Annotated in this window: 67 protein-coding genes and 1 pseudogene (1 of these 68 cut by a window edge); 46 read left to right on the top strand and 22 right to left on the bottom strand. The window is 68.9% G+C overall.

Annotation, left to right across the window (positions count from 1 at the left end; all coding sequences use genetic code 11):
* Nucleotides 1–813: the 3' portion of a LysR family transcriptional regulator gene (locus ACGFJ2_RS49655; protein WP_357952839.1), read on the top strand. The gene continues 57 nt to the left of window position 1, outside the view; only the last 813 of its 870 coding nucleotides appear in the window; its start codon lies beyond the left edge, outside the window; it ends in the stop codon at nt 811–813.
* Between the two features lie 126 nt (nt 814–939).
* Here ACGFJ2_RS49655 and ACGFJ2_RS49650 read toward each other — a convergent pair whose 3' ends face one another.
* On the bottom strand, nt 940–2286 hold the full coding sequence (locus tag ACGFJ2_RS49650; protein WP_357952841.1) for an ATP-binding protein: 1347 nt from the start codon (nt 2284–2286) through the stop codon (nt 940–942).
* Nucleotides 2279–2953: a response regulator transcription factor gene (locus tag ACGFJ2_RS49645; protein WP_357952842.1), complete on the bottom strand. Its 675-nt coding sequence runs from the start codon at nt 2951–2953 to the stop codon at nt 2279–2281. The genes ACGFJ2_RS49650 and ACGFJ2_RS49645 overlap by 8 nt, the downstream gene beginning before the upstream one ends.
* Before the next feature lie 145 nt (nt 2954–3098).
* On the opposite strand from ACGFJ2_RS49645, the gene ACGFJ2_RS49640 reads away from it, so the two are divergent.
* From ACGFJ2_RS49640 to ACGFJ2_RS49630, 3 genes are read left to right on the top strand one after another with little or no spacing between them, the layout of a single operon-like run.
* Nucleotides 3099–4256, top strand: coding sequence for a sigma-E factor regulatory protein RseB domain-containing protein (locus ACGFJ2_RS49640; RefSeq protein WP_357952843.1), 1158 nt, complete (start codon nt 3099–3101; stop codon nt 4254–4256).
* Nucleotides 4253–5236 carry an ATP-binding cassette domain-containing protein gene (locus tag ACGFJ2_RS49635; RefSeq protein WP_393480628.1) on the top strand — a complete coding sequence of 328 codons (984 nt, stop codon included), beginning with the start codon at nt 4253–4255 and terminating at the stop codon, nt 5234–5236. Before ACGFJ2_RS49640 ends, ACGFJ2_RS49635 begins: the two co-directional genes overlap by 4 nt.
* The gene (locus ACGFJ2_RS49630; protein WP_393480625.1) at nt 5223–6176 is read left to right on the top strand and encodes an ABC transporter permease; all 954 of its coding nucleotides are present in this window, start codon (nt 5223–5225) and stop codon (nt 6174–6176) included. Before ACGFJ2_RS49635 ends, ACGFJ2_RS49630 begins: the two co-directional genes overlap by 14 nt.
* Before the next feature lie 81 nt (nt 6177–6257).
* On the opposite strand, the gene ACGFJ2_RS49625 is transcribed toward ACGFJ2_RS49630, so the two are convergent.
* Together ACGFJ2_RS49625 and ACGFJ2_RS49620 are read right to left on the bottom strand one after the other, a co-directional pair.
* Nucleotides 6258–7007, bottom strand: coding sequence for a YcnI family protein (locus ACGFJ2_RS49625; protein ID WP_393480622.1), 750 nt, complete (start codon nt 7005–7007; stop codon nt 6258–6260).
* A gap of 47 nt (nt 7008–7054) precedes the next feature.
* Complete coding sequence (locus ACGFJ2_RS49620) at nt 7055–7588, bottom strand: MFS transporter (protein WP_357952847.1); 534 nt, start codon at nt 7586–7588, stop codon at nt 7055–7057.
* Between the two features lie 129 nt (nt 7589–7717).
* Here ACGFJ2_RS49620 and ACGFJ2_RS49615 point away from each other — a divergent pair, with 129 nt between their 5' ends.
* Nucleotides 7718–8191 (top strand): hypothetical protein, encoded by a 474-nt coding sequence (locus tag ACGFJ2_RS49615; RefSeq protein ID WP_358202653.1) that lies wholly within the window; start codon nt 7718–7720, stop codon nt 8189–8191.
* 84 nt (nt 8192–8275) lie between these two features.
* On the opposite strand, the gene ACGFJ2_RS49610 is transcribed toward ACGFJ2_RS49615, so the two are convergent.
* The 3 genes from ACGFJ2_RS49610 to ACGFJ2_RS49600 are packed head-to-tail and all read right to left on the bottom strand — an operon-like array spanning nt 8276 to nt 10717.
* On the bottom strand, nt 8276–9037 hold the full coding sequence (locus ACGFJ2_RS49610) for an ATP-binding cassette domain-containing protein (protein WP_393480618.1): 762 nt from the start codon (nt 9035–9037) through the stop codon (nt 8276–8278).
* A gap of 2 nt (nt 9038–9039) precedes the next feature.
* Complete coding sequence (locus tag ACGFJ2_RS49605; RefSeq protein ID WP_357952850.1) at nt 9040–9828, bottom strand: ABC-2 family transporter protein; 789 nt, start codon at nt 9826–9828, stop codon at nt 9040–9042.
* Nucleotides 9821–10717, bottom strand: a complete 897-nt coding sequence (locus tag ACGFJ2_RS49600) for an ABC transporter permease (RefSeq protein ID WP_393480616.1) — start codon at nt 10715–10717, stop codon at nt 9821–9823. The genes ACGFJ2_RS49605 and ACGFJ2_RS49600 overlap by 8 nt, the downstream gene beginning before the upstream one ends.
* Nucleotides 10718–10847: 130 nt before the next feature.
* On the opposite strand from ACGFJ2_RS49600, the gene ACGFJ2_RS49595 reads away from it, so the two are divergent.
* From ACGFJ2_RS49595 to ACGFJ2_RS49575, 5 genes are all read left to right on the top strand, one after another.
* Entirely contained in the window at nt 10848–11822 is a 975-nt protein-coding gene (locus ACGFJ2_RS49595) for an alpha/beta hydrolase (protein WP_358202633.1), read from the top strand.
* A 165-nt stretch (nt 11823–11987) separates the two neighbouring features.
* Nucleotides 11988–12821, top strand: coding sequence for a siderophore-interacting protein (locus ACGFJ2_RS49590; RefSeq protein WP_358202628.1), 834 nt, complete (start codon nt 11988–11990; stop codon nt 12819–12821).
* A gap of 194 nt (nt 12822–13015) precedes the next feature.
* On the top strand, nt 13016–14554 hold the full coding sequence (locus tag ACGFJ2_RS49585) for a serine/threonine-protein kinase (protein ID WP_393480612.1): 1539 nt from the start codon (nt 13016–13018) through the stop codon (nt 14552–14554).
* A gap of 92 nt (nt 14555–14646) precedes the next feature.
* Nucleotides 14647–15288, top strand: coding sequence for a hypothetical protein (locus ACGFJ2_RS49580; RefSeq protein WP_393480609.1), 642 nt, complete (start codon nt 14647–14649; stop codon nt 15286–15288).
* Between the two features lie 15 nt (nt 15289–15303).
* Nucleotides 15304–15426 carry a hypothetical protein gene (locus tag ACGFJ2_RS49575; protein WP_358202606.1) on the top strand — a complete coding sequence of 41 codons (123 nt, stop codon included), beginning with the start codon at nt 15304–15306 and terminating at the stop codon, nt 15424–15426.
* Between the two features lie 616 nt (nt 15427–16042).
* On the opposite strand, the gene aceA is transcribed toward ACGFJ2_RS49575, so the two are convergent.
* A complete protein-coding gene (gene aceA, locus ACGFJ2_RS49570; protein ID WP_357957379.1) occupies nt 16043–17329 on the bottom strand; it encodes an isocitrate lyase in 1287 nt (428 codons plus the stop codon).
* Between the two features lie 258 nt (nt 17330–17587).
* On the opposite strand from aceA, the gene ACGFJ2_RS49565 reads away from it, so the two are divergent.
* Nucleotides 17588–19060 carry a helix-turn-helix domain-containing protein gene (locus tag ACGFJ2_RS49565; RefSeq protein WP_393480607.1) on the top strand — a complete coding sequence of 491 codons (1473 nt, stop codon included), beginning with the start codon at nt 17588–17590 and terminating at the stop codon, nt 19058–19060.
* On the opposite strand, the gene ACGFJ2_RS49560 is transcribed toward ACGFJ2_RS49565, so the two are convergent.
* A complete protein-coding gene (locus tag ACGFJ2_RS49560; protein ID WP_357957377.1) occupies nt 19057–19713 on the bottom strand; it encodes a response regulator transcription factor in 657 nt (218 codons plus the stop codon). The genes ACGFJ2_RS49565 and ACGFJ2_RS49560 overlap by 4 nt on opposite strands.
* On the bottom strand, nt 19710–20849 hold the full coding sequence (locus ACGFJ2_RS49555) for a sensor histidine kinase (RefSeq protein ID WP_393480604.1): 1140 nt from the start codon (nt 20847–20849) through the stop codon (nt 19710–19712). The genes ACGFJ2_RS49560 and ACGFJ2_RS49555 overlap by 4 nt, the downstream gene beginning before the upstream one ends.
* Nucleotides 20850–20934: 85 nt before the next feature.
* Between ACGFJ2_RS49555 and ACGFJ2_RS49550 the strand changes: the two genes are divergently transcribed.
* The 4 genes from ACGFJ2_RS49550 to ACGFJ2_RS49535 all read left to right on the top strand — a co-directional run bounded on the left by ACGFJ2_RS49550 (nt 20935) and on the right by ACGFJ2_RS49535 (nt 24841).
* Nucleotides 20935–22464: a hypothetical protein gene (locus ACGFJ2_RS49550; RefSeq protein WP_393480602.1), complete on the top strand. Its 1530-nt coding sequence runs from the start codon at nt 20935–20937 to the stop codon at nt 22462–22464.
* A 67-nt stretch (nt 22465–22531) separates the two neighbouring features.
* Complete coding sequence (locus ACGFJ2_RS49545; RefSeq protein WP_357957372.1) at nt 22532–22813, top strand: metal-sensitive transcriptional regulator; 282 nt, start codon at nt 22532–22534, stop codon at nt 22811–22813.
* Nucleotides 22814–22831: 18 nt separating this feature from the next.
* Nucleotides 22832–23041 (top strand): heavy-metal-associated domain-containing protein, encoded by a 210-nt coding sequence (locus ACGFJ2_RS49540; RefSeq protein ID WP_225297698.1) that lies wholly within the window; start codon nt 22832–22834, stop codon nt 23039–23041.
* A gap of 45 nt (nt 23042–23086) precedes the next feature.
* Nucleotides 23087–24841, top strand: coding sequence for a copper-translocating P-type ATPase (locus ACGFJ2_RS49535; RefSeq protein WP_393480598.1), 1755 nt, complete (start codon nt 23087–23089; stop codon nt 24839–24841).
* 175 nt (nt 24842–25016) lie between these two features.
* Here the strand turns inward: ACGFJ2_RS49535 and ACGFJ2_RS49530 are convergent, their stop codons facing one another.
* A complete protein-coding gene (locus ACGFJ2_RS49530; protein WP_358202580.1) occupies nt 25017–25592 on the bottom strand; it encodes a TetR family transcriptional regulator in 576 nt (191 codons plus the stop codon).
* 237 nt (nt 25593–25829) lie between these two features.
* Here ACGFJ2_RS49530 and ACGFJ2_RS49525 point away from each other — a divergent pair, with 237 nt between their 5' ends.
* Entirely contained in the window at nt 25830–26996 is a 1167-nt protein-coding gene (locus ACGFJ2_RS49525; RefSeq protein WP_358202574.1) for an MFS transporter, read from the top strand.
* Nucleotides 26997–27121: 125 nt separating this feature from the next.
* Nucleotides 27122–28330: an acyl-CoA dehydrogenase family protein gene (locus ACGFJ2_RS49520; protein ID WP_357957366.1), complete on the top strand. Its 1209-nt coding sequence runs from the start codon at nt 27122–27124 to the stop codon at nt 28328–28330.
* Between the two features lie 90 nt (nt 28331–28420).
* Here ACGFJ2_RS49520 and ACGFJ2_RS49515 read toward each other — a convergent pair whose 3' ends face one another.
* Together ACGFJ2_RS49515 and ACGFJ2_RS49510 are read right to left on the bottom strand one after the other, a co-directional pair.
* A complete protein-coding gene (locus tag ACGFJ2_RS49515; RefSeq protein WP_393480594.1) occupies nt 28421–29002 on the bottom strand; it encodes a tyrosine-type recombinase/integrase in 582 nt (193 codons plus the stop codon).
* A 25-nt stretch (nt 29003–29027) separates the two neighbouring features.
* Nucleotides 29028–29702, bottom strand: a complete 675-nt coding sequence (locus ACGFJ2_RS49510; RefSeq protein ID WP_393480591.1) for a hypothetical protein — start codon at nt 29700–29702, stop codon at nt 29028–29030.
* A 546-nt stretch (nt 29703–30248) separates the two neighbouring features.
* Here ACGFJ2_RS49510 and ACGFJ2_RS49505 point away from each other — a divergent pair.
* From ACGFJ2_RS49505 to ACGFJ2_RS49475, 7 genes and pseudogenes are all read left to right on the top strand, one after another.
* Nucleotides 30249–31313 (top strand): hypothetical protein, encoded by a 1065-nt coding sequence (locus tag ACGFJ2_RS49505; protein WP_393480589.1) that lies wholly within the window; start codon nt 30249–30251, stop codon nt 31311–31313.
* A gap of 565 nt (nt 31314–31878) precedes the next feature.
* Nucleotides 31879–32145, top strand: coding sequence for a hypothetical protein (locus ACGFJ2_RS49500; protein ID WP_393480586.1), 267 nt, complete (start codon nt 31879–31881; stop codon nt 32143–32145).
* Nucleotides 32146–32527: 382 nt separating this feature from the next.
* Nucleotides 32528–33586 (top strand): hypothetical protein, encoded by a 1059-nt coding sequence (locus ACGFJ2_RS49495; RefSeq protein ID WP_393480584.1) that lies wholly within the window; start codon nt 32528–32530, stop codon nt 33584–33586.
* A 24-nt stretch (nt 33587–33610) separates the two neighbouring features.
* Nucleotides 33611–33757, top strand: coding sequence for a hypothetical protein (locus tag ACGFJ2_RS49490; protein ID WP_393480581.1), 147 nt, complete (start codon nt 33611–33613; stop codon nt 33755–33757).
* 26 nt (nt 33758–33783) lie between these two features.
* Entirely contained in the window at nt 33784–34350 is a 567-nt protein-coding gene (locus ACGFJ2_RS49485) for a hypothetical protein (RefSeq protein ID WP_393480579.1), read from the top strand.
* Nucleotides 34351–34504: 154 nt separating this feature from the next.
* Nucleotides 34505–34672 (top strand): hypothetical protein, encoded by a 168-nt coding sequence (locus tag ACGFJ2_RS49480; protein ID WP_393480576.1) that lies wholly within the window; start codon nt 34505–34507, stop codon nt 34670–34672.
* 376 nt (nt 34673–35048) lie between these two features.
* Nucleotides 35049–36110: pseudogene (locus tag ACGFJ2_RS49475) on the top strand (protein phosphatase 2C domain-containing protein); the annotation flags it as partial.
* Nucleotides 36111–36183: 73 nt separating this feature from the next.
* Here the strand turns inward: ACGFJ2_RS49475 and ACGFJ2_RS49470 are convergent.
* Both ACGFJ2_RS49470 and ACGFJ2_RS49465 read right to left on the bottom strand, forming a co-directional pair.
* On the bottom strand, nt 36184–36549 hold the full coding sequence (locus ACGFJ2_RS49470) for a GntR family transcriptional regulator (protein WP_393480574.1): 366 nt from the start codon (nt 36547–36549) through the stop codon (nt 36184–36186).
* Nucleotides 36543–37592 (bottom strand): hypothetical protein, encoded by a 1050-nt coding sequence (locus tag ACGFJ2_RS49465; RefSeq protein WP_393480572.1) that lies wholly within the window; start codon nt 37590–37592, stop codon nt 36543–36545. The genes ACGFJ2_RS49470 and ACGFJ2_RS49465 overlap by 7 nt, the downstream gene beginning before the upstream one ends.
* Nucleotides 37593–37839: 247 nt before the next feature.
* On the opposite strand from ACGFJ2_RS49465, the gene ACGFJ2_RS49460 reads away from it, so the two are divergent.
* From ACGFJ2_RS49460 to ACGFJ2_RS49445, 4 genes are all read left to right on the top strand, one after another.
* Nucleotides 37840–38211, top strand: coding sequence for a hypothetical protein (locus ACGFJ2_RS49460; RefSeq protein WP_393480570.1), 372 nt, complete (start codon nt 37840–37842; stop codon nt 38209–38211).
* A gap of 47 nt (nt 38212–38258) precedes the next feature.
* Nucleotides 38259–38897, top strand: coding sequence for a hypothetical protein (locus ACGFJ2_RS49455; RefSeq protein WP_393480567.1), 639 nt, complete (start codon nt 38259–38261; stop codon nt 38895–38897).
* Nucleotides 38894–39127: a hypothetical protein gene (locus ACGFJ2_RS49450; protein WP_393480565.1), complete on the top strand. Its 234-nt coding sequence runs from the start codon at nt 38894–38896 to the stop codon at nt 39125–39127. Before ACGFJ2_RS49455 ends, ACGFJ2_RS49450 begins: the two co-directional genes overlap by 4 nt.
* Before the next feature lie 101 nt (nt 39128–39228).
* Nucleotides 39229–39879, top strand: coding sequence for a DUF3560 domain-containing protein (locus ACGFJ2_RS49445; RefSeq protein WP_393480562.1), 651 nt, complete (start codon nt 39229–39231; stop codon nt 39877–39879).
* On the opposite strand, the gene ACGFJ2_RS49440 is transcribed toward ACGFJ2_RS49445, so the two are convergent.
* On the bottom strand, nt 39866–40333 hold the full coding sequence (locus ACGFJ2_RS49440; protein ID WP_393480560.1) for a hypothetical protein: 468 nt from the start codon (nt 40331–40333) through the stop codon (nt 39866–39868). The two genes, ACGFJ2_RS49445 and ACGFJ2_RS49440, sit on opposite strands and share 14 nt — an antisense overlap.
* Nucleotides 40334–40517: 184 nt before the next feature.
* On the opposite strand from ACGFJ2_RS49440, the gene ACGFJ2_RS49435 reads away from it, so the two are divergent.
* Together ACGFJ2_RS49435 and ACGFJ2_RS49430 are read left to right on the top strand one after the other, a co-directional pair.
* A complete protein-coding gene (locus ACGFJ2_RS49435) occupies nt 40518–40739 on the top strand; it encodes a hypothetical protein (protein WP_393480557.1) in 222 nt (73 codons plus the stop codon).
* Between the two features lie 10 nt (nt 40740–40749).
* Nucleotides 40750–41274 (top strand): SAM-dependent methyltransferase, encoded by a 525-nt coding sequence (locus ACGFJ2_RS49430; protein WP_393481046.1) that lies wholly within the window; start codon nt 40750–40752, stop codon nt 41272–41274.
* Nucleotides 41275–41387: 113 nt separating this feature from the next.
* Here ACGFJ2_RS49430 and ACGFJ2_RS49425 read toward each other — a convergent pair whose 3' ends face one another.
* Both ACGFJ2_RS49425 and ACGFJ2_RS49420 read right to left on the bottom strand, forming a co-directional pair.
* Nucleotides 41388–41648: a hypothetical protein gene (locus tag ACGFJ2_RS49425; RefSeq protein WP_393480554.1), complete on the bottom strand. Its 261-nt coding sequence runs from the start codon at nt 41646–41648 to the stop codon at nt 41388–41390.
* Nucleotides 41649–41772: 124 nt separating this feature from the next.
* Nucleotides 41773–42051, bottom strand: coding sequence for a DUF1501 domain-containing protein (locus ACGFJ2_RS49420; protein WP_393480551.1), 279 nt, complete (start codon nt 42049–42051; stop codon nt 41773–41775).
* A gap of 47 nt (nt 42052–42098) precedes the next feature.
* Between ACGFJ2_RS49420 and ACGFJ2_RS49415 the strand changes: the two genes are divergently transcribed.
* From ACGFJ2_RS49415 to ACGFJ2_RS49375, 9 genes are all read left to right on the top strand, one after another.
* Nucleotides 42099–42323, top strand: coding sequence for a hypothetical protein (locus ACGFJ2_RS49415; protein ID WP_393480548.1), 225 nt, complete (start codon nt 42099–42101; stop codon nt 42321–42323).
* 119 nt (nt 42324–42442) lie between these two features.
* Nucleotides 42443–42631 (top strand): hypothetical protein, encoded by a 189-nt coding sequence (locus ACGFJ2_RS49410; RefSeq protein WP_393480546.1) that lies wholly within the window; start codon nt 42443–42445, stop codon nt 42629–42631.
* A complete protein-coding gene (locus ACGFJ2_RS49405) occupies nt 42625–44898 on the top strand; it encodes a Hint domain-containing protein (protein WP_393480543.1) in 2274 nt (757 codons plus the stop codon). Before ACGFJ2_RS49410 ends, ACGFJ2_RS49405 begins: the two co-directional genes overlap by 7 nt.
* Nucleotides 44847–45758 (top strand): DNA cytosine methyltransferase, encoded by a 912-nt coding sequence (locus ACGFJ2_RS49400; protein ID WP_393480541.1) that lies wholly within the window; start codon nt 44847–44849, stop codon nt 45756–45758. Before ACGFJ2_RS49405 ends, ACGFJ2_RS49400 begins: the two co-directional genes overlap by 52 nt.
* Nucleotides 45759–45833: 75 nt before the next feature.
* On the top strand, nt 45834–46622 hold the full coding sequence (locus ACGFJ2_RS49395; protein ID WP_393480538.1) for a hypothetical protein: 789 nt from the start codon (nt 45834–45836) through the stop codon (nt 46620–46622).
* Nucleotides 46613–46807, top strand: a complete 195-nt coding sequence (locus ACGFJ2_RS49390; protein WP_393480536.1) for a hypothetical protein — start codon at nt 46613–46615, stop codon at nt 46805–46807. Before ACGFJ2_RS49395 ends, ACGFJ2_RS49390 begins: the two co-directional genes overlap by 10 nt.
* A 237-nt stretch (nt 46808–47044) precedes the next feature.
* Nucleotides 47045–47374 carry a hypothetical protein gene (locus ACGFJ2_RS49385; RefSeq protein WP_393480533.1) on the top strand — a complete coding sequence of 110 codons (330 nt, stop codon included), beginning with the start codon at nt 47045–47047 and terminating at the stop codon, nt 47372–47374.
* 12 nt (nt 47375–47386) lie between these two features.
* The gene (locus ACGFJ2_RS49380; RefSeq protein WP_393480532.1) at nt 47387–47662 is read left to right on the top strand and encodes a hypothetical protein; all 276 of its coding nucleotides are present in this window, start codon (nt 47387–47389) and stop codon (nt 47660–47662) included.
* Nucleotides 47655–48266: a hypothetical protein gene (locus ACGFJ2_RS49375; RefSeq protein WP_393480529.1), complete on the top strand. Its 612-nt coding sequence runs from the start codon at nt 47655–47657 to the stop codon at nt 48264–48266. The genes ACGFJ2_RS49380 and ACGFJ2_RS49375 overlap by 8 nt, the downstream gene beginning before the upstream one ends.
* Here the strand turns inward: ACGFJ2_RS49375 and ACGFJ2_RS49370 are convergent.
* A complete protein-coding gene (locus tag ACGFJ2_RS49370; RefSeq protein WP_393480527.1) occupies nt 48235–48402 on the bottom strand; it encodes a hypothetical protein in 168 nt (55 codons plus the stop codon). The two genes, ACGFJ2_RS49375 and ACGFJ2_RS49370, sit on opposite strands and share 32 nt — an antisense overlap.
* 500 nt (nt 48403–48902) lie before the next feature.
* A complete protein-coding gene (locus ACGFJ2_RS49365) occupies nt 48903–49091 on the bottom strand; it encodes a hypothetical protein (protein WP_393480524.1) in 189 nt (62 codons plus the stop codon).
* Nucleotides 49092–49682: 591 nt separating this feature from the next.
* On the opposite strand from ACGFJ2_RS49365, the gene ACGFJ2_RS49360 reads away from it, so the two are divergent.
* Nucleotides 49683–49961 (top strand): HU family DNA-binding protein, encoded by a 279-nt coding sequence (locus ACGFJ2_RS49360; RefSeq protein ID WP_393480522.1) that lies wholly within the window; start codon nt 49683–49685, stop codon nt 49959–49961.
* A 114-nt stretch (nt 49962–50075) separates the two neighbouring features.
* Here ACGFJ2_RS49360 and ACGFJ2_RS49355 read toward each other — a convergent pair whose 3' ends face one another.
* Nucleotides 50076–50609: a hypothetical protein gene (locus ACGFJ2_RS49355; RefSeq protein ID WP_393480519.1), complete on the bottom strand. Its 534-nt coding sequence runs from the start codon at nt 50607–50609 to the stop codon at nt 50076–50078.
* A 241-nt stretch (nt 50610–50850) separates the two neighbouring features.
* Here ACGFJ2_RS49355 and ACGFJ2_RS49350 point away from each other — a divergent pair, with 241 nt between their 5' ends.
* The 6 genes from ACGFJ2_RS49350 to ACGFJ2_RS49325 all read left to right on the top strand — a co-directional run bounded on the left by ACGFJ2_RS49350 (nt 50851) and on the right by ACGFJ2_RS49325 (nt 52872).
* On the top strand, nt 50851–51174 hold the full coding sequence (locus ACGFJ2_RS49350; RefSeq protein WP_393480517.1) for a hypothetical protein: 324 nt from the start codon (nt 50851–50853) through the stop codon (nt 51172–51174).
* A gap of 18 nt (nt 51175–51192) precedes the next feature.
* Nucleotides 51193–51336 (top strand): hypothetical protein, encoded by a 144-nt coding sequence (locus tag ACGFJ2_RS49345; protein ID WP_393480514.1) that lies wholly within the window; start codon nt 51193–51195, stop codon nt 51334–51336.
* Nucleotides 51333–51707: a hypothetical protein gene (locus tag ACGFJ2_RS49340; RefSeq protein ID WP_393480512.1), complete on the top strand. Its 375-nt coding sequence runs from the start codon at nt 51333–51335 to the stop codon at nt 51705–51707. The genes ACGFJ2_RS49345 and ACGFJ2_RS49340 overlap by 4 nt, the downstream gene beginning before the upstream one ends.
* Before the next feature lie 50 nt (nt 51708–51757).
* On the top strand, nt 51758–51973 hold the full coding sequence (locus tag ACGFJ2_RS49335; RefSeq protein ID WP_393480509.1) for a hypothetical protein: 216 nt from the start codon (nt 51758–51760) through the stop codon (nt 51971–51973).
* Complete coding sequence (locus ACGFJ2_RS49330; RefSeq protein ID WP_393480506.1) at nt 51973–52176, top strand: hypothetical protein; 204 nt, start codon at nt 51973–51975, stop codon at nt 52174–52176. The genes ACGFJ2_RS49335 and ACGFJ2_RS49330 overlap by 1 nt, the downstream gene beginning before the upstream one ends.
* A 237-nt stretch (nt 52177–52413) precedes the next feature.
* Nucleotides 52414–52872, top strand: a complete 459-nt coding sequence (locus tag ACGFJ2_RS49325; protein ID WP_393480503.1) for a GntR family transcriptional regulator — start codon at nt 52414–52416, stop codon at nt 52870–52872.
* 80 nt (nt 52873–52952) lie between these two features.
* Here the strand turns inward: ACGFJ2_RS49325 and ACGFJ2_RS49320 are convergent.
* A partial coding sequence (locus ACGFJ2_RS49320) for a hypothetical protein (protein ID WP_393480500.1) occupies nt 52953–53296 on the bottom strand: 344 nt, incomplete at its 5' end.

The raw sequence follows: 53296 nt of genomic DNA, 5'->3' as shown, positions 1-53296 counted from the left end.
GACGCGGCCAGATCGCTCTATATCGCGCAACCTGCGCTTTCGCGCGCGATCCGCGATCTGGAACGGGAACTCGGCATGACGCTCTTCGCCAGGTCCGGACGCGGTGTCGTCGTCACCGCACAAGGCCGGCGGGTGGTCAAACTGGCAAGGGAGGCCCTCGACGCCGTACACGAGATCGAGAGCCTGTCCAATCACGGCAGCACAGGGGAGGCGGAGCTCCGCATCGCCGCCACGCCCAGCCTCGAACCCGGCCTGGCCGGACGGCTGCTGCCCGCCTACACCGCCGAGCACCCAGGTGTCCGCGTGCACATCGTCCGTTGTGACGGCCGTGACGCCGTCGTCAACGCCATCAGGGATCAGCGGGCCGACCTCGGCCTGACCGATCTGCCCGTACCCACCGATCTGATCACCCATCCGCTCGAACGCCAGGAGATCGTGCTGATCTCCCCGCCCGGCCTCGAACTGCCCAATCCCGTGCCCATGGGCAAGCTCGACGGGATGCGCCTGGCCCTGCCCGCACGGGGCAGCGTCCGGCGCAGGGAACTCGACGCGATGTTCGGCAAGTACGCCGTCAGCCCGGTCGTCGTGCTCGAAACCGACGAGCGCAACGGCTGGCTCAACGCCGTACGCACCGGCCAGGCGTCACTGCTGTGGTACCGCGGCATGGCCGAACAGGCCGGTCGGGCGGGCCTCGTGGTGCGCTCGCTGGAACCCGCGGTCCGCCGCGTCATCGCCGTCGTGCACGCCCGTCGCCGCCTGCCGCTGATCGCCCAGGACTTCCTGGCCGCCGCCGAAAAGGGCAGCGCCGCCTGACCCGTCCTGAGCACATCGCCTTCGGCCGCCGCCGCGCCCGGCCGGAAGCGAGGACTCACCCCCGCACGAACCCCCCGCAGAAACCCCGTACGAACCCCGCACGCACCCCGTGCGCGAACCCCCTCCTCATCTCGCCACCGGCAGCCGCACGACCGCACGCAGCCCCGGTGCGGCGTCCTCCAGATGCACCCCGCCCCCGTGCGCCCGCACGGTCTCCCGGACGATGGCCAGGCCCAGCCCAGCGCCGCCCTCGTCGCGGCTGCGGCCCGAGTCCAGCCGGGTGAACCGGTTGAACACCCGCTCGCGATCCTGCTCGGGAATGCCGGGCCCGTCGTCGGTCACCGTCAGCACCCCGTCGGCCGTCAGCGCCACCTCCACCTTCGACGAGGTGTGCCGTACGGCGTTGTCCACCAGGTTCGTCAGCACCCGGCTCAGGTCCAGCGCGTCGCCGCGGACCACGACGGGATCGCACACGGTCAGCCGGGCCTCGCCGTACCTGTCGACGGTCTGGCGTACCACCTCGTCGAGATCGACCGGCTCGCGCCTGGCCGGCACGCCACCGCGCTCGTCCAGACGGGCCAGCGCCAGCAGGTCCTCGGCGAGCCTGGACAGCCGCATCGCGTCCTCCATCACGCCCTCGGCCGTCTCCGGCCAGTCCTGGCCCTCCGGATGGCCGAGCGCCACCTCCAGCTGCAGCCGGATGCTGGCCAGCGGGCTGCGCAGCTCGTGCGCGGCGTCGGAGACCAGCGCCCGCTGACGCTGCTCGGCCTCCTCCAGCCGGGCCAGCATGTCGTTGAGCGTGGTGGCCAGCGAGTGCACCTCGTCGCGTGACTCGGGCACCGGCAGCCGGCGCGACCTGGCGGTGTGCGTGATCTCGGCGGCGCCCCTGCGCAGCGCGGCGATCGGCCGCAGCGTCCGGCCGATGACCACCCAGCTCGCCACGGCCAGTGCCACGATGAGCATCGGCGTGCCGACCAGCAGCACCCGGCCGGCCGTACCGAGGCTGGTCTGGATCTCGCCGATGGGCCGGGCCGCGACCACGGTCCTGCCATGGTCGGCGCTGATGACCACCACGCGCAGCGGCCCCGAGATCGCGAACGGCCGGCCGTCCAGGAACGTCGCCTGGCCGTCGCGCAGCACCTCGGCCCGCTCCCGCGCGTCCAGCAGCGGGACCAGCCGGTCGGCGCCGTACGTGACGTCCGTGATGCGGCCCGCCGCGTCGATCACCTGCACGATCGTGCCGTCGTGGGTGGCGATCGGGCTGGTCAGCGTGCCCGCGTCGGCCTGCACCCGCACGGTCTGGGCCTGCTGCCTGGTCGAGTCGTCCACGGTGCCGATGAGGGCCCGGTCCAGGACGGTCAGCAGCACCGACGCCGAGATGGCCAGCGCGAGCGCGAGGACGGCGGCGGCCACGACCGTCAGCCGGAAGCGCAGCCCCTGGCGGCGCCACCAGAGCAGCGGCGAGTCAGCCACCGTCGCCCGCCAGCCGGTAGCCCGCGCCGCGCACGGTCTGCAGGGCGTTCCTGCCGAACGGGGCGTCGATCTTGCGCCGCAGGTAGCCCACGTAGACCTCCACCACGTTCGGGTCGGTGTCGAAGGTGTCCCACACGTGCTCCAGGATCTCCGACTTCGACACCACCTCGTCGCGCCGGCGCAGCAGATATTCCAGCAGCGCGAACTCCCTGGGCGTCAGCTCGATCACCTGCTCACCCCGCTCCACCCTGCGCCGCGCGGGGTCCAGCGTCAGGTCGCCCGCCGTCAGCACGGCGGGCCGCCGCCCGGAGTCGCGCCGCAGCAGCGCGCGCAGCCTGGCCACCAGCACCACGTACGAGAAGGGCTTGGTCAGGTAGTCATCGGCGCCCAGATCGAGGCCGTCGGCCATGTCGTATTCGCCGTCCTTGGCGGAGAGCATCAGGATCGGCACCCAGTTCTCCTCGGCGCGCAACTGCTTGCACACGTTGTAGCCCGACAGCCTGGGCAGCATGATGTCGAGCACCACGATGTCGTAGTCGCCGTGCCTGGCCGCGTGCAGTCCCTGCTCGCCGTCGTGGGCGAGGTCCACGGCGAACCCCTCGGCCTGGAGCCCCCGCTGCAGCGCGGCCGCCATCCGCCGCTCATCCTCGACGACAAGTACTCTCATGTGGCGATTCTCCCGTTCCTCCCCTGTGACCACGCTGAGAAGGCTGAGAGCCGTCTCAGCTGGTCTCAGGCTCGCCTAAGCATGCATGACGCAGGCTCTGGTCATCGACATACCGTTAAGGAGTGAGATGCGCAGAGGAACGTTCGTGAGATGGGGAGTTCCGATCGCGGCCGCGGCCGTGATCGCCGGAGCTATGGGGGCCGGTCCGGTCATCGCCGCGGTCAGCGGCGATCCAGTGCTGCCCGAGCGTACGGCGCAGCAGTTGCTCGCCGACGCCGCGGCGGCCACCAAGGACAAGGCCGGCCCGCCGCCCATGTCCGGCACCGTGCAGCAGACCGCTTCGCTCGGTCTGCCCGCACTGCCCGACATGGGTGGCACGTCGCCGCTGAGCCTGCTGTCCGGCTCGCACGAGGTGAAGGTCTGGTACGGCGCCGGCGACAAGCTGAGGGTCGCCATGCCGACGCAGTTCGACGAGTCCAACCTGATCGTCAACGGTGACCAGATCTGGTACTGGGACAGCGGCGACAACACGGCGACCAAGATCAAGGTGGCGAAGGGCGCCGAGAAGCCGCACGAGCTGCCCACGCCGGGGCCGGCCGACGTGACCCCGCAGCAGGTGGCGGCCAAGCTCCTGGCCAACGCCGACGAGCACACCGCGATCCGGGTGACCAACAACGCCCAGGTGGCCGGCCGTGCCGCCTACCAGCTCGTGCTCGCCCCCAAGGACGAGGGCTCGCTGGTGCAGGAGGTGCGGCTGGCGCTCGACGGTGAGACGTACATGCCGTTGCAGGTCCAGGTCTTCGCCAAGGGCTCGGCCGAGCCGGCCTTCCAGGTCGGCTTCACCCAGGTGACCTTCACGCCGCCGGCGGAGGAGAACTTCTCCTTCACCCCGCCCGCGGGCGCCAAGGTCAAGGAGGAGACGCTCGGTGCCGGCCGTGACGCCGAGCACGCCGAGCAGAAGACGGAGTCGGCCAAGGAGGCCGCCAAGGGCGCGAAGGTCGTCGGCGCCGGCTGGAGCAGGGTCGCGGTCCTGCCCGCCACGCTGGCGGACCTGACGGCCAAGCCGGCCGAGACCCCGTCCGACGGCAAGCCGGGCAGCCACTGGAAGGGCGGCTCGGAGGGCGCCGACCCGAGCGCGCTCGTCCAGAACGTGCTCAAGACGGCCACCCCCGTCAGCGGCACGTGGGGCTCGGGCAAGCTGATCAAGACCAAGCTCGTCACCGCGCTGCTGACCGACGACGGCCGGCTGCTGGTCGGCGCGGTCACGCCGGAGGAGATCACCAAGGCGGCGGGCACCAAGTGACCGTTGTCACGCATGAAGCGGGGGCGCCCTTCGGGGCGGCCCCGCCCTCCGGCGACTCGGCGATCGTCACCCAGGGCCTGACCAAGCGCTTCCGCGGCGGCCAGGTCGCGGTCGACGCACTGGACCTGACCGTGCCGCGCGGATCGGTCTTCGGCTTCCTCGGGCCCAACGGCTCGGGCAAGACCACCACGATCCGCATGCTGCTCGGCCTGGTGGCGCCCACGGCCGGCGAGTACTCCGTGCTCGGCCTGCCCCTGGCGGACGCACTGCCCCGGGTGGGGGCGCTGGTCGAGGGGCCGGCGTTCTATCCGTACCTGTCGGGCGAGGCGAACCTGTACCGCTTCGACGCCGCCGACCCCACCGCCTCCGGCCGCACCGCGAAGAAGCGGGTCGCCGAGGCCCTGGAGCGGGTCGGCCTGTCGGCGGCCGCGGGCAAGCGCTTCCGCAACTACTCACTCGGCATGCGCCAGCGCCTGGCCATCGCCGCCGCCCTGCTCGGACCCCGTGAGCTGCTCATACTCGACGAGCCCACCAACGGGCTCGACCCGCAGGGCACCCGCGAGGTACGCGCGCTGGTCAAGGAGATCGCCGCCGACGGCACCACGGTCTTCGTCTCCTCGCACCTGCTGACCGAGGTCGAGCAGATGTGCACGCACGCCGCGATCATGCGGGCCGGCAACCTGGTCGCCCAGGGCACGATCGCCTCGCTCAACGGCGGCCTCACCACCCGCGTCAGAGTCGAGACACCGGACGTCGCCGACGCGGCGCGGGTGCTCGGCACGCTCGGCCTGGCCGACGTGCGCACGCCTGACGAGGGCGTCGCGGCGGTGACGGCGGACCTGGGCGCGCACGCGCCCGAGGACATCAACGCGACGCTGGTGCGGGAGGGCGTCGCCGTGCGCGGCCTGGCCGTTGTACGGCCGAGCCTGGAGGACGTGTTCGTGGGACTGACAGGGGAGGGATTCGATGTCGACGGCTGAGACGCAGGAGCGCCGGACGCCGGGGCTGGTGCCGGTGACCGAGACGATGCGCACCGCCGAGCGGCGGCCGTCCTCGGCGCCCGGTTCATCCGAGCCGGCCGAGCCGGCCGGGCCGCCGGTGCGCCTGGCGTCGGCGTTCTGGCGGCTGCTCGGCTCCGAGCTCGGCCTGACGTTCCGGCGGCCCCGCAATCAGGTGATGCTGGCCGTCCTGGCGAGCGTGCCGGTGCTGATCGGCATCGCGCTGCGCATCGCCAGCGCCGACGAGGCGGTCGGCGGGCTCATCGGCGCTGTGGCGGGCAACAGCCTCATGCTGACGTTCGCCTCGTTCTCCTTCCTGGTGCTGCTGCTGATGCCGATCGCGGTGAGCGTGGTCGGCGGCGACTCGATCGCGGGCGAGGCGGGCGCGGGGACGCTGCGCTACCTGCTCGCCGCGCCCGCCGGCCGGACGAGGCTGCTGGTCGTGAAGTACCTCAACGCGGTGGTGTTCGGCTACGCGATCACCGTCGTGGTGGCGCTGTCGGCGCTCGTCACCGGGCTGATCCTGTTCCCGGTGGGGCCGGTGACGCTGCTGTCGGGCAGCACCATCTCGGTGGCCGAGGGCCTGCTGCGGATCCTCCTCACCGTCGGGTACGTGGGCGCGGGCATGGCGGCCCTGGCGGCCGTGGCGGTGGCCCTGTCGACGTTCACCGAGGTGTCCATCGGCGCCATCGCGGCGACGATGGTCCTGATCATCGTCACCCAGGTGCTCAGGGCGATCCCGCAGCTCGAGGCGATCACGCCCTACCTGCTGCCCAGCTGGTGGACCAAGTTCGACGCGGTGCTGCGCAGTCCCGTCGACTTCGCGGGTCTCGGTCAGGGGCTGCTGGTCTTCGGGGCGTACATCCTGCTGTTCGGCTCCATCGCGTGGGCCCGCTTCTCGGGCAAGGACATCACCTCCTGAGCGGTCCGGGCCGGTGAGATCCGACCCGGACCGTCTCGGCGGTCCGCCATCAATTAAGAGCCGCCCTGAGCCGCCCGTACGTCAGGACGGGCGGCGGCGCAGGGCCAGGACGGCGACCACGATGCCGATGACACCGACCACGAGCCCGGCACCGCCCAGCAGGCGCGCGGTGCCGTCCGAGGCCGAGCCGGCCGCTACCTTGCTGACCGACGGGGCCATGCCGTCAGCGGAGGCCGGCGCCGAGGCCGCGGGGGCTGACGCGGCGGCCGACGGGGAGCCGCTGTGGTGCGAGTCGGACGCGGTCGCGGGGGTCAGCTTGAGCGTCGGAGCCGGGTGCTCCGCCTCGCTGCCGTCCGCCTTCGGGGCGTCCGCCCACTTGACCACCTCGCCGCCGGAGTATGTCTGCGTCGTCGGGAACGCGAGCTGATCGGTGTCCGTGGGCAACTGCCCCATGGACACCTCGAACTCCTGGAACTCGCCCTTGCCGATCTTCCCGCCCGACCAGACGACCTTGGTGACGGCCTCCTTCAGATCGCCGTACTCGGTCTTGACGGGCTTGGGCAGCTTGCCCTCGGTGACTTTGACGCTCCATCCCGGCACCGGCTTGACCGAGACGAACGCCAGCGGGTGGTCGGTGGGGAAGGAGACCTCGACCTTGACGGTCGAGGCGTCGTCGCGCTCGTTGGGCACCCGGAAGGCGACCTTGCTGAAGCCGCCCTGCTCGGCGGTGCCCGGGTTGATCGTGACGTGGGCCAGCGCGGGAAGGGCGAGGCCGGCGGTGATGGCGGTGGCGGCGGCCAGGATCGTGGCCGTACGTCGCACGAAGGACATGATGGATCTCCACTGGAATGAGCGGGGGTCGAAAAGGTGTCAGAGGATCAGGCGGGCAGTGGAGGGCCACGCCTGGCGACACAGTGCAGGAGCAGCGGATCGACGGGGACGATCCGTACGATCACCATCGGGACGGCCGGCCGCACGGCGGGAACGGCGACCGGGCGCAGCAGCGCCAGACGGTGACCGAGGCGGTGCAGCAACGCCCAGAGCGCGCTCTCGCCGCGCGCCAGCCACCATCCCGTGATCAGCGTGGCCGTCAGGTGCGCCAACAGCATGCCGGCGGCCTGGCCGAGCCCGCGGCCGTGCGAGTGCGAGATGACGTAGGCGGTGCCGTCGGCGCCGAACAGCTCGTGCAGCCCGAACTGGGCGCACATCAGCGCGACGTTGATCGTCGCGGCCGAGCGCTCCCGGGCGCTCAGCGCCAGGGCCGGCAGCAGCACGGCGCCGAGGCCGAGCGCGGCCGTGTGCGGCGGGGGAACCGAACCGCCGCCCATCGCGTGCGCGAGCGCGGCGAGTCCCACGCAGACGGCGGCGAAGGCGGCCGTCCGCGCGAGCCTGAGGGGAAGTTCCGCGCGCATGGGTGTGTCACATGCTCTCACGGGGGCAGAGATCGGGGAGACCGCTACTCCCAAGCCGCGCAATGCTGGTCGATTTGCGGCAATTGTCGCTAGGGTCGTGCCGAACACGTTGACATTGAGGTGAGAACGTTGCGGCACTTTGCAGGATTGCTCATCGGCGTCGTGGTGACCGCAGCGGTGCTGGGAGGCGGCGGCTGGGCCGTCCAGCAGGCATTATCCAGTGCGTCGGCCAACCCCGTCGGCGGCCAGAAGATGTGGATCGCCCTCGGCGCGATGGCGGCGGTCGGGCTGGTCGTGGGACTCGTGGTGGCGGGCCGGGTCTCGCCGATGGCCACGTTCGTGCCCTCGATGGTGCTGCTGGCCTGGACCGTGGTCTACTCCCTCGATGTGAACCGGGCGATCTCCCTGATCCCCGCCGAGCCGTCGGTGAACCAGATCATCAGGGACATCGGCACCGGCGACAAGACGCTGCTGACCTCGGGCGTGTTCGCCCTGCTCGGGGTCGCCCTGTTCATCCCGGTGCTGATGCCGTCGCGCTGGTCGCGGCGGCACGAGGACGAGGATGAGGACTACGAGGAGAGCCCCCAGGGCGGCTATTACTGATCGTCGTCCTCGAGGCCGGCGTTCATGCGGGCCGGCGTCCGCATGAACGTCTCGCTCTCACGGGTGCTCGTGGGAGTCGGGTACTCAGCGGCTGCCCGTGTAGAGGTGGGTGACCACGTCCTCGATCGTGGACTTCTCGGGCGCCGTGGCCATCAGCTCGTCGAGCGTGCCGTCGAACGCCAGCCGTCCGTGGTCGATCAGCATGACCCGGCGGCAGAGCCGTTCGATGTCGCCCAGGTCGTGCGTGGTCAGCAGGACGGTCGTGCCCTGCTCGGCGTTGAGCCGGCGCAGGAACGCCCGGATGCTCGACTTGCTGACCACGTCGAGCCCGATGGTCGGCTCGTCGAGCACCAGCACGTCCGGCGCGTGCAGCAGCGCGGCGGCCAGGTCGCCGCGCATGCGCTGGCCCAGGCTGAGCTGACGCACCGGCGTGCGGGTGAAGCTCCCCAGGTCGAGCGTCTCGGTCAGCTCGTCGAGCCGCGTCTTGAAGACCTTGCGATCTACTTTGTAAAGGAGTCGGATCAGCTCAAAGCTGTCCCGCAGCGGAAGATCCCACCACAACGTCGTACGCTGCCCGAACACCACGCCGATGCGCCGCGCCAGCGTCGTGCGCTTGCGCGAGGGGTCGAGCCCGGCCACCCGCACCCGCCCCGACGTGGGTGTCAGGATGCCGCACAGCATCTTGATCGTGGTGGACTTGCCGGCGCCGTTGGGGCCGAGGTAGCCGACGAACTCTCCCGGCGCCACGGTGAACGACAGGTCGCGTACGGCGTGCACGAGGTTCCCCCTGAGCTTGAGACTCCTTCGCACCTTGAACGAGCGCCCGGCCTGGTCGAGCTCGATCATCCCTAACTCCCCGTGGATCGGTAGTGCCGGATGCCCAGGCGCCAGGCGAACCCGGCGAGCAGGGCGAGGACCAGGGCCGCGACCGGCCCGAGGAAGCGCATGAAGCCCGGCGTGCCGAACGGGTCGTCCCGGTCCAGCACGTAGAGGGCGGGCTGCCAGTTGATGAAGGCCAGCGGCAGCACGTAGGTCACCCCGCGCACCAGGTCGCGGCCGTAGATGGCGAACGGGTACTGAGTGAGCTGGCCGCTGCCGTAGGTGAAGGCGTTGGTCACCTCGGGCGCGTCGGTCAGCACGAACTGCAGTGCCCCGGTCAGCGTCCAGAGCGCCCCGAAGATGACCATCCCCGTCGCGATCATGACGGGGACCATCCAGAGCCGTCCGGAGTCGAGGTCGAGGGCGCTGATCGCGTAGCCGAGCACGATCGCCGCCTGCAGGACGCGGCCGGCGCGGGTCGGCAGGAAACGGTCGGTCGCCAGCTGGATCCAGGCGCTCACGGGCCTGATCAGAATGGTGTCGAACGTGCCCGCCTTGATGTGCTGGCTGATCCGGTCGATGTTGCCGACGAGCAGGTCGCACAGGCAGAAGGCCAGGTTCGCGGTGCCGTACAGGAAGAGCGTCTCCTCGCGGGAGAAGCCGGCCAGGGAGGTGGTGTTGGCGAAGATGATGAGGATCACCGCCACGTCGGTGCCCGCCACGAACAGGCCGAGCACGATCGTGAGGACGAACGAGGCCGGGTAGGCCATCGCGGCGCGGGTCCAGGTCCAGGCCAGCAGGAAATATGTGCTAACCACCCTGGATCACCACCTTGTGGCGGATCGCCCGCGTGCCGAGCGCACCGGCGGCGAGCAGCGCGGCAGCCCAGCAGCTCTGGAAGGCCAGGGTCTCCAGGACAGGCGCCTTGCCGAGGTAGAGGTCGGTGGGTGCCTGGACCATCGCGGCCCACGGCAGCGCCTTGGCCAGGTCGCCGAGCAGGCCGGGGAACAGGCTGAGCGGCAGCAGCATCCCGCTGAAGAGCGTGGTGAGCACCAGCGAGAACGCCCCCACGCCACGCTCGTCGATCAGCCAGCAGACCGACAGCGAGACCAGGTAGCGCCAGCCGAAGCTGGCGATCATCCCGGCCAGGAAGCCGGCGAGGAAGGCGAACCACTGCCCGGGTCCGGCCGGATAGGTGACGCCGAACAACGCGGCGCCCAGCAGCATCGGCGGGATGCCGCGCACCAGGAACAGGTAGCAGGCCCGGCCCAGGTCCTCCGACAGGGACCAGAGCAGGAGCGAGGCGGGTCGGACGAGGTCGAGCGCGATGTCGCCGCTGCGGATCCGCTCGGGGATGGCCAGGCCGGTGCCGAACAGCTGCATCGGGCCGATGAGGGCCTGGGTGATGAAGCAGAACGTGACGGCCTGGGTGACGTCGTAGCCGGCCAGGCCGGGTCTGGCCTGCCAGAGGGCGATGAGGATGTAGGCGCGAAGGATGCCGAAGACGCTGTTGGTGAAGGCGCCCGCGATCGCGGCCCAGACGTAGGTGGCGTGTTTGCGGAAGCCGTACCGGACCAGCCGGGCATAGAGCGGTATGGTTTTGCACCTCCGGATAGTGATGACACGGTGACCAACCGTGCCCGGACCCGCACGCGGGTCAGCCGATGGAAGCCTTGAATTATCTGCTTTCCGGTCGGCGATCCGCAACGCGATAAACGACGCGCGACCGCCATTCGGCCTGTTGTGACACATCGCGGAAATAGTCCCGTAAGCGAGGAGATACTTACTTGCGAGTAGAGCGATGTTCTGGGGGGAAGGAGATTCATCGGAGGGATATATGGACTTGGACAGGGACGTCACTCCCGACTATCCACTGAGCTGGCAGGCTCGCGCGGTCACCGGCCTGATGCGCGGGACCCTCAAGCCGGCCTCCCACCTCCTGATGCGCCACCCCGTGACGATCGACTGCGCCGCCCGGCTCGGCGAGCTGGGCCGGCTGGTGCCGTTACGGCCGCCCGGCCACGTGGACGTCGAGCCGGCCGCCTTCTCCGCGTGCGGCGGTGAGTGGGTACGCGCGGGCGCGGCGCCCGACGAGGGCAAGGTGCTGCTGTACTTCCACGGCGGCGGCTACTTCTCCTGCTCGCCCAGGACACACCGGCCGATCACCTGGCGCCTGTCCGTCGCGGCCCGCCGCCCGGTGCTCGCCCTCGACTACCGCCAGGGACCGGTCCACAAGCTGGCCGACTCCCTGAGCGACGCGCTGGACGCCTACGACTGCCTGCTGAAGCGGGGGTACGCGCCCGAGGACGTCCTGTTCGGCGGCGACTCGGCGGGCGGGCACCTCACCCTCGTCACCCTGCTCGCCCTGCGCGACCGCGGCCTGCCACTCCCGGCCGCGGCCGTCTGCCTGTCGCCCTGGGCCGACCTGACGGACCTGCCCAAGCGCGCGAACCGCTGGCAGGACCCGATGCTGCCGGCCGGCCGCATCCGCTGGCTGGCCCGGCGCTGGACCTCCGGCCTGGACTCGCGTGATCCCCTCGTGTCGCCCGTGCTCGGCGACTTCACCGGCCTGCCGCCGCTCATGATCGTCACCGGTTCGACGGAGGTGCTCCGGGACGAGGCCCGGCGCGTGGCGGTCAAGGCCAGGCTGGCGGGGGTGCCGGTGACGTATGAGGAGTGGCGGCGAATGCCGCACGTGTTCCCGATCCTGGCCGACGTGCTGCCCGAGGGCAGGCTGGCCTTCCGGCACATGACGAGGTTCTTCGCCGCGGTCGCGGCGGTGCGGTCGTCCTCTCTGGAGGACGCGGCCTGACCCCTTGGGGTTCAGGGTGGTCGTCGTGATGCGATGCTGGATGGGTCGCGGCGAGTGAATGGTGTGCGGGAATCAGGTCTTTGTCGTTGCCCGTGGCCGCTCGCCCTGACCAGACCGGGAATCAGGGTGTAGGTTAGGCATACCTAATATTTGAGGAGTGTTCCGATGGCTGACAAGCCCAGAGATCACCATCGTGGCGTAGTGATACGTACGGAGCGGATCACGCCGCACATGATCCGTGTCGTGGTCGGTGGTGAGGATCTACGGGACTTCGCCACCTCGGGTCTCACCGATCACTACGTCAAGCTGGTCTTCCCGCACGAGGGGGTCGACTATCCGGTCCCGTTCAACGTCCAGCATGTACGCGAGACCATGCCACGGGAGGTCTGGCCGCGGCTGCGCAGCTACACCGTGCGCGCCTGGGACCCCGACGCCGGGGAGATGACGCTCGACTTCGTCTACCACGGCGAGGAGGGCATCGCCGGGCCGTGGGCCGCGCGGGCCGTGCCCGGTGACGAGCTGTTCATGCTCGGCCCCGGCGGCGCCTACGCGCCGCGCCCGGAGGCGGGCTGGCACCTGCTCGTCGGCGACGAGAGCGCGCTCCCGGCCATCGCGGCCGCGCTGGAGGCGTTGCCCGACGGCGCCACCGCCTACGCCTTCCTCGAGGTCGACGGGCCGGAGGAGGAGCAGAAGCTGCGGGTCTCGGGTGAGACGCGGCTCGTCTGGCTGCACCGCGGCGGCGCGCCCGTCGGTGAGGCGCTGGTGAAGGCGGTGCGCGAGCTGGAGTTCCCCGACGGTGACGTGCACGCGTTCGTCCACGGTGAGGCGGGGTTCGTCAAGGAGCTGCGCCGCCATCTCCGGGTCGAGCGCAAGGTGCCGATGGAGCAGCTGTCGATCTCCGGCTACTGGCGGCTCGGCGCCGACGACGAGGGCTGGCGGGCCGCGAAGCGCGACTGGAACCGCCAGGTCGAGGCCGAGGAGGCAGCGGCCCTCGGCTAGGTGGTAAAACGCCACTTCAGGCCATCGAGTCACACCACTTACTTACCGTGGAGGCACGACCGCCTTACCTCCGATACCCCTTGTGAAAACCATGCGGAAACCCCGCTCGAATGGGACGACAGTGTGCTTTGGCCGTGTCCCAGACAGCGAGCGGAGAACCGATGGCGCGTGGTGCGAGCGACATGCCTCCAGGCGTGCGGCCGCTTACGGTGGGCGACCCGGTCATCATCGGCAGATACCTGCTCCTCGGCCGCCTCGGCATCGGCGGCATGGGGGTGGTCTATCTGGCCGAACACCCGCGGGGCGGTCTGGTGGCGCTGAAGACGCCGCACGCGGTACACCTCAACGATCCCACGTTGCGGGCCCGTTTCGCGGAGGAAGTCGCATTTTCGCGGCGAATCGTGCCCTTCTGCACCGCGGCCGTGATCGAGGACGGCACCGACCGGGACCGCCCGTACCTGGTCACCGAGTACATTCCAGGCCCCGCCCTGTCCCAGGTCGTGATGGCGCGCGGCCCGCTCACGCCCGACCTCGCCTACGGCGCCGGGCTCGGCGTGGCGGCGGCGCTGGTCGCCGTGCACGACGCGGGGCTGGTCCACCGCGACCTCAAGCCGGGCAACGTACTGCTGTCCGAGGACGGGCCGCGGGTGATCGACTTCGGCATCGCCCGAGACGTCGACACGCTGGCGGCACACACGCAGGCGGGACAGGTCATGGGCAGTCCGGGCTGGGTGGCGCCCGAGCGGCTGACCGGCGGGCCCGCCGTGCCCGCGTCGGACGTGTTCGCGTGGGGCTGCCTGGTGGCGTTCGCCGCCACGGGGCACCACCCGTTCGGCGGCGGCGAGGCCGATGTGCTGACCCGCCGCATCCTGTTCGAGGCGCCGCGCGTCGAGGGCGTGCCCGCCCTGCTGCGGCCCGCGGTCGAGGCGGCGCTGGCCAAGGCGCCCGGCGACCGGCCCAAGGCCGCCGACCTGTTGCGCGTCCTGCTCGCCGCCGGGGGCGTGGGCGATCCGTGGGACCTGCGGACCGCGGTGGCGGGCGTACTCGCGGAGATCTGGACGCCCGTGCCCTATCCGCCCGGAGCGGGCAGGCTGCGGCTCGCGCCCGAGACCGGCGAAGGGGTACGGCTCACGCCTGAGACCGGCGAGGAGGCGACGACCACGCCGAAGCGCGGACGCAGGGCCAAGGCCGGGGCGCACCTGTCGCACGCCACCTTCGCGGCGCTGGCCACGGTCTCCATCGCGGCCGTCACCGTGATCGCGGCGTCGGGCGGCGGCGGTGGTGGTCCGAGCATCGGCGGGGCCTCTCCGCCGCCGGAGAACCGGCCCGTCGTCCAGCCGTACGAGAGCGCCGACTCCACCAGGCGCCCCGCTATCACGCCTTTGACCAGCGTCCCGGCCACCGTCGCGGGCACGGCGATCACCTCGCCGCCGGTGTCCGCCACCCGGGCCCGTACGACCGCCCCGGTCATCGTGCTCGACCCCTCGCCCGAGCGGAAGACGGCCTGGCATCCGCCGACCACGTACGAACCGGGCGAACCGGGCGACGCTGACACGGGCGGCTGTGCCGGCCCCGCGGGGAAGAGACGCGGCGGCTCGGCCAGGCGCGACTGCCCGCCACCGTCGGCGTCCATCACCACGATCCCGCAGGACGGCCCCGGTGAGTCGCCGGACCCGTCGGTCACCCCATCGGTATCGGAAACGGTCACCGCTCCGGCCACCGGCTCCTCCTGAGCCCCGGATCGCTGGCAACCCCTGCGATTCCTGGCGGCAAGTCACCATGATTGGTGATCTGCGGCCTGGTTGTGCCGGGAGGAGAAATCCGGATGCCGGAGTTCGAACCGCTGCGCGAGGAAGAGCCCGTCCAGGTGGGTGTGTACCGGTTGATCGGACGGCTGAGCCCGGACGTCTTCGTCGGCACGCCGAACCCCGCAGGAACGGATGAATCGCCGCCGCCATCGTCGTCGGAGTCGGAGTTTGAGCCGTCGTCGCCGTCGCAGTTCGAATCGGCTCCGCCGCCGTCGGGGGCGGAGCTTGTCGTGGTGAAGCTGCTGCATCCGGAGATCGACCAGGAGCGCTTCCTGCGCCTGATCAACTTCGGCATCGGCCGGGCGATGGCGGGCACGGCGTCCGCCACGACCCGCAAGGTGGACGTGCCCGCCTTCACCGCGCCCGAACGGCTCGGCGGGGCCGCCGCCGAACCCCCCGGCCGACCTGTTCTCGTGGGCGGCGACGTTGGTGTCGGCGGCGTCCGGCCGCTCGCCCTTCGACGGCGGCTCTATGGCGGGCACGGTCAACCGGATCACCAACGGCGAGCCCGACCTGCCCGACCTCGGGGACCTGCGCGATCTCGTGGTGGCCGCCTGTCAAAGGATCCCGCCTCGCGTCCCACGTCGGCCGGCGGGGACGTCGAGCTCCGCACCGCGGACAAACCCGGCGACACGCTGGACGCGAGGTGGAAGATGTAGGCGAGCCTGAGCGACGTGCGGGCAGCGCCCGTCGAGCCGGCACGGCACGGCTGGGTCGCACGCGTCGAACGGCGCGACGGGCGAGGGCGGCGGCTGCCGGACGGGCTGTTCCTGGCGGCCCCAACCGTGCCGGGGTGACGAGGAAGAGGCCCAACCTGGAGAAGAGCCGGGTCCCTTCCTTGCGTCTATGGGTGGCGCCTGAAACAGCCGAGCAGCCCCCACAAAACGGCGCCGCCGGCGGCGAGGCCAGTTAGGAGTGCGGCGGGCCACGTGGAGCCGTCCGCGAGCATGAGAGCAGTCGCGATGCTGGTGGAGGCGACTATCGCGAGCGCTATAAGAAGCGCACGTTGCAGGTCCATACGAACCAACTCCTGTCCGACGAAGAACCCCATCCGAAGCAGGCTCCATGCGCGGCATGCGCAGTGGACGCCGTCCGGGGTGGATCCAGTAGGAGAAGGCCCTCTACCTGGCACGATACGGGGCCTTGCCGTACGAGCCCACGTTTTCGCGCAGTTTTGACATTGGCGTGTCCCAACGAAAACGCGCCCTACCGACGCTGGGACGGCTGACGTGCTGCTGGCGCGTCGCTCATGAGCCGGGCCGGTTCGCCTACCATCCGCTGCTCGGGTTCGTCCCGTTCCCAGAGCGGATGGTGCGCACGAAAGTGGGCCGCGCCAGGCCGGGGGGAGACTGGCGCGGCCCATCGCCGGGGGAACCATCCCATGCCCTGGAGGTGGCCGGCGAGATTGGGAAACTAGTGGGCGAACTGCTCTTCCTCCGTGGAGCCGCGCAGCGCGGTCGTCGAGGAGTCGGGGGCGATGGCGGTGCTGACGAGGTCGAAGTAGCCGGTGCCGACCTCGCGCTGGTGGCGGGTGGCGGTGTAGCCGCGCGACTCGGCCGCGAACTCCGCCTCTTGCAGGTCCACGTACGCCGTCATGCCGTCCGAGGCGTACCCCTGAGCCAGGTTGAACATCGAGTAGTTCAGCGAGTGGAACCCGGCCAGCGTGATGAACTGGAACTTGTACCCCATGTGCCCCAGCTCCCGCTGGAACTTGGCGATCGTGGAGTCGTCCAGGTGCTTCTTCCAGTTGAACGACGGTGAGCAGTTGTAGGCCAGCATCTGGTCCGGGTACTCGGCCTTGATCGCCTCGGCGAACTCGCGGGCCACGTCGAGGTCGGGCGTACCGGTCTCCATCCAGAGCAGGTCGGAGTGCGGTGAGTAGGCCAGGCCGCGCGCGATGCACGCCTGGACGCCGTTGCGGACCCGGTAGAAGCCCTCGGCGGTCCGCTCGCCGGTGGCGAAGGCCTGGTCGCGGGGGTCCACGTCACTGGTCAGGAGCGTCGCGGCCTGGGCGTCGGTCCGCGCGATGATCAGAGTCGGGACACCGGCCACGTCGGCGGCCAGGCGGGCGGCGTTCAGCGTCTTGATGTGCTGGCCGGTCGGGATCAGCACCTTGCCGCCCAGGTGGCCGCACTTCTTCTCGGAGGCGAGCTGGTCCTCCCAGTGCACGCCCGCCGCACCCGCGGCGATCATGCCCTTCATGAGCTCGAAGGCGTTGAGCACGCCGCCGAACCCCGCCTCGGCGTCCGCCACGATCGGCGCCAGCCAGTGCGGGGCGTCCTGGAGGCCCTCCGACCAGGTGATCTGGTCGGCACGCAGCAACGCGTTGTTGATCCGGCGCACGACGGCGGGCACGGAGTTCGCCGGATACAGGCTCTGGTCCGGGTAGGTGTGGCCGCCCAGGTTCGCGTCGGCCGCGACCTGCCAGCCGGACAGGTAGATGGCCTGAAGTCCGGCCTTCACCTGCTGCACCGCCTGGTTTCCGGTGAGCGCGCCGAGCGCGTGCACGTAGTCCTCGGTGTGCAGGAGGCCCCACAACCGCTCGGCGCCGAGCCGGGCCAGCGTGTGCTCCTCCTGGACGCTCCCGCGAAGCTTGATCACATCCTCGGCGCTGTAGGTCCGTTCGACGCCCGCCCAGCGATGGTCGTTGTCCCATTCGTCCTGCAGCTGCTCAGCAGCTCCCTTGAGGCGATCGTTCATTTTTCACTCCTTTGTCGTCCCCTGGGGCCTGTGCCGAGTCTGTGCCCGGGCCGACGTGGCAAAATAGCCTCCTTCGAGTAGAAGAAGCAGCAAATTTCGCGAAATATGAAGGTTTGGCCGTTGTTCGGCGGAGAATAAAAGGCAAGTTTTCCATATGGACTAGACCAATGTGAAGGGGCTCCAGGAGGCTGCGACACCCCCGGCACTCCGACCTCCGATGTCTAGAAAATGGCCGGAATTTCTGTCTAAGATGCTCGCATGGCGTCCTTGCTAGGCGAAGAACCGCTGTCTTTGACGCAGGAGCTTGATCTCATCGCGTTTGGGCAACGCCTTCGTCACCTGCGCAAACAGCGTGGCCTGACCCTCTCCGACCTGGGGGCGCGGGTCAGCAGGGCGCCCAGCCAGCTGTCGCTGCTCGAGAACGGCAAGCGCGAACCGAAGCTCACGTTGCTCAAGTCGCTGGCCGCCGCGCTGGGCGTCCCCGTCGAGGAGCTGCTGCGCCGTCAGCCGCCCAACCGCCGTGCCCAGCTCGAGATCGCCCTGGAAGAGGCCCAGCGCGACCCGATCTACGCGAGCCTCGGCCTGCCCCGCCTCAAGGTCTCCGCGCGCGTGCCGAACGATGTGCTCGAACACCTCCTCGGCCTGTACGGAGAGCTGCGCGCCCGGCAGGCGCGGGGCACCGCCACCCCGGAAGAGGCCAGGGTCGCGAACGCCGAGCTGAGACGCCGCCAGCGCGAGGTCGGCAACTACTTCCCCGAGATCGAGAAGGCCGCCGCCGAGGCGCTGACCTCGGTCGGCTACCGCACCGGCGCCCTGTCCCAGAGCACGGTCCAGGGCCTCGTCACCCATTTCGGCTTCACGGTGCACACAGCTCAGGACCTCCCCAGATCCGTACGCTCCATCACCGACCTCCGCAACCGCCGCATCTACGTCAAGCACGAGCAACTCGGCATGCACACCCCTCGGACCATCCTGCTGCAGACCCTCGGCCACCTCGCGCTCGGCCACGGCAAGCCGCGCGACTTCGCCGACTTCCTGCGCCAGCGCACCGAGGCCAACTACTTCGCCGCCGCCGTACTCGTACCGGAGAAGGCCGCGGCCCTCTACCTGCAGGAGGCCAAATCGGACCGGGCGCTGTCGGTGGAGGACCTGCGTGATGTGTTCGCGGTGTCCTATGAGATGGCCGCGCACCGCTTCACGAACCTGGCCACCCACCACCTCGATCTGGTCTGCCACTTCGTCCGCAACGACGCGGGCGGCACGATCTACAAGGCGTACGAGAACGACGGGATCGTCTTCCCCGCCGACGAGCAGGGGGCGATCGAGGGGCAGCGGATGTGCCTGCAGTGGTCGGGCCGCCAGGTGTTCTCCTCGCCGGACCGGTTCTCGGTGTTCTACCAGTACTCGGACTCGCCCACCGGCACCTATTTCTGCGTCGCGCACGTGGACCCGTCGCGGGAGCGGGACTTCGCGATCACGCTCGGGGTGCCGTTCAGGGAGTCGCGGTGGTTCCGGGGCAGGGAGACCACCAATCGCACCAAATCCAACTGCCCCAACGGCGACTGCTGCCGCCGCCCGCCCACCGAGCTGGCCGAACGCTGGGAGGGCTACGCCTGGCCTTCGGCGCGCGCCAACTCGCACGTCCTGGCCGCCCTGCCGCCGGGGTCGTTCCCGGGAGTGGACGAGGCCGACGTCTACACCTTCCTGGAACGGCACGCCGCAGCGATCTAGGCGAGCCGATAGCCCACGCCGGGGGTGGTGGTGATGACCGGTGGTTCGCCCAGCTTGCGGCGCAGCCGGCCGATGGTCACGGTCACGGTGTTGGTGAACGGGTCGGCGTTCTCGTCCCAGACCCGCTCCAGCAGCTCCTCGGCGCTGAGGAAGCCGGGACTCGCCCGCAGCAACGCCTGCAGCAGGGCGAACTCCTTCACCGAAAGGTTCAGCTGCCTCCCGTCGCGCACGGCGGTCCGGTGGATCGGGTCCAGCTCGATCCCGGCGGCGCGCAGGGTCCGCGGGCGCGCGTCCGGCCTGCGGCGGGCCAGCGCCTGGACGCGCAGGACCAGCTCCGGGAAGTGGAACGGCTTGGCGAGGTAATCGTCGGCGCCCAGGGTCAGACCGCTGACCCGGTCGCCGGGCGCCCCGGCCGCGGTCAGCATCAGCACCATCGGGCGGTCCGGCCGCTCGCTGATCATCTGGCACAGCGTGTCGCCGTGCAGGCCGGGCAGGTCGCGGTCCAGAACCACGACGTCGTACTCCGTGAGCTCCAGCTTGGCGGCGGCGCTCAGCCCGTCGTAGGTGATGTCGACCGCCATCCCCTGATCGCGCAGCCCTTCGGCGACGACCTCGGCGAGCGGCCGCGCGTCCTCGACCACCATGATCCTCATGCCGTCGCCCCGGCCGGCAGCGCGATCGAGACCCCCAGGCCGCCCTGCGGCCGGGCGAGCAGGTCGAGCCGTCCGCCGTGCGCCGCCGTGATCGCCGCCACGATGGACAATCCGAGGCCGGAGCCGTTCTCGGAGCCGGTGCGGTCGGCGCCGAGCCGTTCGAAGGGCCGCGCGAGCCGATCCACGTCCCCCTGGGCGAGGACGCGTCCGCCGGTCTGCACGACGAACCGGACCTCGGCGCCCTCTCGGACGGTCTCGGCGTGGATCCAGCCGTCCTCCTCGTTGTACGCCACGGCGTTGTCGATCACGTTCTGCACCATCCGGGAGAGCAGCGCGGGATCGCCCCGGGTGCCCGCCGCCCGCAGTTGTGTGGTCACGTTCAGCCGTTTCGCCGCGATCCCGGCGGAATGGTCGCTCAGCGCCCGCGTGACCAGATCATCCAGGTCGACGCCGGCGGCCTCGGCCAGGGCGCCGTGCTGGGCCCGCGCCAGCACCAGGAAGCCGTCGAGCAGCTGATCCACCTGGTCCAGCTGGGTACGCAGCCGATCCCCCACGACGAGCGTCTGCGCCGGCACGCCGGGCTTGGCGACCGCGACGTCCAGCGAGGCCCGCATGGTCGCCAGCGGGGTCCGCAGCTCGTGCGAGGCGTTGGCGACGAACCGGCGCTGGGCGGCGAACGACGCCTCCAGCCGTTCCAGCAGGCCGTCGATGGTGTCGGCGAGGTCCTTCACCTCATCGGCCGGGCCGCTGACGGCCAGCCGCCGGTCCAGGTTGTCGGCGGAGATGTGCCGGGTCGCCGCGGTGATCAGCCGCAGCGGGCGCAGCACCCGGCGGGCCAGCGCCCGGCCGACCAGCAGGGACACGATCGCCATCACCACCAGCGCGAGCAGGGAGCCGACCAGCAGCTGCCGGGACTGGTTCGCCTCCGTGTCGCCCAGTTGCCGCTGCAACTGGAGAATGTGCCGCTGCGCCCCGGTCATGCCGTCGCCGCCCGGCGGGGGCGGCCCCACGGAGGCGACCTCGGTGTCGGACAACACGAAGGTCAGGGCCAGCAGCACGATGCCGGACAGCAGGAACACCCCGGCGTACAAGATCGTGAACCGGGCCCCCACCGTGCCCTTACGCAGCCTGATCACGCCCCCAGCATGCCCGAACGGACCTAACAACGGTATGACAGGCCCGGTTCAGGTGATGTTAGGCCCGCGCCCATAGAACGAGCGCATGCTGAGCACTCAACTCCTCCACCGGGAATGGACGGCCTTCCGCCGTCCCGGCCGCCTGATCGCCCTGGCGGTGGCGGCCCTCATCGTGATCGCCATCGGCCTGGTCTTCACCTCCACGGTCGACTGCGGCGATCCCTGCCCGGTCGCTCCGACCGCCGCGGACGGCTCGATCGTCAACGACCAGTTCTGGTTCCACCACCGCGACCTCGGCCCGAACGGCGTCATCACCGTACGGATGACCTCGATGACCGGCACGATCACCTACCCCCCGCCGAACCACGACCAGATCGTCTCCGGCCTGGTGCCGTGGGCCAAGGCCGGGATCATCATCAAGGACGGCGTCCGGCGGGGCTCCTCGTACGCGGCGCTCATGATGACCGGCCACCACGGCGTGCGGATGCAGGCCGACTACCGGCAGGACATCGCCGGGAGCTCGGGCGGCCTGTCACCGGGATCCCCGCGCTGGCTGCGGCTGACGCGGTCCGGGGACACCATCACCGGCGCGGAGTCCGCCGACGGCCGGAGTTGGCAGACGGTCGGGACGGTACGCCTGGCGGGCCTGCCGGAGACGGTGCAGGCCGGGCTGTTCGCCGCCTCACCCGGTGACCTCACGTTACGGGAGGTCGGACTCGGCGGTGCCATCGAGGAGGTCCGGTTCACGCAGGCCACCGGGGTCTTCGACCATGTCGACGTGAGGGGCGCGGCCGGCGGCAAGAACGCGGCGGACGCGGCCGGCGGCGAGAACGCGGCGGGCGCGTCCGGCGGAAAGTGGCGCAGCGAGTCCGTCGGCGAGATGAACCACACCGACTGGGAGAAGTACCACACCGCCTCCGGCGCGGTCGAGAAGGACGGCGTCATCTCCGTGAGCGGGACCGGCGACATCGGCCCGAGCGAGGGCGGCATGACCGTCACGACCGCGCTGTTCGGCCTGGTGATCGCACTGATCATCGTCCTGGTCGTGGCCGCCCGGTTCGGCGCCCGGTCCGGCACGCCGGCCTCCCGCCCGGTCCTGGCCGCACGGGCCGTGGTGGCCGGCGGCGCGATCTTCGTGGCCGGTCTGGTCGCCGTCGGCGTGGCGGTGACACTCGGCTTGGCGATCCTGACCGGTAAGGGCGTCAACCTGCAGCCGCTGTCACCGGTGACCGGCGCCCGGGTCGTCATCGGCCTCGCGGCGGTGCTCGCGCTGTGCGGTGTGCTGGCGTACGGGCTCGGGGTCCTGCTGCGGCGCGGCTGGGCGGCGATCCTGCTCGCGCTGGCGCTCGTCGCCGTGCCCTACACGGTGGCCGCGCTGCCGCTGCTGCCCGACGCCGTGGCGCAATGGCTGCTGCGGCTCACCCCGGCCGCGGGCTTCGCCGTCCAGCAGACGGCGGTGGAGTATCCGCAGGTGACCGCGCACTACGCGCCGTCCGCCGGATACTACCCGCTGCCCGGATGGGCCGGCTTCGCCGTGCTGTGCGCGTACACGCTGGCGGTGCTGTGGCCGGCCGCGAAGCGTACCCCGGCCGGCCCATCCGCGAACTGGCGATAGCGTCCGGCGCGCATAGGGTAGGGGGGTATAGTAATGTGAGCGACAGAGTGCGGGAGAGGAGCGGCGAATGGCCGGCTACACCGACAACAAGCAGGACCACCAGCGGCGGTTGCGCCGGGTCGAAGGCCAGGTGCGTGGCCTGCAGCGGATGGTCGAGGACGACAAATACTGCATCGACATCCTCACGCAGGTCTCGGCGGCCACCAGCGCCTTGCAGTCGTTCGCCCTGTCCCTGCTCGAAGAGCACCTGAGTCACTGCGTCGCCGAAGCCACCCTCCAGGGCGGTCCCGAGGCCCAGGCCAAGGTCAAAGAGGCCAGTGACGCCATCGCCCGACTTGTTCGTTCCTGACCTGGAAGGTTGATCGATATGAGCACTGCCACCTACACCGTCAAGGGCATGACCTGCGGCCACTGCGTGAGCTCGGTCAAGGAAGAGGTCGGCGAGGTCGCCGGAGTCACCTCCGTGGAGGTGGACCTGGCCAGCGGACTGCTGACCGTGGACAGCGAGGGCCTGATCGACGAGGCGAAGATCGTCGCCGCCGTCAAGGAGGCCGGCTACGAAGTGGCGAACCAGTGACGCACGGCGATCACTGACGCGAGCCTACGGCACGGCGCGGCGACGATGGACACGCTCGTCTCGGTCGGCACGCTGGCCGCGCTCGGCTGGTCGCTGTGGGCGCTGTTCTTCGGTACGGCGGGCACGCCCGGCATGACGCACCCGTTCGAGTTCACGATCCAGCGCACCGACGGCTCCGGGAACATCTACCTGGAGGCGGCGGCCGGGGTGACGGCGTTCATCCTGGCCGGCCGCTACTTCGAGGCGCGTTCGAAGCGCCGCGCCGGAGCCGCCCTGCGGGCGCTGATGGAGCTGGGCGCCAAGGAGGTCTCGGTGCTGCGCGACGGCGTCGAGACCCGCGTTCCCGCCGACCGGCTCGAGGTGGGCGACACCTTCGTCGTACGGCCGGGCGAGAAGATCGCCACCGACGGCGTGATCGAGGAGGGTTCCTCGGCCGTCGACGCCTCGATGCTGACCGGCGAGTCCATCCCCGTGGAGGTGCGGCCCGGCGACGCGGTCACCGGCGCCACCGTCAACGCGGGCGGCCGTCTCGTGGTCCGCGCGACGAGGGTCGGTGCCGACACCCGGCTCGCCCAGATGGCCAAGCTGGTGGAGGCGGCGCAGACCGGCAAGGCGCGGGTCCAGCGGCTGGCCGACCGCGTCTCCGGCATCTTCGTGCCGATCGTGATCGGCCTCGCGGTCGCCACCCTGGGCTTCTGGCTCGGCACCGGCGGCGGGGCGGGAGCGGCGTTCACCGCGGCCGTGGCCGTCCTCATCATCGCCTGCCCGTGCGCGCTCGGCCTGGCCACACCGACCGCGCTGCTGGTCGGCACCGGCCGGGGCGCGCAGCTCGGCATCCTGATCAAGGGACCCGAGGTGCTGGAGTCGACCCGCGCGATCGACACGATCGTGCTGGACAAGACCGGCACGGTCACCGAAGGCAGGATGACGCTCACCGGCGTGCACCTGGCCGACGGCGAGGACCGCGAGCAGGTCCTGCGGCTGGCCGGCGCGCTCGAACACGCCTCCGAGCACCCGATCGCCCAGGCCATCGCGCGGGCGGCCGGATCCGACGCCACGGTCGAGGACTTCGCCAACATCGAGGGGCTCGGCGTGCGGGGCACCGTCGACGGGCACGCGGTGCTGGTCGGCCGCCCGAAGCTGCTGGCCGAGCGGTCCCAGCACCTGCCCGCGGACCTGGCCCGCCGGTCGGCCGAAGAGCAGGCGGCGGGCCGTACGGCGGTGGCGGTGGGCTGGGACGGTCAGGCCCGGGCGGTGCTCGTGGTGGCCGACGTGGTCAAGCCGACCAGCCGGGAGGCCATCGGGCAGCTGCGCGGGCTGGGCCTGACCCCGGTGCTGCTGACCGGCGACAACGGGGCGGTGGCCGGGTCGGTCGCGGACGAGGTCGGCATCGACGAGGTGATCGCCGAGGTGCTGCCCGCCGACAAGGTCGACGTGGTCAAGCGGTTGCAGGCCGAGGGCAAGGTCGTGGCCATGGTCGGCGACGGGGTCAACGACGCCGCCGCGCTGGCCCAGGCCGATCTCGGGCTGGCCATGGGCACCGGCACCGACGCGGCCATCGAGGCCGCCGACCTGACGCTGGTCCGCGGCGACCTGCGCGTGGCGGCCGACGCCCTGCGCCTGTCCCGCAGGACGCTCGGCACGATCAAGACGAACCTGTTCTGGGCGTTCGCCTACAACGTGGCCGCCCTGCCGCTGGCGGCGCTCGGGCTGCTCAACCCGATGATCGCGGGTGCGGCGATGGCGTTCTCGAGCGTCTTCGTGGTGAGCAACAGTCTGCGGCTGCGGCGCTTCAGGTAACGAAGATCGGAAGTGGCCGCGGGTTTGCTTCCGGTTCGTCGTGGCTTAGCGGGGTTTTTCGCCGTCTTGTTGTGGCGCCCGGCCCTGTGCGGGCTCAGCGGCCGTATTCCTGGAGGCCCCCAGCCCTGGTCGGCGGGTGGGGCTTCCCGGGCTTGCCGTACGAGAGGAATGGTCCTTAAGGGCGCGCGGCCAGGGCGGCGGCCTGGTCGCGGAGGGCGCGGCGGCCAGCGGGGGAGTCGGCGTCCTCACCCAGGATGATGCGCGCCAGCTGCGGCATCATCGACTGGAACAACGCCAGCCCCGTCAGCAGGAACAACCTGCGCGCCGTCGCCGCGTCCGGCTCCTCGCCCCGGCCCTCGGCGAGCGAGGCCGTCTTGCGCGCGCAGCGCGCGACGCGGGCCTCCTGGCCGGGCAGCAGGTCCTGGCCGCGGTAGTTGAGCGCCTCCCACATCAGCAGGCGCACCAGGTCGGGGTGATCGTGGTAGTAGTCGGTCAGCTTGGCCACATAGTCGCCCGGATCGGCGCCCGGCAGCGCGATCTGCGCGGTCAGATCGTCGAGCGCCTCGGTGATGACGGCGTCGAACAGCTTCTCCTTGCTGCCGAAATGGCCGTAGATGCGCTCCTTGTTGACGCCCGCGCGCTCGGCGATGCGATCCACGCGGGCGCCCGCGACGCCGTACGCGGCGAACTCCCCCCGCGCGGCCTCCAGCAGGGCGGCTCGGGTGGCGGCGGTCGAGACCTTGGGTGCCATGGTGTCCATCTTGCCATGACCAACTGGTTGGTTGCAATCCAACTGTTTGGTTGACATCCAACTGGTTGGTTGGCTACCGTCCCGGCCATGGCTATCTCCTTTCCTCGTGTGATCCGCGGCCGGAGCGCCGCCCGCCCAAGCCCACGTCCGGCGCCGGTCGCATGCGATCGAGCCGCGCCGACGTCGGTTCCCCGCGACGCTGCGGGTTCCCTTTCGACTGTCATCGCTCGTGAGCGCGTGCGAGCCGAACCCGCCCCGGCTGTCGCGCGGTTCGGGCGGACGATGGTGGCCTTCGTGCTCACCGCGGTGCTGGTCAGCGGCCAGCTGTACGTCGTGATCCCGCTCCTGCACGACATGGCGGCCGGTTGGGGCGCGTCCACCGGCGCCTTGACCTGGTTGGTCACCGCCTTCGGCATCGGATATGGCGTTGGCTTCCTGGTGTTCGGTCCGTTGTCCGACCGGTTCGGGCGCAGGCGGTTGCTCCTGCTGGGACTGCCGCTGGCCGCCGTCACCACCGCGCTGGTGGCGTTGAGTCCTTCGCCGGAGGCGGCCTTCGTGCTGCGGGCGCTGCAAGGGGTGGCCGTGGCGATGTTCCCGCCGGCGGGCATGGCGTACCTGGCCGAGCGGGTCGAGCCCAGGCGCAGGGTCGTGGCGATCGCCGCGGTGACCGGCGCGTTCCTCGCCTCGGCCGTACTTCTGCAGGTCGCCGCCCAACTGCTGGTGGGCGTGCTCGGCTGGCGGGGGCTGTTCGGGCTGTCGGCGGCCGGGTTCGTGCTGGCCGCGCTAGGGCTGCGCGCCGTGATGCTGCCCGACCTGCCGCGGGAGGGGTCGGGGTCGCTGTTGTCGGTGTACCGGTCGGTGCCGGGGTTGCTGTTCGATCGGGTGTTGGTGCTGCGGTACGTCGCGACGATCGTGCTGATGGTCGGCTTCGTGGCCGTCTATACGGGATTGCAGATCTATGGCATGACATCTCCGAGCGAACTGCTCCTCCTGCGCGCCGGTGGCCTGCCCTCGATCGTGCTCGTACCGCTGCTCATGCCCTGGCTGGGCCGGATCTCAGCGACCACGCGGGCCGTGGCGCTGCTGTTCGCGGGAGCCGTCGCGCTGGCCGTCATCGGCTGGACGGCCGCCGCCGCACTCGGGCTGGTGCTCCTGCTCGCCGTCTATGTCGCCTCGATCACCGGTGGCCTGCCGAGCCTCAACGAAGCGGTCTCCGCGCGGGCGGGACGAGCGCGTGGCACGGCGCTGGCGCTGTTCTCCTTCGCCCTGGCCGTCGGGGGCAGCGTCGGCCCGCAGGTGGCCGCCGCGTTCGGCGGGTTCGGCCCGCTCATGTACGGCCTGGCGATCGCGATGGCCTTGGCCGCCGCGGCCGTACTGGCCTCGACCCTGTCCCGCGGCCGCTGACGAGCGGGCTTCCGGTGATGGGCTACTGGCCGGTAGGGTGTTACCAGTGGTAACGGCTGGCCGTGTGTGGCCGTACCGTGAGCATGGCCTGGTGCCTTTAACGGGATTTTTCAGGGAGTAACAGCATGGGCGGCTTCTGTCCGGAGTTAGGCGACGATGTCGCCGAGGTGCGGGACTGGGTGCATACGTTCGCCCGCGACGTGATCCGCCCAGCAGGCGCGGAGTGGGACGAACGCGAAGAGACCCCCTGGCCCGTCATCCAGGAGGCCGCCAAGATCGGCCTGTACTCGCTCGACTTCTTCGCCACCCAGTGGTTCGAGGAGAGCGGCCTGGCGCTGCCGGTGGCGTTCGAGGAGATCTTCTGGGGCGACGCGGGCATCGGCCTGTCCATCGTCGGCACCGGCCTGGCCGCCGCCGCCCTGTCCGCGAACGGCACGCCGGAGCAGATGGGGGAGTGGCTCCCGCAGATGTTCGGCACGGAGAACGACGTCAAGCTGGGCGCCTTCTGCGCCTCGGAACCGGACGCGGGCTCTGACGTCGGCTCGATCCGTACCCGTGCGGTGTACTCCGGCGGCGACTGGATCCTGAACGGCGTCAAGACCTGGGCCACCAACGGCGGCATCGCCAACGTTCACGTGGTCGTCGCCTCTGTCGAACCGTCGCTGGGCACCCGAGGCCAGGCCACCTTCGTCATCCCACCCGGCACCCCCGGCCTGTCGATGGGGCAGAAGTTCCGCAAACACGGCATCCGCGCCTCCCACACCGCCGAGGTCGTCCTGGAAGACGTCCGCGTCCCCGGCTCCTGCCTCCTCGGCGGCAAGGACAAACTCGACGCCCGCCTCGCCCGCGTCCGCAACGGCGGACGCGCCGGCGAGCAGGCGGCGATGCGTACCTTCGAGACCACCCGCCCGTCGGTGGCCGCGATGGCCGTCGGCATCGCCAGGGCCGCCTTCGAGTACGCCAGGGACTACGCGCGGGAACGCGAGCAGTTCGGCCGCAAGATCGGCGAGAACCAGGCGATCGCCTTCCTCCTCGCCGACATGGCGACCCGCGTGGACACGGCCCGCCTGCTCACCTGGCGCGCGGCCTGGATGGCCCGGATGGGCCGGCAGTTCGGGCAGGCGGAGGGCTCGATGTCGAAACTGGTGGCGGGGGAGACGGCGGTGTGGGTGACGGAGCAGGCGATCCAGATCCTGGGCGGGGCGGGATATACGCGGGAACATCCGGTGGAACGCTTCCACCGGGATGCCAAGATCTACACCATTTTTGAGGGTACGTCCGAGATTCAGCGGTTGATCATCGGCCGGGCGGTCACCGGCCTGCCGGTCCGCTGAAGAACTTCGCACGTCAGCAGAGGTGATGTGACGCCGGTGGAGTTGCCGCGGCACATCACCCGGACCGAGGCGTCGCCGATGAGACAGACCTCAGTTCTGTCCCAGTTCTGGGTCGATGGCTTTGGGTTGCCGAAGCTGCCGATCGATAGCCTCGCGGACTCGGTTGTGCGACGAAGGCAGCATGTGCGCATAGACACGGAGCGTAAGCGCCGGATCGGTGTGCCCCAGGTACTCGGACAGGTCCTTGATTGTCACGCCACCCGCCAGAGTGACGCTGGCGAAGTAGTGGCGAAGCTGGTGCGTGCCCTCTTGGCGGTTGGTGAGGTACTTACGCCGGCCTCGTGCGTCCCTGGTCGGCTCGGGAAGGACCCCAGCTGCGACGAGCGCAGGCTTCCAGACGGTCAAGTCGTAGTTCCGATGCCGAATGTGTAAATCGTCGGTGGCCCAGCGGAACAGCATGTTGTGAGTACGCGGTTTCCCAGTGGGCTTTTCCCAGGGCAGGGTGTACGGCTGCGGCTCGTGGGCGTCGATGTGCGCGCGCAGGTGCTCCGCAACCCATTGAGACATGGGGATCGTGCGTTGCTTGTCTCTCTTCGGCAGGGCGTAGACGAAGTCGCTCCTCAGCTTCTTGACCTGGCGCCGTACATGGATGGCCATCTCATCGAAGTCCACGTCTTCGAGAGCAAGGCCGAACCACTCACCTGCCCGCATGCCGCACCCAGCGCCGAGGACGGGCATGGGCCCGTAGATGCTCCGGATGAGCGGCGATGATCGCCAGAACCACTCGGTCCGGCCAGGGGACCACCTTCTTGTACGCGTGCGCAGGAGCCTTGACTATCTCTGCCTTGGCTGGGTTCTTCCTGATTTTCTCGTCAGCGACGGCAAGATCAAGGATGCCCTGCAGAACGAGAAGCGCCGTGATCGGAGTTGAGGGCTGGTAGCGCTCACTGAGTTCGGCCAGGAACTCCTGCACCTCGGATGGCTTGATCGACCCTACTTTCCGTTTGCCGAACTTCGGGCCGACGTGGAGCCGGTACATCGACTCGTAGCGGATGACAGAGGCCGGATCAACGCTAGTGCGGGAAAGTAACCACCTCTGCCCGTAGGCATCGAACTGGGCATCGCCGGCGGTCGGGTCGATGTACTCGCCTCGCTCCAGGTCCTCCTCCATCTTCCGGGCGTACTTCTTGACGGCGTCCGTTACGCGCCGGGTCGCCGTCTTCTCCCTGCCGTCCGGGCCGATCCAGACGCCTTGCCACCGGTTCGCGTCCGGGTTGCCGCCGTTGTCGGGGTGCTTCGCGGTCTTCTTCCGTATGGGCTTGCCGTCAGGTCCTTTGACCGTTGTGAACCACAGGTCTCTGACTCGGGCCATCGTGCTTCTCCTGAGGGGGTTGTGGCGGGTGTGCGCCGCGTGGATCCGTCCCAGGGCTTTCACCTGGTGACGGGCATGCAAGCGAGCGGCGATCACGTATCTGGACACCCTCGCGACGCACATGATGATCTTCGGGAGCGCGTCTCGTGCGAGCGCACATGTCGCGCTATGGTGTTTCTGGCGCGTCTGATGCGTCGAATAACGCTGTTTGTATCACACGAGTCCGCCACGCCAGGGCGAAAGCCCACAACCGAGACTTCGCTCCCTCAGGAGTAGCCCAGCCGCACAACAAGAAAGGCGCCCCCCGCAAAGCGGAGAGCGCCTTCACCAACATCACCGACGACACCGCATCCACTGACCAGTTCCAGGTTGGTCGCCAGGCGAACTGATCGGGTGTGCCACAGAAAATGCTTGGAGCCGAAGATATCACCTCACCAAGCGTTCCCCCTGGCGCGCCCGAACCAACGGCGCCCGCCACGGCCGAACGCCTCACGGCCCCCGCTGATCCCCTCCCGCGCGGCAGTCCTGTCTGCCATCCCCGAGGGCATGCGGCGCACGCCCTCTCAGCAGGCGTTCCTCCGCGCCGTCAAGGAGCACCCCGACGCGCTCGCGTTGAAGTGCCACGCCTATCGAAACCTCACTGAAGTGGCGGGCAAGCTCGCCGACTGGGCCGATTGGACCACGCTGACCACCCGCCCGACCGAACAGCGCATTGCCGATGACCTCGACCTGGCGTTATCCACCGTGAAGCGCTGGATCAGGTGGATGCGCGAGCGCGGCTTCCTCGGCGTCGTCGAGGAGGGCACAACGAACCGCTACCGCAGAGGCAACCAGTGCGGGCTCACCGAAGACGGCTTGGGCAACCGGGCGGCTGTCTGGGTCCTGTGCACGCCCGCCCCTGAGCTGGACGAAGGCGACATGCGCACCGACAAAACGACAACTGAACCCCCTTCCTTGACTCTCCCTAAGAGAGTCAAGGTAGGTCCTACGCACGCGCGCGAGGAAAGATCATCTCCGCGCCGCCGGAACCGAATCTCGACGACGAACGAGGCCGCCGCCACGCCGGGGACCCGCAAGCACGCGCTCCAGGTCGCCGAGAAGATCCACGACGAGAGCACCACGATGCGGCGGTTGTCGCCGTGGTACATCCGGCACCTGACCAGGGTCTTCGTCGCTGCCGGGTGGACCGCCGCCGACGTGCTGCACGCCCTCGACCACCAGCCGGATGGCACGGCCTGGACCTACACCTGGACCAGCCGCGATCAGATCCGCAACGTCCCCGGCTGGGTGCGCTACCGGCTGTCGGCGTGGCTGGACGAGCACGGCCGACCCCTGCCCGGCAAGTCGCAGCGGCTCGCGGCCGCGGCTGCCCGGCTCCGCGCTGAGCAGGCGGTCGTGCGCGAGCGATTCGAGGAGATGAGAGCTCGTCGCGTCGGCGGTCCGGTCGAGCCGCCGCCGAAGCTGAGCAGGGCGGAAGCTCTCGCGTGCCCGCCGGTGGCCGAGCGGGGCTCCTCGTCCGGTCCGGGTGACGCTTACCGGGCGGCGCGGGCGGCGTTGGACGCGAGGCGGCTGCAGCGGGAGGCTGAGCGTCTTCGGTGGCTGGCGTCGTGAGCGACGAGTACGCCGAGCGGGCGCAGCGGGCGCGGGAGTTGCTGGCGCGGTCGTCGCCGGCTGCTGCTCGGGCGATGCGGGCTCGTGAGCGGGAGGCTGCGCGGCCGCGCCGGGTGATGGAAGAGGGCCGGTGGGCTCTGATCGACTGGCAGGTGCAGCAGTCGATCGAGGAGCAGCCCGGCTCGTTGAGACCTTTCAGTCAGAGACGGAGGCGAATGTGGAGGACGAGGAGGCGAAGCGGCGTCGAGAGTCGCTGGCGCGGGCTCGGATGCGGGCGCGTGCAGAGCGTAGGGCCCGGTAGAAAAAGACCGCACCGGCTGCGCTCTGTCCCTGTGAACCCGCAGAGGGTTAGGCGCTGAGACCATGCCCTCAGCGTGCTGCGCACGACACATCACCGTGGCTAGATGGACATGCCGCCTTCGACGTGGGGGAACATTTTCGGCGTTTTGCCTGATCGATGTCGGTGGAGAAAAACCACACCGGCTACATGCTGTGTCGCTGCGCTCACACCTGCATGGCTGACCATGAGGAGACCCCTTAGGTCCAGCGATGAGGGAGGGACTGCATGGAGCCGGTTGCGCGGCGCAAGGGCTGGCTGTGGACGGTTTGCGCTGGGTTGATCGGTATCGGCGGGTCTGCATTGGCCTGGTCGGCGCACCCTGAATTGGGTGTCGCGCTGGTCACCCTTGAAGCGATCGTGGTGGTGGCGGTGCTCGGTGCGGCGCTGTTCGGTTCTGAGGTGACCAGCGAGCGGGCCTTCCGGCTGCTGCGTTGGGTGGCAAATCGTCCGGAGCCGAAGGGGCCGCCCAGACGCCCTCGAAAATTACCGTGATCGAACCCCTGAGTGTAGCTATGCGCGCGTCAGATCAACGGAGACGCGCTTTCGGTGCGCGTCTGGTGCATCTGACGCGTCACACGCTTGGAGTCGCTCAGAACGCGTCTGGCGCGTTAATCGAATCGTTATGAAAGGACGTGATCACCGCATCCCTAAATGTCTAGGTCACCCTTTCCAATGTGTTAGCGTCGAAGATGTAACACCACGAAGCACCGCGCTTGACCAGCCAAAACGCCGAATGGCGCGCCTCCACCGGCACCACCGCCCGGCTGGGCAGGCCCGACAAGATGTGCTGATAGCGGCACCGCAATCAACCAACAGGCTCCAGCCCCGCGACCGCCACGGTCGCGGGGCCGCGGCATGTCACGAGGAAATCGACATGGACACGATGGCCATCCGAACCCACAGCGAACTGATCGCCGCAGTGAAGGGAATCCGCGCTGCGGGCGGCACTACCAGCCAGATGCTCGCGACCATCGCCCGCATGCTGACCGACCCGGCCGCCCCCGAGCAGTACGAAGACATCCTGGACACCGTCACCCGGACGGCCGCCCACCACTTCGCGTACGAGAAGGACACCGGCCCCACGCCGTACCCGGACGACGCTACGTACGACGACCTCACCCCCGAAGGCCAGATGGTCGTCATCCGGCACGTCATCTTCGACTTCGGCGTGCGGATCCAGCCGGCCGCGACGCCCGCCACCCTGGCCAGCAAGACGGACACGACCACTCGTTACCTGGCAATCGCGATCGACGAGCCAAACGTCTTCGAGCTCGGCATCGACGGTGCTCCCCTCCCCGCGCACCACCTGGTGGCCGTCGCCGAATCCGAGGAGTGCAACGAGGATGGCGAGACGAAGCTGTTCCCCTTGTCCAGGGTCGTCGCCATCCTCGACTCCGGCGTCCACCTCGACGACGACGCCCCCGCACTGGACGGCCTGCTCGCGGCTCACGGCTGGAAGCTGGTCGAGGAAAGCGACAGCCACCCCGACAACGCCGAACACGAGGTCGCCCCGACCAACTCGCAGACGACGCCGCCCGGCATCGAATACCACGACGGCCGCCCGATGCCGTACTACCTCGACGGTAGGAAGAAGCTCGACGAGCGCGGCTCGCTGCTCGACGCGATGCTCATCGCAACGTTCACCGCCGCCCAGACCACCGACCCCGCCACGTACGGCCTCGACCACGTCGGCGTCGAACTGCTGCTGATCGGCGCCTCCCGCGCCGCCGTGGACGACCGGCTCGACTACGAGCAAATCGTCCGGGGCAACGCTGGCCTCGACTGCAAGCGGCGCCTGTTCATGGCCGCGTGTGCGGCGATCGGCAAGGCGCTCGACGTGATCCGCGAGCGCGCTACCTGCCGCACCTGCGACGGCGCCGCCGTCTCCCGCACGACGGACGGCACGCCCGTCTGCGCCAACACCGGCCACTGAACACCAGCACAAGGAGAAACGGACATGCGCGACCTGATCGACCTGCCCGAGGGCTGGGAGTGGAGCGCCTACGGCGGCTCCTTCATTTGCCCGGACGGCCACGAGATCGAGATGGACGGCACCTGCCCTGACGGGGACGCCTCGCCCCTGCTCCGCATGGGTCTGATCTGACTCTGCAAACCCGAACGGAACACATCATGGACACCACCACCCGCGGCATCGCCGAAGACCTGCTGCTCGTCCTGCGCCGCCTCAACCAGGCCGATGACCAGAAGCTCGCCCGCGACCCCGGTCCGTACGGGCACGCTCGACACTCGCTCATCGCGATCCTGGAGACCGCAGACTGGGGCCCCGCCCACGCCAGCGAGGCCATCCAGCACGCGATGCAGGAAGGCTCGACGCTGTTCGACGCTATGTTCGCCACTCGCGTTGGTGAAAGCGGTACCGCAACCAGCAGCTCGACCTTGGTGAACGCTTCCATCATCGAGATCAGCGACGAGCTGGCACAGCAGATCGCCGACGCGATCGGCGAGCACTTCTGCGGCGACCGCAACTACTGGCCGAAGGTCATGGACGCCGATTGGGACGACGGCAGCGGCCGCGTCATCATCTGGGAGCACGGCGTGCCCGACTGGACGTTCCTGGTCTCCCACGGCGGCCGATCGGATGACTCGCCCACGGAGTACGAGCCGGTTTCCCTGCCTGCTGGCGTATGGGTCGAACCGATCAACCCCTGCGCCCTGCGCGTCATGCCCCGCCAGTAAGGCCCCGAGAACGGCGATGGCCGGGCCCGCCACAGGCCCGGCCATCCCAACACCACAAAAAGCCCCGGACCCTCATCGCCACAACGAAGGCCCAGTGCGCCACAGCGTAACGCACCCGCCGGGCCGTGACAGACCGCCCAGAAGGGGAGCATTTGTGAACCGCGCTGCCACTGACAGCCACCACGACGACGCCGAGCACGAGCCGGAGAGCATCACCGACGTCTTCCTCGTCGAGATCCGAGACCAGTGCGGCGACTGCACGGCCCGATGGGACGCGCCCCCGGAGCAGCACCACGTCGCCTGTTCCATCCACTGGAACTAGCCGATCACGCCCGCCCTGCGGCCACCGGCCCGGGGCTGGCCCTGCCCTGTTCACGAAAGAGGACCAACACCATGCCCATGCAGCCCAACCGCAGCGCCTCCGGAATCATCCAGCGGCTCCGGAACGACGGATTCACCGTGAACATCCCCGACGAGCCGTACCGCCGCATCTACCAGCTCCCGCTCAGCCGCGGCCTGTACTTCGGCACCCTCGACGTCTCCGCCGACAAGGGCCGCGCTCTGCGCATCTCCCTCACCTGGCAGCCGAACAACAGCACTCGGAAGTGCACCGGCGCCACCCACATCATCGGCCTCCTCAACACCCTGCCCGAGCAGGGCTGGGACAATAGAACGGCCGCCACACCCAGGCCGACTACGTCGCCGTGCTCGACGGCTCGTGGGCGCTGGCCGTCGCGGTGTGCGACGGCGCGGGCGACGACTCCGACGCGGCCGACGCCGCCCAGATCAGCGCGCAGATCGCCGCTGCGGTCACCGGCTCCACCAACAGCGGTGCCCAGGGCCTGCACGCGGCCCGCTCCTACCTGCAGCAGCGCAACGAGGACGCCCCGCCTGGGCAGGAAGGCATCACCACGGCGGTCGTCGCTGCGATCACACCTGCTGGGCTCGACATGGCCTGGGTTGGCGACTCGCCCGCCTGGGCGGTGCACCTGGACGGCAAGGTCGTTCCCCTGACCGTGCCGTCCTGCCACCCCCGCTGGGCGCCGTGCAACGTCGAGGAGAAGCACGAGGCCGCAGGCACCTGGCCGCACCGCATGCTCACCAACACCGACGACTACGCCCGCATCATCCTCGCGTCGGACGGCCTCACCGCGCATCTGCCTCTCGCGGGCCGGGCCGACCAGATGAACGCGATGCTCGACATCCTGGCGACGATCGAAGCTCCTTACCGCGATGGCGAGTACGTCGCGGCCGAAACTGCTCAATCTGGGCAGGCGCGGCAACGACAACACGACGGTCGCCGTCATCGACCTCCTCGCACGCGAGGGAGTCCCGGCGTGACGAGCATCGTGACGAACACCGTCATGGGGCTGCTGCTCACCACCGACCTCAACCCCGGTGACCGGCTGGCGCTGCTGCTGGCCGACGACGGCGACCGCCTCGACCTTCAGTACCTGTCCGGCGCGCTCACCCTCGGCGACGGTGACACCGACATCGAGGTGTGCGAGGTCGAGGCGTACCCGCACCTGCGGCTCCTCGTCGGCCGGCTGACCCACCCGGGCCGTAGGGAGCGCAACCTTATCGCCGGTCTGCTGCTCGACCGCATCTTCCCGCCCGGCTCCGACCGGTGGTGGCTCGACCTGCGCGGCGGCGTCGTCATCACCGCTCTGTGCGACTGCGGCGCCCCTTGCGACCTTCCCGACCACATTCATGACGCGGCACGAGCCGTGTCCGACTCAATCCCGAGAGGAAAGCGATGACCAGAAAATCAGGCTCGCCGTAAACCCGAACACCAGCTGCAAAGTGTCAGCTCAACCTAAGTAAGTTCGACGCTCACTCGCGGGCACTGAGCAAGGCATGCCGTACGGCCGCGACCGCATCCTCGTCGGAGGCGCCGGCCTGCAGGGCGGCGTTGGCGTACTCCTCGGCCGCCGCCGCCAGCCGCAGCCGGAACGCGTCGGCCGTGCTGGTGATGACGGCTGCGCGGCCCCGGCGCAGCTCGACCAGGCCCTCGTCGCGCAGTTGCTGGTAGCCGCGCAGCACGGTGTGCAGGTTGATGCCGAGGGAGGCGGCCACATTGCGCGCCGAGGGAAGCTTGTCGCCGGGGGCCACCTGCCCGCTCGCCACCGCGTTCCGGACGGAGCCCGCCACCTGGCCGGCCAGCGGCTGCGCCGATGACGGATCCACGGTGATCAGCACGCTGTGGTCTCCCCTCCACGTTGCCGGAAGAGCCAGCCGTTGACCAGCCGGGCCGCTGTCTCCGCCTCCCGCGTCGAGTACACAAACGACCGGTTGTCGGCCAGCGCCAGGACCAGCACCGGGCCCTTTCCGGTCACCCGGCCCCAGCCGGAGTCGGTGTCGCTCAACTTGTATCGGCCCTTCGGCGGCGTGCGTTTGGCCTTTGCGAATCGTATCCGCGCGTACGGCACGGTACGGCTCAGCATAGGCAGCAGGGGCACCCGCACCGTGACGCCGGACCCGTCGATCTGCAACCGCGTGTACGCCTGCGCCGCCCACAGCGCCGGCCAGCAGACTACGCCGACCGCCGCATACAGACCCCCGAAACTCAGCAGGGTCGTGTCGTCGCCGTTGGCAAGCCGGTTCAGGTAGATCGACGCGACCAGGGTGGTCGCCGTTGCCGCCATCATGAGCGTGCGGACCGACCAGGCCGAGGTCGTGAAGATGGCCCGCTGGTAAGGGGTGAGCGGCATGGTCGGCGCGTAGGCGGGCGGGAGCAGGGTGGTCTCGGGCTCCCGCGGCAGCGGACCGACCGCCGCCCGGCCGAACGCGACCGACACCACGGCGATCACCACCTCCACCGCGAACAGCCAGGGCGGCTTGGCCACGCTCGGCGCGTCCACCATGGCCAGCAGTCCCACCGCCGTGGAGAGGCCCACTGCGGCGCCGAAGAGGAAGCCTGACTGGACCAGGACACGTTGGACCTGCGGCAGTCGCCACGAAGAGAGGAACGCGATGAGCATTCCGATCTCTAGATAGAGCGCCCATCCGTAGAGGGGCTGCGAGGTCCACCAGTCCCAGCTGGGCTCGTAGCCGCCGGGATCGAGCGGCCAGTTGAAAACGTACACCCGCCCGGGGAGCCGCTCGCCGTACGCCGCCACCACGGCCATCGGCGAGACCAGCAGCACCACCGGTCCGAACAGTGCCAGTGCCAGCCGTCTGAGCCGCCCCGGCCCGGCATAGTCCTCATACGGCACGGCAGTGGGCGGTACGCGGATGAACATGGCCTACCTCCAACTATTTGCTTATGACTATAACAGTGCGAATAGTTGCCTTGAGGTGACAGCCGCATACCCGCCAGCTGCATCGTGCTGGGCCTCCGAGAAGGGCCGATTCGTCAAGGCCCGCCACTCCGCTACCAACACCATCTGGCACCTGGTCCCGCGCCGGAACCTGGGTCAGGCTCTAACTCGCGTATCGGCCCCGCCCAGGTGGCGGTGTCGATAGCGGTACCGAAATGGAGAGGAATCCATGACCGACGCTACCCCCTTGGACCGGGAGGAGTCCCCGCGCTGCGGCGAGGAGTCCAGCGTCATCACGCGCGGAGAGTTGGACAGCTCGATCGTCTCGGCGTGCTGCGAGACCCTGATCCCCTGGCTGAACGAAGAGGCAACCGTACTCGTCGAGGACGGCAAGCTCGTCTGCCCCTACGGCGACTGCGGCGCTGCCGATGACATCGCTGAGCTGGACGTGGCCACCCGGACCAACGAGCTGACCATCAGCGCGCCGGGCCACATCAGCGCGAGCCTCGGCGACAGCACCTTCGAGAGCGACGGCTTCGAATGCCAGCGGTGCACCCGGCGCGTGTCCCTGCCAGACGGCTACGAGCTCACTCACTCCTGACAGTCGATAGCGGAACCGCTGCCAACATCACAGAAGGGAACGCCACGATGGCGACCACCAAGAAGAAGCCGCGCAAGGGCCGCAAGGTCACGCAGGCCATGAAGGACCGCGACACCGCCAGCCGCACGGCCGCACGGGAGGTCCTGCACGCCTACGCCACGGCGTGCCTGGCCAACCCGCCCTCGCTGGAGCAGTTCCGGTCGATCGCCGCGAGCATCGGCTGGAAGCTCGACCCCGCCAGCGACGACCCCGGCTACTCGCTGCAAAACGTCGCGTTGCTGGCCGCGCAGCGCCGCCCGCTGACCCACTCCGGTGGCTTCGACTACTGGCTGAGTCAGGGCCGGGCCGTGGCCGAGGGGGAGAAGTCGCTCGGCACGTGGCGCCCCATCGGCCGGAAGAAGACCGACGAGGAGAAGGCCAAGGAGAAGACGCAGGCCGAAGACGGCTGGCAGTCCTCCAAGCGCGGGCCCCGCTACTACGTGAAGAACGGCACGTTCGACGTCGCCCAGACCGTGCCACGTGAGCGGTGCCCGCACTGCGGCACCGCCCCGGCCAGCGAGGACGACCGCACCACGCAGTGCCCGCCGGACTGCGCCGTGTTCGAGCCCCGGACCGGGTCCAAGCCGCCCCGCATGATCGCCATCGAGCAGATGCAGGCCCAGCTCCTCGACGCGGACGCGGAGTGAACCCGGAGACGAAGACGGGCCGCCGCCAGCTCGCCCGTAAGGCCCGCCAGTTCGGCTACTTCGACATCCCGGCCGGCCCTGGCCAGTGGCGAAAGTACGAGGTCAACTGCCCGCTCTGCAACGAGCGGGTCAGCGCCGCATGGGAGAGCGGCACGACCCGCATCGCGCTGCTCGACGGCGCGATGGACGCCCACCTGCTCCGCGACTGCGAGCACGGCCCCCAGCAGTAATCACCCCCGCGCAGGGCGGCGGGTGACTGCTGCCCTGCGCCTCTCTGAAAAGCGAGGCACCTCTGATCACGATCACGCACACCCACGAGGAAGGCACCCTCGTGGACGGCACCATCAAGGGCGACGGTGCCTGGGAGATCCTGCGCAAGCACGGCTTCCACTTCTTCCCCTCTATCAAGATGATCGGGATCCGCCAGTCCCGGGACCAGGCCGCCAAGCGCTGGAAGATCAACGGCGGGGCTGATGCCCTGCGCGCGGCCGGGTTCGAGGTCACCGTCGAGATCGATGACACCCCACGCGACCGCGCCCAAGTCCTCGCCGACCAGTCCGATCGGCTGGACGACCGGCGCGACGCGCTCGCGGCCAAGGCGCAGCGCCACGCGGGCAACGCGGCTGCGGCCGCCGACCGGGCCAACCAGATCTCGGAGCGGTTCTCGGGCGGGCAGCCGATCCTCATTGGGCACCACTCCGAGCGGAGCGCGAGGCGCGACCAGAAGCGCATGGACTCCGCCATGCGCAAGAGCATCGAGGAGGACAAGACCGCACAGGAGGCCGCCCGCCGCGCCAATGCGGTCGGCAATCAGGCCGCGTACTCCGCGAGGCCGCGCGTCACCGCCCGCCGGATCAAGCGGCTGGAGTCGGACCTGCGGCTCACCGTCCGTTTCCTACAGGACAAGCGCCAGCAGGCGGAGCGACTCCTACGGATCGCACGCGGTGTTGATCTCGGCATGCCGCAAGTCAAGCGCCCGTGATGTCCGACCAGGTGCACTCCCAGGTCGCTTCGACAGGTCTATCTATCCGGTCCAGGCGCCTCACACCTTCGATCGCCTTCAGCTCGAAGAACGCCAGCCAAAGGAACACGCTCTGCACCCGATCGAGGGCTATGTCACTGATGGAACCGTTGGGGACGGGCGGGGCGGATTCGTCTGGCAGGCATTCCAGGACGGCGTCCTCGAGATTCGCGAACGTGTGCGCCAAGCGGTTCCGCAGCCGGTTGAAGCCAAGCAACAGGGAGACCTGATCGTCGTTCGGATCATGAAGGCCCACATAGACCGTCATCTTCTGCGCGAATGTTAGCCGGGCCAGCCGACTGTTCGTCAGGACGTCCGGCCGCTTGAAACCCGCTTGTATGCGCAGATCAAGAGCCTGCTCAAGAAGAAGGTGTCCATAGAGGATGACCTCAACCAGACTTGTTCCGTTCAGCACCTGCTCAGCGCGAACCCGGAGCTCCTCCGAGTATCCAGGGGTGCCAGGCGTGGTCGATATGAGGCCGAACTGTCGGCCAGTTGGTTGGGCCACAGGCCGAACGCTACTCCCGCCTCCGGCGATCCCAACAGCGATTTTCGCTGTCTCCGATGAGCAAGTCGGTTGGAGTGCCGATCTTGACAAGGTGCAGAGAAGCTCGCTGAAGTTCAAGGGCTGGGTACTTGACCAGGTCATCGCCCAGATCGTCGGCGACGAGGAGTTCGTCCACGTCGTCGGATTCGAGGCGGGCGAGGACCGGCGGATGCTGCGCGACATGCCGCTCGGCCCCGGCGTCGAATCCAAGACGTCGAAGAATGGGGCCGCTTGTCTCGATTCGACCTTTACCAAGGCCATAGTGGCGCCGTGATCGACGGCGTATTCGAGTCTGGCCGCCACCGTCGCCCGGTACACTCCCCGGCCGCGCGCTTCCGGCACGGCCGCCCGCACCACCGCGTGGTGGTGGAGGCCCGCGACCCGGATCGCGACCGGGCCGCGCCCGGCTACGAGGCCGCCGTCGCGCCGACCTGCTCGGTGCGCTCATCCGCGACGAGCTGCCGGACGGCGGCTGCGGCGCGTTCCTGGTCTGGGGCGATCCGGCCCTCTACGACAGTACGCTGGCCGTCGTCGAGGACATCCTGGCGCGCGGCGAGATCGCCTTGGAGTACGCCGTCGTTGCGGGCGTGAGCAGCGTGGCGGCGCTGGCCGCCCGGCACCGGGTCGCGTTGAACCGGGTCGGGCGGCCGTTCGTGGTGACCACCGGGCGGTACCTCGCCGAGGGCTGGCCGTCCGGCGTGGACGACGTCGTGGTGATGGTGGACGCGCAGTGCGCCTTCGCCCGATACGCGGCCGAGGACATCACGATCTACTGGGTGCCTACCTCGGCACGCCCGACGAGATCCTGATCGCCGGCCCGCTGTCCGAGGTGGCTGGCCACATCGAACAGGTGCGTGCGCGGGCCCGCGCACGCACGGGCTGGATCATGGACACGTACCTGCTGCGGCGGCGCTAGCGCGGCTCAGCCACGGGTGCGGATCCACCAGCCGCGGGTCTCGTGGGTGCCGTCGGCCCATTGGCAGTAGTGCGAACGCCCGTCGAGCTGGTCCCAGAAGCGCCTGCGGTGATCGCAGGCGTCGAACGTGGAGAACGGCCCCTCCTGGGTCCAGTCCATCGTGGTCGGCGGCGGCGGCGCCGCCTGCGCTGCGGTGGCCGCCAGGGCGGGGGTGACGAACGCGGCGGCCATCAGCGCACCGGCGGCCAGCAGCTTGGATACTCGCATCGGCTCTCCTCGAAGTGGGAATGCTGCAACTGTAGGAAACGGCGCTCACCGATCGCTTACTGATCGCTTTCAGCCGGCACCGCCGGTGTAAGTGTCATGTCAGGACGCCGTCGAGGCGGCCGGATCAGTCGCCGAGGATCGCGCCCGGGTCGGCGTCCAAGACCTTGTCCAGGAGCGTGGCGTAGACGTCGCGGAAGTCGACCGTGTACTTCAGGCCGCCGTCATCCGGGTCGGTGAGGCTGGGCGGCTCGCCGAGCAGGCCGCCGCGTACGCCCGCGCCAAGCAGGAACAGGTCGGAGGCGGTGCCGTGGTCGGTGCCCGCGGAGGCGTTGGCCTTCACCCGCCGGCTGAACTCGGAGTACACCGCGATTACGACCCTTCGGCCGGCGTCGGTCCCGGCCATCCGGTCGGCGATATCCGGATCTGGCCGCGACCTGGGGCACTCGGGACGTGCTCGCTCACCTTGACCGGGCCGCGTACCTGCTCGGCCGTGAGGTCGAGACGGACGGCCGGCACCACCGGGTGTGGCTGCGCACCCGGAACCTCTACTACCCGTGCGTCGAGCACATCCTGACCGCCGCCCCCGCGCTGGCGAACGACAAGACCTATCGCTCCTTCGAGCGCGCATGGCTGGCCGGACTCAACGGACCCGCCCAGCTCTCGCTCTCGTTCTAACCCCTCGCTATCTGCGAAAGGCAATACCACAGATGAACCGCCACTCTGCAGTACCCCCTGCCCAAAATCACTCCGCGAAGGCGCTCGTCAAGGCGAGTCGAGCCATCCGGGCCGCGTCCGTGTTCTGGTCATTTCCTGGCCGCTACGAGGCGGTCGTCACGGCCACCGGAGGCATCATCTACCGGCAGCTCCCGGAGATGATCCGCGTCCCGTTCCCCACGGAGGGCGAACTGGCCAAGACGGTAAGGCAGGACCGCACTGCGCGGGCCGCCGCCGAGGAGTCGTCCCGCAGGGAGTCCGGGTGCTGAACCGGCTGTTCCCCGACGACATCGACGTTGTCGAGATGTTCGCGGGCGGCGGCGGCTCCGGAACCGGGATCGCCGCCGTCCCCGGCACCAAAATCAAGTTCGCCGCCAACCACGCCAAGCCCGCGAAGTGGACGTACGTCGAGAACCACCCCGACGTGGACTTCTGGCTCGGCGACGTCCAGGCGGCCGACGCCATCGAGAAATTCCCGTACGCCAGCTTCTTCTGGGCGAGCCCGGCGTGCTTCGTCGCAGGCACGCTGATCCTCACCCGTCGCGGCCTGGTGCCGATCGAGGAGGTTCGCGAAGGCGACGAGGTGTTCACCCACCAGCGCCGCTGGCGTCTGGTGACCGGCACGATGAGCAAGCTCGCTCCCACCGTCATCGTGTCCGGCAAGGGCTTCCACCTGGGTATCGAAACAACTGCCGAACATCCCTTCTACACCCGAAAGCGCACCCGGACCTGGGACAACGACGCCCACACCTACCGACACTCCGTCGCCGACGAGTCCGAATGGACCGAAGCCAAGGACCTCGGGCCAGGCACCTGGTGGGCTACCCCGACCGACTTCGGCGAGGCGCTGCCAGTTCCGGACGTCGGCGGGCGCGGCATGGAGTTCACACCGGAGTTCTGGTGGATGGTCGGCCGGTGGGTCGGCGACGGCTGGCTGCGGGCCAAGCGATCAACAAAACTCGACCCCAGCCCCCGCCGACGTTCCCAGCCGGCGGACTCGCCGTGCGTCATGTGCGGCGGAAAGACGCGGCAGCACGGCAAGAGCACCACGGGCCGTGTCCGCTGGTTTTGCTCGGACATGTGCAGGCGAGCCAGCGTGCGCCGCAACCCTCATCACGGGCGGTACGACCTGGCCATCACCTGCGGCTACCACGAGTTGGAGGACCTGGCCCAGAGGCTTGACGGCCTCGACGGGCTGACCTGGCAGCGAGGCCGGACCAAGACCGCCGCCAGGTTCGTCGCTTCACACCGGGGCCTGGTCGAGTGGATGGCCGAGCACTTCGGGCAGCACGCCCACGGCAAGACCATCCCAGCGTGGGCAATGACCATGCCGCGAGCATGGCGGGAGGCGCTGCTGGACGGCTACATGTCGGCAGACGGCACCAAGGACGCGAAGTACACCAGGGCGTCCACCGTGTCCAAGAAGCTGGCGATCGGTATCCGGATGCTGGCCAACTCGCTCGGGCATGTCGCCAACCTCGGCTACCAGCCGGCCCGTAAGCGGCAGCGAGTCATTGAGGGGCGGGCCGTCAACGAGCGGCCGACGTGGACGGTGTCATGGGTGACGGCCGGGCCGCAGCGCTTCCAGTACGCCGAAGCCGAAGGCTACCGCTGGTCGAACACGCACCACCCGGCCAGCACGGGACGGCTGGAGCTGGTTTACAACATCCACGTCGCCGAGGACGAGTCGTACGTCGCGGACGGCATCACCGTCCACAACTGCCCAGCGTTCAGCACGGCCTCGGGCGAGACGAGGTACTTCGACCGGGAAAACCAGATGGCCCTGTGGGCCGACGACCTGGACAACCTGACCGAGCACCAGAAGACCTGCATCCGGTCCCGGGCGCTGATGGAGGAGGTCGTCACCTACCTGCGCCACTGCCAGGAGAAACACGGCAAGCCGGTGCTCGGGTTCGGTGTCGAAAACGTCGTCCAGGCCAGGCTGTGGGCGCACTGGGACCGGTGGATCCGCGAGCTGCGGAAACTCGGCTACATCATCCAAATCCACGCCGTCAACGCCGCGCACGTGCAGGGCCGCACCACACGCTACCCACCCCGCAGTCCCGCGACCGGATGCTCATCTCCGGCATCCACGAGTCCGTGGGCCGCACGCCGAACTACCGCAAGTGGTTCGACCCATACGCCTACTGCCACCGCCACGGCGGATGGGTACAGGCCGTCAAGGCGTGGAAGAAGCGCGGCGCGGACATGGGCGTCTACGGCATCAAGAACGGCCAGTACGTGTACGTCTGCCCCGAAGTCGCCTGCCAAGGACAGCTCATCGAACCGCCGATGCTCCCAGCGGCGTACACGATCGACTGGACCGACCTCGGCACCCCGATCGGATCGAGGAAGAAGACGCAGAAAAAGCCCGAGGGGCTGGCCCCGAAGACGATCGCTCGCATCCGCGCCGGGGTCGAGGAGCACTGGATCAAGCCCTTCATCACACCCGCCGGCGGTACGTGGAACGACGGGCCCAGGGGAGTGGACGAGCCGATCCCCGCGCTCACCACGCGCGAGGCGAACGCGCTCGTAGTGCCATGCGAAGGCCGCGACGGCAAGAAAGCGCGGCCGACCAGCTTGCCGAAGCGGACCAGCACCACCCGCAACGAGGGCGGCATCGCCTTTCCTCCGGACGCGCAGCCAGGCGCGTTCCCCGCGTTCCTGTCGCTGATGCGCTCGAACAGGGCCCGCAACACCAACCCCACCACGGACCCGCTGGCGACCCTCGTCTCGAACGGCTCCAACCACGGCCTCGCCACTGACCCAGCCTTCAACGACGGGATGCTGCCGCTGGTGTTCCCGTTCCGGGGCGGTGGCGACGAGTTCAAGTCCAGGCCCGCGTTCGAGGACCCCGCGCACGCGGTCACGGCCGGTGGCTTCCACCACGGGCTCGGCGTCCCTCCCGGCTGGCAGCCGCCGCCAGCGCTACTCATGCGCAACAACGGCAGCAAGGGCGACGGACGCGAGCACGTCACCCCGGCGAGCGAGCACATGCGCACGGTCACCACGACCGGGCACCAGTCGCTCGTCACCGCGCCGCCCGGCCTGCCCATGCCCGAGACGCTGCTTATGGCGTACTACGGCAACGGTCGCACGCAGAGGGTGCATGAGCCCGTGGGGACGATCCCGACCCGCGACCGGTGGGCGTTGCTCACTCCGGACGGCCAGATCGACGTTTCGTCCATCCTGTTCCGGATGCTCCGGATCCCGGAGCTGCAGCGGGCCCAGTCGTTCCCGGACCGGTACGTGTTCGTCGCCGACTCCGCTCGCGACAAGGTCAAGTTGATCGGCAACGCTGTTCCGCCGCCGATGGCTGAGGTTTTGACCTGCGCGCTAATCGAGGCGTTCCTGGGGATCGAGCTGTCCCGCTTCGAGTACGACCTCGCAGCTTGAGCCGCTAATTGCGATACCGCACTCTACCCTCGCCGCCGTTGTGCGGCGGGGCTCCCCTCACCAAAGGAGACCGCCATGGCCACCCGCCATGTCGTCCAGATGAGCGGCGGCATCGGGTCGTTCTGGGCCGCCAAGCGCGTCGCTCACCAGCACGGCACCGACAGCCTGGTCTTGCTGTTCGCCGACACCCTGACCGAGGACGAAGACCTCTACCGGTTCATGGACGACGCCAGCAAACACCTGGGCGTCGCGCCGACCATCGTGAAAGACGGCCGCACACCTTTCGAGGTGTTCTTCGACGTCAAATGGCTCGGCAACTCGCGGCTCGCGCCCTGCAGCAGACACCTCAAGCAGGTGCCCTGCCGCAAATGGATGACCGAACACTGCGACCCCGCCGACACCATCGCCTACGTCGGATTCGACCACGCGGAGACTCGACGCCTGCCCGGCGCCGTGGCCGGCTGGTCGCCGTGGCAAGTCGAGTTCCCCATGTGCGACGAGCCGCACTGGCCCAAGGACCGGATGCTCGACGAGTGCAGGGCTCTCGGCATCGCTGTGCCCCGGCTGTACGAACTGGGGTACGAACACAATAATTGCGCTGGCCTGTGCGTTCGCGCCGGGCGCGAGCAGTGGCTGCTCACGCTGGAGAAGTTCCCGGAGCGGTACACCTACGCCGAGGAACTGGAGGAGAAGTTCCGCGTCACGCACGACAAGGACGTGGCGATCCTCACCGAGGTTGTTGCAGGGGTGAAGTATCGGCTGACGCTCGCGGAGCTGCGCCGCCGGTATGAGGCCGGTCTGGTCCGTCGTCGTAAGAAGGTCAGGCAGCCGAGTCTGTTCGACCCTGCGGCGGCTTGCCGCTGATGCACGCGCCGCTGTACCTGGCGCCGCCATCCACTGCCCGGATCCGAGAGCACATCCACGCGCGCCGACTCGGCGCCATCGTCACCCCCTCCTCGGGCAACCGCGTTCCGGAGCACGGTTGGTGGGCCGCCGACTCCGGCATCTTCGGCAACTCGTACGTCGGCGACGAGGCCTATATGGACTAGGAACGCGCCGAGTTCGCCGACCGGTGCCTGTTCGCGACTGCGCCCGACGTCCCCTTCAACGCGTTCGCCACCATCAACCGCTCATACCCGTACCTCGACCGCATCCGGCGAACGGGATACCCGGTCGCCCAGGTCGCCCAGGACCATCTCGAATTCTGCGACTGGTGGCGCTGGGAGGACTTCGACTGCCTGTTCATCGGCGGATCGACGAGCTGGAAGCTGAGCCCCGCGGCCGCCGTGCTCGCGCGCGCCGCGTGCGCAGCCGGGCTGTGGGTCCACGTTGGCCGGGTCAACTCGTTCAAGCGGATGCGGTACGCCGCGGCGGCGATGGACGCCGACTCGGCGGACGGGACGCTCCTCACCAATGGCCCTGACAAGCACCTGCCGTCCGTCCTGCGCTGGACGTGGCAACTGCTGCTGAATGACGCCCCCGCGCTCATCGACCCGGAAGACCTCACCGGCGCCTGGGACAACGGCCGCTACGACCTCGCGCCCAGGCGCATGGTCCAGGCCGCACCGCGCACCCCCGCACTTGCTCCCGAACCCGTACAACTCACCCTGATCTGAAAGGGGCTCTTGATGTCCGTCATGTGCTTCCACTGCCGTGAACCGCTCGACCAGTGCAGGCGTGCCCTGCTGCAGGACGCCATCGACAAGGCGGTCAAGGAGATCGGCTTCGCTGCGCTCGTCGCCGAGTCCGACGAGGGCCAGGCCGTGCAGCGCGTCTCCGCGTGGGACGCCGCCCGAGCGGTCAACGACCTGGTGGACCTCATCGTCGCCCAGAACTACGGCATCGACGTGGACGAGGCCTACGAGCGGGCCCGCGCGCTCATCGAGGAGGCCGCCTGTGCCTAGCCGCAAGCCGGCCCGGTCGAGGCCGAAGACGTACGAGCCGGGAGACCGCGTTCAGCCTCGCCGCGCGTACGGCGTGGTCGGTCACGTGGTGGAGGTGATTCGCCGGAGCAAGCCCGCGTTCTTCGGGTACCTCGTCCGGATGCATGGCGGCAACCTGGTCGAGTTGGCCGGCACCGATGTGGTGGAGCCGCCGCGGCTGCTGCTGGAGGAGTACCGGCGCTGGGAGGAGGATCTCCTGGGCTGGGAGTACATCGCGCTCCTCGATGACGCCCGGCTGGCCCAGCTCCGCATGGAGTGGATTGAGGTCCACAAGACCGTGGCCAGGCTGCGGCCTGACTGGATCCCGCACCGGCGCGACGGTGTTGCGCCGGTGCACCGGGTGACCATCACCAAGACCAGCGAGCGGTACGAAGCGTTCTCGTCAAATGGCGCTCACTTGCGCCTCCGTGAGCGCCACTACTGGTGGCTGCGCTGCCCGTGCGGCTTCCACGAGGTGGTCGAGTCGTCGAAGGAGGCCCGGCGGCGGAAGGGCGAGCATGACACCCCCTCGGAGAGCTCAGGGGAACACTCGCCTAGGGGTGATGCCTCTGATACAGCGCGATGATGGCCACACCGAGCACGGCCAGAGTGCCGAACGTAGGCCCCGCCCACGCAAGCGCTGCCTCTAGCTCGGCCTTGCTGCTCACCAGCTTGAAGGCCCCCACCACAAGGGCGATGTTGATCGCCACGAGCAGCACCAAGACCACATTCTTCCAAAGCCCGCTCATCCTCTTCCTGCCTCTCGTCCGACTGGCCATGGACGACAGGCAGGTACGTCGAGCGGACCGGTACTAGACCGACCCGACGACGTACTTTCCCTGTCGTCCGGGTCGCTCTGTACCGGATACGCCCAACACTGTACCTCCGTCCATGACGGGGTTTCATCGTTGTGAGAATCTCGTGAATCCGGATCTCGACTGGGGACCGAGCGGGATTCTGCGGACAGCGCGCCGAGGACAGAATTTCGGCTGTATGCGGCCAGGTCAAACGATGAATCGCTCCTGTATGCAGGGACAATGCTCCGTCTCCATACATGAGAAAAGCGACAAACTTCCGTCGCCCTGACAAAGGCCATTGGACATTTGGGGCTTTCTATGCAGAGTAGGAGAACCTCCATGCTGAATGGATATAGCGAAAGGCTGTGCCCCCACCTATGCGGATGGCGCCAAGATGATCATCGCGTGATCGAGGGGGTGCAGGGTCAAGGCTTCTTGCTGGAGTAGTGGAAGATGCCGATCACCAGCCCTGTGATGGCGACGAAAGCTCCTCCACCACTGGTGACGGCCTGCACCATATCGGCGCCCAAGGCTCTGAGGGCCATCCCTGACAGTAGGCCAGCGATGACGCCGATGGTGATTGCCAGCACTACGTGGAGCGCGCTATCACCCATTTTTGACCTCCGTCCAATTGTGAGCGGGCAGCCTATAGGTGGCCTCCGCTGATTCTGTGGATAAGCGCGCTGCTGTCGATCATAAAGCGAGCTGCATGGCTGGCCTAGTGGATGACCAAAATCCCGCTATGTGATGAACCACAAGAGAATGTGCAGGTTCCGTGTGATTCAGGTCACCCGGCGCCCTGTGGATAGCGCGCAGTTGGGAGCTTAAGGAGGCCACGCCGAGCCGCGCAAACGGTTCGAGGCCACGGCAGAACCGCGCGGATTCGCGCGGATCTGTGCGGATGTCCGATATTAAAAATCGACATGCAGGGACAATTATCATCAAAGTGGCCATCAAAGAATCTTGAAAAAACTTCCCAGTCGCGCTTACGGCACCATCCGCCGATGATCACCTAGCACCACATCTGCATGTACGGCCCTGGCCTCCGCGAGACGCGTCCGGCAGCGAAGAGATCCCGCGCACCCTGTGGGAGGCGGTGTAGCGCCCGCAGTTGCGCAATTGGTGCGAATGATGTGTCATATGCGTCTGGCGCGTACTCTACGGTTTCGTACCAGACAAAACCGTCACTCTCAGGGGAGTGCAGCATGAACAAGGCAGACGTCATCGAGGAGTTCCGCCACCGCACCGACGCGCCGTCCCGCGCGGCTGCGGCGCGGAGCGTCCAGGCGTTCATCGACATCATCGTCGGCACCGTGGCCGCTGGCCAGGAGATCCGCGTCGGCGGGCTTGGCGTGTTCGACCGCGACTACCGTAAGGCGCGTGAGGCCAGGAACCCGAACACCAACGAGGTGGTCGAGGTGCCCGGCAAGTGGGTCATGCGGTTCCGGCCGTCCACCAAGGTCAAGACCGCCGTCAACAAGTAACAACATCAGCTCGTCGGCGGTCCGCTGCGGGGGCGCGGACCGCCGACGTTTCCATTTGCGAAGGACGCCACGTGAAGCGATCGGCATGGACGCTGTCCCGGCCCCGCTCACCCGCTACTTCACGTCGTCGTCCGCCCGGGTGATGTCCAGCTCGTCGAGCCACGCTTCGATGGCGTCGTTGAGGCCGGCCATGCCGCCCATCTGTTCTTGTCTGCATGCGGCTGCGAGCCTCGCCCGGGCGTTGGGTGTGAGTCGTACGGTGGTGCCTGGTGCGACAGGGCGTTCGCGAGGTGTGCCGGGCGGTGGTGGGTTGGGGTCCCGTGGCAGCGAAAGGTCAGCCTTGCTGATCGGCTCGGGAAACTCGGCGCGGATCGGTGGTTGCAGCGCATCGCAGTAGCTGTTGATGGCGAGCTCGAAAGCTTCTTGCGGACCCATGCCGATGTCGTCGAGGGTGTCGGTGAGGCGGTCGTCGATGTCGCTGTACAGGTAGACCATGGTGGGGACGAGCTTGGTCCATCGGACCGCGCGGACTCGTCGGGGGCCAGTTCGGCGGGCCGATTGCGGTTCCGCACTCTGCTGCTGCTCGTTGGTGAGGTTGTCGAACAGTTTGGCTTGCGGGTGCTGTGGCGGCTTCGGGTTGCGCGGCATCTGTGACTTCCTGTGGCGGCGTGTGGCGTGCGTTCTCACCGTACGGGGTCTCTGTCGTCGTGTCGTCTGGGACGTGCACGCATGTGATCGGTTCATCGCTCCGACCTACTGGTTCCCTGATTGTCTATATCGCCCTACTTGATATACTATATAGGTGATCGCTAGATACAAGATCAACTTTCCTTTGCCGCCTGGTAGCACACCGCTACCAGCGCCAACACCACACCCTGAAGGGCGCCACGTGGAAACCCGCCTCTACACCCGCACCAACCCCGACAACGGGCAGATCGAGATCAAGCACTACCTGATCGACCCCGACGCCCGGCTCGACGAAATCGGTCCAGTCTTCGAGACTCACTTCTGGGGAACCGAAGCCCCGGCCGACTTCTTCACCGCCCACAGCTACTACGACGACGTGGATGTGCTGTGCCTCGCGGACATCTACTGCCCCTCGCTCGACGGACCGCTGCCCGACTTCCTCGAAGCTACCTGGAAGGAGCGCGAGGCCGAGGGCTGGGTCCTTCTGTCCGCTCCCGAACCGCACGAGTACACCTGCGCAGGCTAGCCCGTCGCCGTCCTCCGCGTGGACGGCAGCAACCACATCGAAATCGCCGCCCTGCCCGGCAGTCGCGCCGTCGAAGGCGGTCTCGAAAAGATCACCCTCGAAGAGGCCCAAGGGCTCATCAACAGCCTCACCGACGCCATCGAAGAGGAGAAGTGGGCGTGACCGCCCAGCCGTCCAAGCCCACCCCGCGCACGCGCGAGGTGTTCCACCTCGGCCCCTACGCGTGGAATGTCACCGCCGCCATGCGCATCGTCGAGGGTCGCGAGCCCGACTGCATCCAGGTTGAGAAGGCCGCGGCGCTGCTGTGGCTGGTCTATATCGATAAGGCCCACGCCGCCACCGTGGACCTGACTCAACCCCTGATCCTCGCCCCCTTCGCGGACGCAGGGAACATCCCCATCGACGGCTGGCATCGCCTCTGGAAGGCCAGGCGCGAGGGAATCGAGACGCTCCCCGCGCTCGCCCTCACGCCCGATGAGGAGTTCCGGGTTCGCATGCACGGCGATGACAAAGGCCCTGGCTATTATCGCTAATTGCGGTATTGCAATCGGCCTCGCCTTCCCTCTACCGAAAGGAACTCCTCATGAAGCCCACCACCCGCGTCGTCGTCTGCCTTGTCACGCTGCTGCTCATGCTGGCGATGTGGCTGACCTTCGCCTACCTGATGAAGGACACCGGCCTGATCACGTGGATTCTCGGCCTGGGTCTCGTCGGCATGCTCGTCATGGGCAACTGGGTCACCGAGCTGGCGGCCGACAAGCCGGCCGAGCGCGAGCCTGCGCAGGACGGTGAGAAGTGATGGCCGTTGACTTCAGCCACCTCGGCGTCAGCGACGACCAGGCGCGCGACTTCTTCAAGCTCGGCGCGGCGGTCTGCGCGGCCGCCGATCTCAAGTTCAACTCGCTGTGGTGGGCCCTCGATCACTTCGAGAACGAGGACGACCTGGTCGAGACCGGTGCGCGGGTCTGGGAGTGGATCGACGAGCAGAACGGGAGCGTGTGATGGCCGCCAACCCTCCGCAGCGCCGCTCTCCGGTGCGGCGACGCTGACGGATAGCGCGGCGTAGGCTGGTCGTGCGTATCTGCACAAATACGCGGAGAGCCCCGGTGCCGTCTGGCATCGGGGCTCTCTGGGTTTTCTGGCTCGTCACCTTCCTGCCCGATCAGCAGACCCTTAATGTCTATAAAGGGTCCCGGTATGTATACTTCGGCCATGACGAAGCGAGGTCCTCGGGGTCCAGTGCCGATCTACCAGGTGATCGTCAACGCCATCAAGGACGACATCGCCGCCGGCAAGCTCAAGCCCGGCCAGGCACTCCCTACGGAAGCCGAGATGTGCACGACCCACCAGGCGTCACGGCTGACAGTGCGCAGAGCCCTGGAAGTGCTGCGCGAGGCAGACATCATTTACACCATCCGCGCCGATGGCTCCTACGTCGGGCCGCGCGACGCTCCGCAGATCCGCGAACCGCGTGAGTTCGAGAAGATCGCCGCCGACCTCGCGCAGGGCATCAAGCGGGGCGACTACGGGCCGGATCAGGTGCTGCCCTCACAGTTGGAGCTGATCGAGCAGTACGGCGTAGCCAAGAAGACGGCCAGTGCCGCCGTGGCTTTGCTCCGTGAGCGAGGGTGGGCGTATACCGTGCCCGCGATCGGAACGTTCGTTGCAAGCCGCGATAAATGGCCTACGGAGAGTTGACCTTAGCGTTGGCTGCGAATGCACACGGCGCGCGATGTAGCCAAAATGTAGACACGGCTGCATCGCGTGCCTCTTTTATGTCAGCGACCGGCGCTGACCTGCTCTAACCTTTCTGCATAAATATGCGCAGGGGTAGTGCCGCCATTGATGCGCGGCCGCCGACGGACAATCAGGGCCACCGTCGAGCACGCCACCAGACAGGCCCCTCCTACGGCGGCGATGTCGATGCCGCCGACCTTGCCGATCAGGGCGGCGTGGACAACGGCTGCGACGAACGCCAGGTTGCCGACGACGAAGGCCGCCACGAGGGCTGCCACCGCTCGGTTCATTGAGGTGATCTCAGGGAAATAATTCGGACGATGAGGGATGTTCGGGACGGCGGCGGTGGCGTTTCGGGCCTTTCGGGAGGAGTCGTCGAAGGCCG

Source organism: Nonomuraea sp. NPDC049028 (assembly GCF_043197735.1).
Lineage (GTDB): Bacteria > Actinomycetota > Actinomycetes > Streptosporangiales > Streptosporangiaceae > Nonomuraea.
This window is presented reverse-complemented; position numbering and strand designations above follow the sequence as displayed.

Coding starts and splice junctions, on each gene's coding strand:
- ACGFJ2_RS49460 (WP_393480570.1), top strand. CDS start 37,840: ATGACCGACGCTACCCCCTTGGACCGGGAGGAGTCCCCGCGCTGCGGC.
- ACGFJ2_RS49380 (WP_393480532.1), top strand. CDS start 47,387: ATGTCCGTCATGTGCTTCCACTGCCGTGAACCGCTCGACCAGTGCAGG.
- ACGFJ2_RS49360 (WP_393480522.1), top strand. CDS start 49,683: ATGAACAAGGCAGACGTCATCGAGGAGTTCCGCCACCGCACCGACGCG.
- ACGFJ2_RS49420 (WP_393480551.1), bottom strand. CDS start 42,051: ATGGCCGGGACCGACGCCGGCCGAAGGGTCGTAATCGCGGTGTACTCC.
- ACGFJ2_RS49355 (WP_393480519.1), bottom strand. CDS start 50,609: ATGCCGCGCAACCCGAAGCCGCCACAGCACCCGCAAGCCAAACTGTTC.
- ACGFJ2_RS49620 (WP_357952847.1), bottom strand. CDS start 7,588: ATGCGCGCGGAACTTCCCCTCAGGCTCGCGCGGACGGCCGCCTTCGCC.
- ACGFJ2_RS49580 (WP_393480609.1), top strand. CDS start 14,647: ATGCCGGAGTTCGAACCGCTGCGCGAGGAAGAGCCCGTCCAGGTGGGT.
- ACGFJ2_RS49535 (WP_393480598.1), top strand. CDS start 23,087: ATGGACACGCTCGTCTCGGTCGGCACGCTGGCCGCGCTCGGCTGGTCG.
- ACGFJ2_RS49630 (WP_393480625.1), top strand. CDS start 5,223: ATGTCGACGGCTGAGACGCAGGAGCGCCGGACGCCGGGGCTGGTGCCG.
- ACGFJ2_RS49500 (WP_393480586.1), top strand. CDS start 31,879: ATGGAGCCGGTTGCGCGGCGCAAGGGCTGGCTGTGGACGGTTTGCGCT.
- ACGFJ2_RS49540 (WP_225297698.1), top strand. CDS start 22,832: ATGAGCACTGCCACCTACACCGTCAAGGGCATGACCTGCGGCCACTGC.
- ACGFJ2_RS49560 (WP_357957377.1), bottom strand. CDS start 19,713: ATGAGGATCATGGTGGTCGAGGACGCGCGGCCGCTCGCCGAGGTCGTC.
- ACGFJ2_RS49590 (WP_358202628.1), top strand. CDS start 11,988: ATGGCTGACAAGCCCAGAGATCACCATCGTGGCGTAGTGATACGTACG.
- ACGFJ2_RS49565 (WP_393480607.1), top strand. CDS start 17,588: ATGGCGTCCTTGCTAGGCGAAGAACCGCTGTCTTTGACGCAGGAGCTT.
- ACGFJ2_RS49335 (WP_393480509.1), top strand. CDS start 51,758: ATGAAGCCCACCACCCGCGTCGTCGTCTGCCTTGTCACGCTGCTGCTC.
- ACGFJ2_RS49485 (WP_393480579.1), top strand. CDS start 33,784: ATGGACACCACCACCCGCGGCATCGCCGAAGACCTGCTGCTCGTCCTG.
- ACGFJ2_RS49455 (WP_393480567.1), top strand. CDS start 38,259: ATGGCGACCACCAAGAAGAAGCCGCGCAAGGGCCGCAAGGTCACGCAG.
- ACGFJ2_RS49505 (WP_393480589.1), top strand. CDS start 30,249: ATGCGGCGCACGCCCTCTCAGCAGGCGTTCCTCCGCGCCGTCAAGGAG.
- ACGFJ2_RS49625 (WP_393480622.1), bottom strand. CDS start 7,007: ATGTCCTTCGTGCGACGTACGGCCACGATCCTGGCCGCCGCCACCGCC.
- ACGFJ2_RS49645 (WP_357952842.1), bottom strand. CDS start 2,953: ATGAGAGTACTTGTCGTCGAGGATGAGCGGCGGATGGCGGCCGCGCTG.
- ACGFJ2_RS49520 (WP_357957366.1), top strand. CDS start 27,122: ATGGGCGGCTTCTGTCCGGAGTTAGGCGACGATGTCGCCGAGGTGCGG.
- ACGFJ2_RS49495 (WP_393480584.1), top strand. CDS start 32,528: ATGGACACGATGGCCATCCGAACCCACAGCGAACTGATCGCCGCAGTG.
- ACGFJ2_RS49365 (WP_393480524.1), bottom strand. CDS start 49,091: ATGGGTGATAGCGCGCTCCACGTAGTGCTGGCAATCACCATCGGCGTC.
- ACGFJ2_RS49545 (WP_357957372.1), top strand. CDS start 22,532: ATGGCCGGCTACACCGACAACAAGCAGGACCACCAGCGGCGGTTGCGC.
- ACGFJ2_RS49595 (WP_358202633.1), top strand. CDS start 10,848: ATGGACTTGGACAGGGACGTCACTCCCGACTATCCACTGAGCTGGCAG.
- ACGFJ2_RS49510 (WP_393480591.1), bottom strand. CDS start 29,702: ATGGCCCGAGTCAGAGACCTGTGGTTCACAACGGTCAAAGGACCTGAC.
- ACGFJ2_RS49330 (WP_393480506.1), top strand. CDS start 51,973: ATGGCCGTTGACTTCAGCCACCTCGGCGTCAGCGACGACCAGGCGCGC.
- ACGFJ2_RS49465 (WP_393480572.1), bottom strand. CDS start 37,592: ATGTTCATCCGCGTACCGCCCACTGCCGTGCCGTATGAGGACTATGCC.
- ACGFJ2_RS49395 (WP_393480538.1), top strand. CDS start 45,834: ATGGCCACCCGCCATGTCGTCCAGATGAGCGGCGGCATCGGGTCGTTC.
- ACGFJ2_RS49530 (WP_358202580.1), bottom strand. CDS start 25,592: ATGGCACCCAAGGTCTCGACCGCCGCCACCCGAGCCGCCCTGCTGGAG.
- ACGFJ2_RS49550 (WP_393480602.1), top strand. CDS start 20,935: ATGCTGAGCACTCAACTCCTCCACCGGGAATGGACGGCCTTCCGCCGT.
- ACGFJ2_RS49610 (WP_393480618.1), bottom strand. CDS start 9,037: ATGATCGAGCTCGACCAGGCCGGGCGCTCGTTCAAGGTGCGAAGGAGT.
- ACGFJ2_RS49490 (WP_393480581.1), top strand. CDS start 33,611: ATGCGCGACCTGATCGACCTGCCCGAGGGCTGGGAGTGGAGCGCCTAC.
- aceA (WP_357957379.1), bottom strand. CDS start 17,329: ATGAACGATCGCCTCAAGGGAGCTGCTGAGCAGCTGCAGGACGAATGG.
- ACGFJ2_RS49425 (WP_393480554.1), bottom strand. CDS start 41,648: ATGCGAGTATCCAAGCTGCTGGCCGCCGGTGCGCTGATGGCCGCCGCG.